General features: G+C 35.2%; 58 protein-coding genes, 1 tRNA gene and 1 pseudogene (1 of these 60 cut by a window edge). 21 read left to right on the forward strand and 39 right to left on the reverse strand.

All coding sequences use genetic code 11. From position 1 onward, the window contains the following. Positions 1–2,369: the 5' portion of a UvrD-helicase domain-containing protein gene (locus tag ABWU58_RS04060; protein WP_353282632.1), read on the reverse strand. It extends 1,165 nt beyond the left edge of the window; 2,369 of the gene's 3,534 nt are visible here — the first part of the coding sequence; the start codon lies at positions 2,367–2,369; the stop codon falls past the left edge of the window. A gap of 82 nt (positions 2,370–2,451) precedes the next feature. On the opposite strand from ABWU58_RS04060, the gene ABWU58_RS04065 reads away from it, so the two are divergent. The 6 genes from ABWU58_RS04065 to ABWU58_RS04090 all read left to right on the forward strand — a co-directional run bounded on the left by ABWU58_RS04065 (position 2,452) and on the right by ABWU58_RS04090 (position 7,034). Then, the gene (locus tag ABWU58_RS04065; RefSeq protein ID WP_353282633.1) at positions 2,452–3,318 is read left to right on the forward strand and encodes a 4-(cytidine 5'-diphospho)-2-C-methyl-D-erythritol kinase; all 867 of its coding nucleotides are present in this window, start codon (positions 2,452–2,454) and stop codon (positions 3,316–3,318) included. Positions 3,319–3,322: 4 nt separating this feature from the next. Beyond that, positions 3,323–3,688 (forward strand): Mth938-like domain-containing protein, encoded by a 366-nt coding sequence (locus tag ABWU58_RS04070; protein ID WP_353282634.1) that lies wholly within the window; start codon positions 3,323–3,325, stop codon positions 3,686–3,688. Between the two features lies 1 nt (position 3,689). After that, the gene (locus ABWU58_RS04075; RefSeq protein WP_353282635.1) at positions 3,690–4,499 is read left to right on the forward strand and encodes a metal ABC transporter permease; all 810 of its coding nucleotides are present in this window, start codon (positions 3,690–3,692) and stop codon (positions 4,497–4,499) included. 124 nt (positions 4,500–4,623) lie between these two features. Further along, the gene (locus tag ABWU58_RS04080) at positions 4,624–4,812 is read left to right on the forward strand and encodes a hypothetical protein (RefSeq protein WP_353282636.1); all 189 of its coding nucleotides are present in this window, start codon (positions 4,624–4,626) and stop codon (positions 4,810–4,812) included. A 5-nt stretch (positions 4,813–4,817) separates the two neighbouring features. Continuing rightward, complete coding sequence (gene holA / locus ABWU58_RS04085) at positions 4,818–5,810, forward strand: DNA polymerase III subunit delta (protein ID WP_353282637.1); 993 nt, start codon at positions 4,818–4,820, stop codon at positions 5,808–5,810. A 177-nt stretch (positions 5,811–5,987) separates the two neighbouring features. After that, positions 5,988–7,034 (forward strand): Fic family protein, encoded by a 1,047-nt coding sequence (locus ABWU58_RS04090; protein ID WP_353282638.1) that lies wholly within the window; start codon positions 5,988–5,990, stop codon positions 7,032–7,034. A gap of 242 nt (positions 7,035–7,276) precedes the next feature. Here the strand turns inward: ABWU58_RS04090 and ABWU58_RS04095 are convergent, their stop codons facing one another. Further along, entirely contained in the window at positions 7,277–7,750 is a 474-nt protein-coding gene (locus tag ABWU58_RS04095) for a transposase (RefSeq protein ID WP_250296353.1), read from the reverse strand. Positions 7,751–7,799: 49 nt separating this feature from the next. Beyond that, positions 7,800–8,210 carry a transposase gene (locus ABWU58_RS04100; protein WP_213863164.1) on the reverse strand — a complete coding sequence of 137 codons (411 nt, stop codon included), beginning with the start codon at positions 8,208–8,210 and terminating at the stop codon, positions 7,800–7,802. Between the two features lie 74 nt (positions 8,211–8,284). Here ABWU58_RS04100 and ABWU58_RS04105 point away from each other — a divergent pair, with 74 nt between their 5' ends. Further along, positions 8,285–8,416, forward strand: coding sequence for a hypothetical protein (locus ABWU58_RS04105; RefSeq protein WP_353282639.1), 132 nt, complete (start codon positions 8,285–8,287; stop codon positions 8,414–8,416). Between the two features lie 185 nt (positions 8,417–8,601). On the opposite strand, the gene ABWU58_RS08105 is transcribed toward ABWU58_RS04105, so the two are convergent. Then, the gene (locus ABWU58_RS08105; RefSeq protein ID WP_410542033.1) at positions 8,602–8,754 is read right to left on the reverse strand and encodes a hypothetical protein; all 153 of its coding nucleotides are present in this window, start codon (positions 8,752–8,754) and stop codon (positions 8,602–8,604) included. A gap of 137 nt (positions 8,755–8,891) precedes the next feature. On the opposite strand from ABWU58_RS08105, the gene dapB reads away from it, so the two are divergent. Both dapB and pstB read left to right on the forward strand, forming a co-directional pair. Then, the gene (gene dapB, locus ABWU58_RS04115; protein ID WP_353282640.1) at positions 8,892–9,677 is read left to right on the forward strand and encodes a 4-hydroxy-tetrahydrodipicolinate reductase; all 786 of its coding nucleotides are present in this window, start codon (positions 8,892–8,894) and stop codon (positions 9,675–9,677) included. Beyond that, positions 9,674–10,432 carry a phosphate ABC transporter ATP-binding protein PstB gene (gene pstB, locus ABWU58_RS04120; protein ID WP_353282641.1) on the forward strand — a complete coding sequence of 253 codons (759 nt, stop codon included), beginning with the start codon at positions 9,674–9,676 and terminating at the stop codon, positions 10,430–10,432. The genes dapB and pstB overlap by 4 nt, the downstream gene beginning before the upstream one ends. Before the next feature lie 24 nt (positions 10,433–10,456). On the opposite strand, the gene ABWU58_RS04125 is transcribed toward pstB, so the two are convergent. The 4 genes from ABWU58_RS04125 to ABWU58_RS04140 form a co-directional block, all read right to left on the reverse strand. Beyond that, positions 10,457–10,603, reverse strand: a complete 147-nt coding sequence (locus ABWU58_RS04125) for a hypothetical protein (RefSeq protein ID WP_353282642.1) — start codon at positions 10,601–10,603, stop codon at positions 10,457–10,459. A 58-nt stretch (positions 10,604–10,661) separates the two neighbouring features. After that, positions 10,662–11,612, reverse strand: coding sequence for a hypothetical protein (locus ABWU58_RS04130; RefSeq protein ID WP_353282643.1), 951 nt, complete (start codon positions 11,610–11,612; stop codon positions 10,662–10,664). 521 nt (positions 11,613–12,133) lie between these two features. Then, entirely contained in the window at positions 12,134–13,579 is a 1,446-nt protein-coding gene (locus ABWU58_RS04135) for a hypothetical protein (RefSeq protein ID WP_353282644.1), read from the reverse strand. 68 nt (positions 13,580–13,647) lie between these two features. Next, the gene (locus ABWU58_RS04140; RefSeq protein ID WP_353282645.1) at positions 13,648–16,305 is read right to left on the reverse strand and encodes a valine--tRNA ligase; all 2,658 of its coding nucleotides are present in this window, start codon (positions 16,303–16,305) and stop codon (positions 13,648–13,650) included. A gap of 257 nt (positions 16,306–16,562) precedes the next feature. Between ABWU58_RS04140 and ABWU58_RS04145 the strand changes: the two genes are divergently transcribed. Further along, positions 16,563–17,837 (forward strand): hypothetical protein, encoded by a 1,275-nt coding sequence (locus ABWU58_RS04145; RefSeq protein ID WP_353282646.1) that lies wholly within the window; start codon positions 16,563–16,565, stop codon positions 17,835–17,837. Positions 17,838–18,143: 306 nt separating this feature from the next. On the opposite strand, the pseudogene tnpC reads toward ABWU58_RS04145, so the two are convergent. From tnpC to ABWU58_RS04175, 6 genes and pseudogenes are all read right to left on the reverse strand, one after another. Further along, positions 18,144–19,470, reverse strand: a pseudogene (gene tnpC, locus ABWU58_RS04150) (IS66 family transposase). 55 nt (positions 19,471–19,525) lie between these two features. Then, on the reverse strand, positions 19,526–21,961 hold the full coding sequence (locus ABWU58_RS04155; RefSeq protein ID WP_353282647.1) for an ankyrin repeat domain-containing protein: 2,436 nt from the start codon (positions 21,959–21,961) through the stop codon (positions 19,526–19,528). Beyond that, positions 21,958–22,905: a hypothetical protein gene (locus ABWU58_RS04160; protein ID WP_353282648.1), complete on the reverse strand. Its 948-nt coding sequence runs from the start codon at positions 22,903–22,905 to the stop codon at positions 21,958–21,960. Before ABWU58_RS04160 ends, ABWU58_RS04155 begins: the two co-directional genes overlap by 4 nt. Positions 22,906–23,037: 132 nt before the next feature. Next, positions 23,038–24,462 carry an Asp-tRNA(Asn)/Glu-tRNA(Gln) amidotransferase subunit GatB gene (gatB, locus tag ABWU58_RS04165; RefSeq protein ID WP_353282649.1) on the reverse strand — a complete coding sequence of 475 codons (1,425 nt, stop codon included), beginning with the start codon at positions 24,460–24,462 and terminating at the stop codon, positions 23,038–23,040. Positions 24,463–25,266: 804 nt separating this feature from the next. Further along, positions 25,267–25,389 carry a hypothetical protein gene (locus ABWU58_RS04170; protein WP_353282650.1) on the reverse strand — a complete coding sequence of 41 codons (123 nt, stop codon included), beginning with the start codon at positions 25,387–25,389 and terminating at the stop codon, positions 25,267–25,269. 7 nt (positions 25,390–25,396) lie between these two features. Further along, the gene (locus tag ABWU58_RS04175; protein WP_353282651.1) at positions 25,397–25,552 is read right to left on the reverse strand and encodes a hypothetical protein; all 156 of its coding nucleotides are present in this window, start codon (positions 25,550–25,552) and stop codon (positions 25,397–25,399) included. Positions 25,553–25,646: 94 nt separating this feature from the next. Between ABWU58_RS04175 and ABWU58_RS04180 the strand changes: the two genes are divergently transcribed. Together ABWU58_RS04180 and ruvX are read left to right on the forward strand one after the other, a co-directional pair. Further along, entirely contained in the window at positions 25,647–25,781 is a 135-nt protein-coding gene (locus ABWU58_RS04180) for a hypothetical protein (protein ID WP_353282652.1), read from the forward strand. 84 nt (positions 25,782–25,865) lie between these two features. Further along, entirely contained in the window at positions 25,866–26,333 is a 468-nt protein-coding gene (gene ruvX, locus ABWU58_RS04185) for a Holliday junction resolvase RuvX (protein ID WP_353282653.1), read from the forward strand. A gap of 307 nt (positions 26,334–26,640) precedes the next feature. On the opposite strand, the gene ruvC is transcribed toward ruvX, so the two are convergent. From ruvC to pheS, 11 genes are all read right to left on the reverse strand, one after another. Next, positions 26,641–27,129, reverse strand: a complete 489-nt coding sequence (ruvC, locus tag ABWU58_RS04190) for a crossover junction endodeoxyribonuclease RuvC (protein ID WP_253309367.1) — start codon at positions 27,127–27,129, stop codon at positions 26,641–26,643. Next, the gene (locus ABWU58_RS04195; protein WP_353282654.1) at positions 27,130–27,957 is read right to left on the reverse strand and encodes a cytochrome c oxidase subunit 3; all 828 of its coding nucleotides are present in this window, start codon (positions 27,955–27,957) and stop codon (positions 27,130–27,132) included. A 47-nt stretch (positions 27,958–28,004) separates the two neighbouring features. Next, on the reverse strand, positions 28,005–28,664 hold the full coding sequence (locus tag ABWU58_RS04200) for a TenA family protein (RefSeq protein WP_353282655.1): 660 nt from the start codon (positions 28,662–28,664) through the stop codon (positions 28,005–28,007). A gap of 44 nt (positions 28,665–28,708) precedes the next feature. After that, positions 28,709–29,392, reverse strand: coding sequence for a TenA family protein (locus tag ABWU58_RS04205; RefSeq protein WP_353282656.1), 684 nt, complete (start codon positions 29,390–29,392; stop codon positions 28,709–28,711). 125 nt (positions 29,393–29,517) lie between these two features. Continuing rightward, entirely contained in the window at positions 29,518–30,690 is a 1,173-nt protein-coding gene (gene metK / locus ABWU58_RS04210; RefSeq protein ID WP_353282657.1) for a methionine adenosyltransferase, read from the reverse strand. A 64-nt stretch (positions 30,691–30,754) separates the two neighbouring features. Beyond that, a tRNA-Ile gene (locus tag ABWU58_RS04215) sits at positions 30,755–30,831 on the reverse strand. A gap of 9 nt (positions 30,832–30,840) precedes the next feature. Next, positions 30,841–31,110 (reverse strand): 50S ribosomal protein L27, encoded by a 270-nt coding sequence (gene rpmA / locus ABWU58_RS04220; RefSeq protein WP_096617064.1) that lies wholly within the window; start codon positions 31,108–31,110, stop codon positions 30,841–30,843. A gap of 10 nt (positions 31,111–31,120) precedes the next feature. Beyond that, positions 31,121–31,423: a 50S ribosomal protein L21 gene (gene rplU / locus ABWU58_RS04225; RefSeq protein ID WP_265043843.1), complete on the reverse strand. Its 303-nt coding sequence runs from the start codon at positions 31,421–31,423 to the stop codon at positions 31,121–31,123. Between the two features lie 336 nt (positions 31,424–31,759). Next, entirely contained in the window at positions 31,760–32,224 is a 465-nt protein-coding gene (locus tag ABWU58_RS04230; protein ID WP_353282658.1) for a P44/Msp2 family outer membrane protein, read from the reverse strand. Positions 32,225–32,293: 69 nt separating this feature from the next. After that, on the reverse strand, positions 32,294–33,586 hold the full coding sequence (gene glmU, locus ABWU58_RS04235; RefSeq protein ID WP_353282659.1) for a bifunctional UDP-N-acetylglucosamine diphosphorylase/glucosamine-1-phosphate N-acetyltransferase GlmU: 1,293 nt from the start codon (positions 33,584–33,586) through the stop codon (positions 32,294–32,296). Beyond that, positions 33,587–34,630 (reverse strand): phenylalanine--tRNA ligase subunit alpha, encoded by a 1,044-nt coding sequence (gene pheS, locus ABWU58_RS04240; protein ID WP_353282660.1) that lies wholly within the window; start codon positions 34,628–34,630, stop codon positions 33,587–33,589. Between the two features lie 145 nt (positions 34,631–34,775). Between pheS and ABWU58_RS04245 the strand changes: the two genes are divergently transcribed. The 3 genes from ABWU58_RS04245 (at position 34,776) to ABWU58_RS04255 (ending at position 38,080) form a co-directional block, all read left to right on the forward strand. After that, the gene (locus ABWU58_RS04245) at positions 34,776–36,536 is read left to right on the forward strand and encodes a hypothetical protein (protein ID WP_353282661.1); all 1,761 of its coding nucleotides are present in this window, start codon (positions 34,776–34,778) and stop codon (positions 36,534–36,536) included. Between the two features lie 284 nt (positions 36,537–36,820). After that, positions 36,821–37,417, forward strand: coding sequence for a riboflavin synthase (locus ABWU58_RS04250; protein WP_353282662.1), 597 nt, complete (start codon positions 36,821–36,823; stop codon positions 37,415–37,417). A gap of 57 nt (positions 37,418–37,474) precedes the next feature. Next, positions 37,475–38,080, forward strand: coding sequence for a CvpA family protein (locus ABWU58_RS04255; RefSeq protein ID WP_353282663.1), 606 nt, complete (start codon positions 37,475–37,477; stop codon positions 38,078–38,080). A gap of 50 nt (positions 38,081–38,130) precedes the next feature. Here the strand turns inward: ABWU58_RS04255 and uvrC are convergent, their stop codons facing one another. The 9 genes from uvrC to ABWU58_RS04300 form a co-directional block, all read right to left on the reverse strand. Continuing rightward, the gene (gene uvrC / locus ABWU58_RS04260; protein ID WP_353282664.1) at positions 38,131–39,951 is read right to left on the reverse strand and encodes an excinuclease ABC subunit UvrC; all 1,821 of its coding nucleotides are present in this window, start codon (positions 39,949–39,951) and stop codon (positions 38,131–38,133) included. 7 nt (positions 39,952–39,958) lie between these two features. Further along, positions 39,959–42,058, reverse strand: coding sequence for a glycine--tRNA ligase subunit beta (gene glyS / locus ABWU58_RS04265; RefSeq protein WP_353282665.1), 2,100 nt, complete (start codon positions 42,056–42,058; stop codon positions 39,959–39,961). A gap of 3 nt (positions 42,059–42,061) precedes the next feature. Then, positions 42,062–42,901, reverse strand: a complete 840-nt coding sequence (locus ABWU58_RS04270; protein ID WP_264329343.1) for a glycine--tRNA ligase subunit alpha — start codon at positions 42,899–42,901, stop codon at positions 42,062–42,064. A gap of 44 nt (positions 42,902–42,945) precedes the next feature. After that, positions 42,946–43,704, reverse strand: coding sequence for a phosphatidylglycerophosphatase (locus ABWU58_RS04275; protein WP_353282666.1), 759 nt, complete (start codon positions 43,702–43,704; stop codon positions 42,946–42,948). Positions 43,705–43,841: 137 nt separating this feature from the next. Continuing rightward, entirely contained in the window at positions 43,842–44,843 is a 1,002-nt protein-coding gene (gene hemB / locus ABWU58_RS04280) for a porphobilinogen synthase (RefSeq protein ID WP_353282667.1), read from the reverse strand. A 12-nt stretch (positions 44,844–44,855) separates the two neighbouring features. Then, a complete protein-coding gene (locus tag ABWU58_RS04285) occupies positions 44,856–45,287 on the reverse strand; it encodes an IS1096 element passenger TnpR family protein (protein WP_353282668.1) in 432 nt (143 codons plus the stop codon). A 49-nt stretch (positions 45,288–45,336) separates the two neighbouring features. Next, entirely contained in the window at positions 45,337–46,356 is a 1,020-nt protein-coding gene (gene nuoH, locus ABWU58_RS04290; RefSeq protein WP_353282669.1) for an NADH-quinone oxidoreductase subunit NuoH, read from the reverse strand. Then, a complete protein-coding gene (gene nuoG / locus ABWU58_RS04295) occupies positions 46,340–48,388 on the reverse strand; it encodes an NADH-quinone oxidoreductase subunit NuoG (protein ID WP_353282670.1) in 2,049 nt (682 codons plus the stop codon). The genes nuoH and nuoG overlap by 17 nt, the downstream gene beginning before the upstream one ends. A 2-nt stretch (positions 48,389–48,390) precedes the next feature. Continuing rightward, positions 48,391–48,606, reverse strand: coding sequence for a hypothetical protein (locus ABWU58_RS04300; RefSeq protein WP_265025693.1), 216 nt, complete (start codon positions 48,604–48,606; stop codon positions 48,391–48,393). 179 nt (positions 48,607–48,785) lie between these two features. Here ABWU58_RS04300 and ABWU58_RS04305 point away from each other — a divergent pair, with 179 nt between their 5' ends. The 5 genes from ABWU58_RS04305 to ltrA all read left to right on the forward strand — a co-directional run bounded on the left by ABWU58_RS04305 (position 48,786) and on the right by ltrA (position 52,621). Next, positions 48,786–49,013, forward strand: coding sequence for a hypothetical protein (locus ABWU58_RS04305; RefSeq protein WP_353282610.1), 228 nt, complete (start codon positions 48,786–48,788; stop codon positions 49,011–49,013). 217 nt (positions 49,014–49,230) lie between these two features. Beyond that, the gene (locus ABWU58_RS04310) at positions 49,231–49,929 is read left to right on the forward strand and encodes an IS4 family transposase (RefSeq protein WP_353282609.1); all 699 of its coding nucleotides are present in this window, start codon (positions 49,231–49,233) and stop codon (positions 49,927–49,929) included. Positions 49,930–50,671: 742 nt separating this feature from the next. After that, positions 50,672–50,797 carry a hypothetical protein gene (locus ABWU58_RS04315; RefSeq protein WP_353282671.1) on the forward strand — a complete coding sequence of 42 codons (126 nt, stop codon included), beginning with the start codon at positions 50,672–50,674 and terminating at the stop codon, positions 50,795–50,797. 386 nt (positions 50,798–51,183) lie between these two features. Then, positions 51,184–51,324: a hypothetical protein gene (locus ABWU58_RS04320; protein WP_019078704.1), complete on the forward strand. Its 141-nt coding sequence runs from the start codon at positions 51,184–51,186 to the stop codon at positions 51,322–51,324. A gap of 52 nt (positions 51,325–51,376) precedes the next feature. Further along, a complete protein-coding gene (ltrA, locus tag ABWU58_RS04325; RefSeq protein ID WP_353276809.1) occupies positions 51,377–52,621 on the forward strand; it encodes a group II intron reverse transcriptase/maturase in 1,245 nt (414 codons plus the stop codon). Between the two features lie 133 nt (positions 52,622–52,754). Here ltrA and ABWU58_RS04330 read toward each other — a convergent pair whose 3' ends face one another. Genes ABWU58_RS04330 through ABWU58_RS04350 form a run of 5 tightly spaced genes read right to left on the reverse strand, consistent with a single transcriptional unit; the run spans position 52,755 to position 56,177 of the window. Beyond that, positions 52,755–53,861 carry an FtsW/RodA/SpoVE family cell cycle protein gene (locus ABWU58_RS04330; protein WP_353282672.1) on the reverse strand — a complete coding sequence of 369 codons (1,107 nt, stop codon included), beginning with the start codon at positions 53,859–53,861 and terminating at the stop codon, positions 52,755–52,757. Beyond that, positions 53,858–54,574 (reverse strand): bifunctional demethylmenaquinone methyltransferase/2-methoxy-6-polyprenyl-1,4-benzoquinol methylase UbiE, encoded by a 717-nt coding sequence (ubiE, locus tag ABWU58_RS04335; RefSeq protein WP_353282673.1) that lies wholly within the window; start codon positions 54,572–54,574, stop codon positions 53,858–53,860. Before ubiE ends, ABWU58_RS04330 begins: the two co-directional genes overlap by 4 nt. A gap of 38 nt (positions 54,575–54,612) precedes the next feature. Further along, positions 54,613–55,491: a lipoyl synthase gene (gene lipA, locus ABWU58_RS04340; protein ID WP_341812602.1), complete on the reverse strand. Its 879-nt coding sequence runs from the start codon at positions 55,489–55,491 to the stop codon at positions 54,613–54,615. Beyond that, the gene (gene rpmB / locus ABWU58_RS04345; protein WP_265025513.1) at positions 55,484–55,798 is read right to left on the reverse strand and encodes a 50S ribosomal protein L28; all 315 of its coding nucleotides are present in this window, start codon (positions 55,796–55,798) and stop codon (positions 55,484–55,486) included. The genes lipA and rpmB overlap by 8 nt, the downstream gene beginning before the upstream one ends. Before the next feature lie 37 nt (positions 55,799–55,835). Then, positions 55,836–56,177, reverse strand: coding sequence for a DUF721 domain-containing protein (locus ABWU58_RS04350; RefSeq protein ID WP_010082513.1), 342 nt, complete (start codon positions 56,175–56,177; stop codon positions 55,836–55,838). A gap of 496 nt (positions 56,178–56,673) precedes the next feature. Between ABWU58_RS04350 and ABWU58_RS04355 the strand changes: the two genes are divergently transcribed. Beyond that, positions 56,674–57,630 carry an IS5 family transposase gene (locus ABWU58_RS04355; RefSeq protein WP_353282674.1) on the forward strand — a complete coding sequence of 319 codons (957 nt, stop codon included), beginning with the start codon at positions 56,674–56,676 and terminating at the stop codon, positions 57,628–57,630. Positions 57,631–57,671 lie beyond the last annotated feature (41 nt).

The raw sequence follows: 57,671 nt of genomic DNA on the forward strand, positions 1-57,671 counted from the left end.
TCACTGTTTCTTGGCACTGTGTTTGTATCAACCAAAAATACTATGGGAGCTTGCAGACCTTTTGATTTGTGAATTGTCATTATTCGCACAGCATTGCGTTCTGATTGCATATCATTCCTAATCTCCGGATTATTCTCCTTGATCCATTGAACAAATGCTTGAAGAGATGGGTTTTCAAATTGCAACACAAGGTTCATAAATTCGTCTAGAACCTCGAAGCACTCAAGACCTAGCCTTGCAGCAAATTTCTTCTTACCTGTACGTAATATATGCGTAAATAGTGCAAGAGGAGACTCTATGCGAGATAAGTTAATGAGATAGTTTAATTCACTATAGATAACCACAGAATAATCCTGAATTCTTTCCCATAGTGAATGCTCTTTACGGTCATATGCAATGTTAAATAAATCATCCTCGGTAAAATTGAATAACGGTGATTTTAAAGCATTTGCAAGAGCTAGATCATTTGCCTGGAGGAGTAAAAATTCGGCCAAAGCTATTAAGTCCTGCACGGCTATATAGTCCATAATTCTAAAATAATCTCGGCCTACAACTGGCACGTTTGCTTTTTTAAGTTCGCTTATTATGTAATCAACTAACACGTTTCGTTGTCGTACTAGAACCATAATGTCTCTTGGTTCTATATGGCGATCTTTAGCGACTAAAATCCGCCCTTCATTTAACCAGTTGTGAATTTTGTGGGCTATTGCCTGAGCAAGTAATCGATCTGCTATTGTATAACCTTCCTTGCATGTCAGAGGAATTTGTAAAGCTTGCTGTTCTTTCTCTTTGCGCCTTGGTAACGCTGGCCAAATTTCAATATATCCTTGATCATTTTCTCTATGTGGAACATGTTTTATTTCATTATCAACAAAAGATATTTCTGCGCGGAAGTTGTTAAATATTCTATCTACAAGCATCAAAACTTCTGGAGTTGAACGAAATGACTTTTCAAGTTGGCATGATATCCAATCTCTGCCACCAGTTTTCGTATGAAAGTATTGTTGCATGTAGTTGAATAAATGGGGATTTGCTCCTTGAAATCTGTATATGGATTGTTTTACGTCACCAACTACAAATAAGGTTCGCTTTTCATCATTACCGGCAAAAAATTCATCGCAGAGATTTGTTATAATTTTCCACTGGCTGATGCTATTGTCTTGTGCCTCGTCAACAAGGATGTGATCTATTTTTTGATCCAAGTTAAACAATATCCAATCTTTATAGTTTGGATTGCTGAGAAGATTTGTTGCTAAGCCAATTATATCATTGTAGTCAAGCAGTGCGTTTTTTGATTTTTCGCTACTATATAGATCAATATATACTTTAAATATACCAAGTAAGCTGCTGGTTCTCTTGAATATTTGATAAGAGTTCATGTCTCTTATATGGGTAAATACTACATTCTGAATATTTTCTATTATTTGCTCTGCATCTCTGAATTTCTCCAAAATACTTTTTGTTGCAATGGATGATATGCTCTTTTTTTCGTGCGATTCTGATTTGAGAAATACCTTGGCTAGGTTTTCTATATCCTCCTTATTGGTGCTATTACACCAATCAGAGAGCATTGCACTATAACTCTGATCTCTTTTACTGCCTTCACTTAATATCTCGGCTAATCTTTTTATGTGCTCAGTCGTTTCACTCTGTACGTCATGAATTCCATCTGGAGCATTGAGTTTTTCTTTGATATATTTCGAATCATTTGCTGACATCGATCTTTTTATACATAAAGTATAAAGCAAATCGCGTAATTTATTTTCATCAATTTCAGTTGCAATGAAGTTTATACTATCTTGCACGGTTTCGTTATGAAGCACTTTATTGAATATGATGGAATGTAATTCTTTACATTCACTCAGTGTACAATTTGGGGCGATGCCAGCTTCTATGGGAAATCTGGAAATTAATTTGTAACAGAAAGCGTGTATGGTTTGTATGGTTAGACCAAGATTTTCCAGTTCAGAGAAAAGCCTTCTCGCTCTTGTTAAATAACGATCAAGTGCTTCATTTTTTCTGGATCCCAGTGTCACGCACTGGGATGACAAGTAGGGGTGCTGGGATCCCAGTGTTGTGCTACTTGGATGACAAAAAAGGGAACTCTGGGATGGCATCGGAAAGAAATCTAATTGTTCTAAATCTGCTATCAACACACTCTCTGAGCATATTGCCCACTTACTGAGTATGCTGTGAATGCGATTCTCCATCTCGTTTGCTGCAGCATTGGTGAACGTTAAGCAAAGAATATTCCTTTTGTTTTCTAATAAAAGTCTCAATACTCTGTCTATTAAGATTTTTGTTTTGCCTGTACCAGCGGACGCATTTACCCATACAGAGAAATTGGGATTTATGGCATTTGATCTCATCAGAAGTGCGAAAACCTTATATAAAGTTGACTAAAATAGCATTATACATATAATGTAAAAATAATCTTAGTGAAGACATATAATGAAAAGTTTTTGTGTAAAGGCGCCTGCAAAAATCAATCTTTTTTTGCATGTTATAAATAAGAAGGAAACAGGATATCACTTGATTGAAGGTTTATTTGTCTTTGCTAATCTTTCTAATTTTGTGGAAATAAAAGTAGGTGAGAAGTATTCTAGATACGATAACTCTACAGTTGAATTTATAAACTCCGAGTCTAGAATAAATAACCAGTATAACACTATAACGAAGGCGGTTAATCTGCTGCTTAGACATGCTCCTGTACGCACTAAAGTCACTGTAAGGGTTGTAAAAAACATACCAATTGCTGCAGGACTCGGTAGCGGATCCTCAGATGCTGGAGCTGTGGTACGTACGCTAGGGAAGTTGTGGGAGATTGATAGGACGATTTTAAATGAAATAGCCTTAAACGTTGGTGCTGATGTTCCCGCAAGCGTAGATAGCAAGCCTGTTTTTGTTAGAGGTATTGGCGAAGAATTATGCCACATTAAAAAATTCTCTTTACCCACGAATGTGGTGCTTGTGAAACCGAAAAAAAGGTTTTTGAGTACACCAGAGGTATTTTCCAAACATGAAGGAGAGTTTTCTGAGCCAATTAAATGGAGCGATGACGCTGAAAAGGATTTGTTGAAGTTTCTTAAAGAGACGAGAAACGATCTTCAAGAAATAGCAATAAGCCTTGTACCTGAAATTAAGGATGTGATATCAACACTTAAGTCACAAGAAGGCTCTATACTTTCTCGCATGTCAGGCAGTGGTGTATCATGCTTTGGAATATTCGATAGTGAGGAAAATGCAAAAGCTGCTGCAGTTAATATCAGAAAAAAGCAACCAGAATGGTGGGTATGCAACACTCAATTAATAGTTTGACTTTATGGATATAACTCCTTTAATTCTCAAGGATAAAAATCTTATAAATGGTTACAGGGAAGGAAAATTTTTAGTGAATAATAGAGAATATTGCGGCTCAATTATAGTTTTTCCTGAAAAGGTGATAAAATTGAAAGAAAGTGATATAAATAGCAAGGAGCATTTTGAATCTTTTTTAACGGAGGAAATAGAAATTTTGATAATAGGTACTGGTAAAACACGCAATATATCAAGTTCTTCAGTGAAGTCCTATCTTATGGAACAAAAAGGTTTAAATTTTGAATTTATGACAACCGGTGCAGCATGCAGAACCCATAACGTTTTAATATCCGAAGATAGATTTGTTGTCAGTTATCTAATAGCCATATAGCATGCTTGAAATGTTTGCCCAGGACTTTTTCATCAATAGTCTAGTTGCAGTAGTCGTAATTAGCCTAGTAACAGGCGCTTTAGGATCATTTATGATATGGCAAAGGTTATCTTATCTTGGTGATAGTTTGTCCCATTCTTCATTGCTTGGTGTTGCACTTGCTTTAATCTTTAAGATTAGCCCATCGCTTAGCATAATGCTTATTGCAATTACATTTGCTATACTACTTTCTCTTAATTTTAACAGATTATATTCTGCTGATACGATATTGAACATTGTTACCAATGTAGTTTTATCATCGAGTTTAATACTTATGTCTTTTCTTCCATCTGGCAATAATAGTATTATTAGCTCACTGTTTGGTGATATATTAACGCTCGATCAAAGTGATATAGTATTGATTTTTTTAACCTCTGTAATAGTTACTTTGATATTAATATTTAGATGGCGTTATTGGTTAATGATTTCAATTAATCAAGATTTAGCAGTAGTTGAGAAGATTAATGTTAATTTTGTTAGACTAGAATTTTTAATCACTCTTGCTATATTTATAGCAATTGCTGCCCAATTAATAGGAATATTACTCATTGCTGCATTTTTGCTAATACCAGCAGCATCTGCAAGGCTCATTTCGAAAACTCCAATGCAGATGATTATTGTTGCAACAGTTTTTTCTGTGATTTCTGGGATATCAGGTCTGATGTTATCTGCAAGTTTTGATTTGTTAACTGGACCTGCAATTATACTTGTTGCAGCCGTGTATTTAATTGTCGCTTATTTTATAAGGCTAGTATTAAGTAGGTTGGCTTAATTTTAGTCTCGAATGTTAATAATTTTGTAATATACTTATTATAAAACATCACTATCTTAGCACAATTTGCTATATTATTGTTTATGTGCTAATGATAAGATGTTAGTTTTATGGAGTAAACAATATGAGCGAAGAAGGATTTTTTTCTAAATATATATCTAAGCCTGTGAAAAAGTTTTATAATTATATTACAGGAAAAACAGAAGAGTTGGATAATGTGCAGAGTACGGCAGATGATGCGCATAATATTGCACAAGAAAGCTCCGAGTCTTTGGATACTCATGTCCAGTCAAATGAGAATGATATCATATAGATGGCATGAGGGTCACACCATCCAAAGTTAAAAAATTCCTAGAGAAACCTGATGCTTTAAGTGGTGTGTTAATTCATGGAAGTGATAACAGTAGGGTTGGTTTTTATGTACAAGAAATAATTGCCAGTTTGGATGAGTATTCAGTTCAGGTGATGGATTTTGCAATAGTAAATAAGTCACCAGGTTTACTGTTTTCTGAATTGGCAAACATTTCGATATTTACCAGCAAAAAATTAATTAAGCTGATAAATGTGAGTGGAGGTATATCCAAAGAGTTAAAAAACGTATTGGATTATAACGCAAGTGGTCACTATGTAATGATGGTAGCAAGTGATCTTCCATATAATTCTGCGACTAAAAGTTATATGGAGAGTTCAAAAATTTTTGGTGTAATTGCTTGCTATAAGGACAGCAACAGCAATCTTTATGACATTATATCAAGTTACTTAAAACAAAATGATATAAAATGCACAAATGAGATAATCTACCATTTGCAATCTTACTTTAATCATAGCAAGCTGCCTATATGTTCAGAACTTGAGAAGTTAGTTTTGTACTTAGGGGAGAGAAAAGACCTAAAACTTACTGATATAGAATTATGCTTTTCAACTTCCGGCAACGACTATGCTACACTTGATGATCTATGCTCTGCCATAGCAAGTAAAGATATGTCGCGCTTCATTAGAATTTCTGATGCATTGATATCGCAAGAAAATTTTTCACCGATAGCGCTAATTCGCATTATATCAAATTATTTCCTACGCCTTGAAAACGTTTTGCTGTCAGTGCAAGGTGGAATGAATGAACAGGCTGCGATTGATCAGCTAAGCCCTCCATTGTTTTTTAAACAATTGCAGAGCTTTAAATCTCATTTGAAAAGTTTGCAACTTTCAGAACTTAAGAAGATCTTGGAAAAATTGATAAGCTTAGAAATTACCTGTAAAAAAACTGATTTAGATCATAAAATGATTTTTCAACATGCACTGACGAGTAGCTGACTACTCGGATCCAGCCTTTCTTATAATTTCATCAAAATGTTGTATTTTAACATAAAATAGCTGCTTTTATGCCTACCCAAATTCATTCTTTAGTATGCTTCTTTGCATCTCACAAGTATTCTTTACTAATAGGATATTTTCGGATATAATTGAATATAGCTAGATAAAAATACAGATATGTTTGACATTTCAAAAATTGTAATAACACCTGAAATGTTAAAATTAGTTGCTGAAATTGATGAATTTAAAGGAGCATGGCAATTGTTTGGTAATTTAGCTCCAGAACGTTTACAAATGCTCAAGAAAATTGCAACAATTGAAAGTATTGGTTCTTCTACTCGTATTGAAGGGGCAAAACTATCAGACCGTGAAGTTGAACAATTACTATCCAAACTTGATACACGCTCATTTCGTTCTCTAGATGAACGAGAAATAGCCGGATATGCGTATGTGTGTGAAGAAGTATTTCAAAATTTTAAAAAGATGCCATTTACAGAAAACACTATAAAACAGTTTCATATCCGGCTTTTACAATTTTCATATAAAGATCAAAGGCACATGGGAGAATATAAAAAATCTCCCAATCATGTTGAGGTGTTTGATGAATCTGGAAAAAGCTTGGGCATAATTTTTGAAACAGCCTCTCCATTTGAGACAGCGACACAAATGCCAGAACTTATTTATTGGACTAGCCAACAATTAGAAATAAAATCATTACATCCTCTATTAATTATTGGCATTTTTATAGTTACTTTTTTAGCTATTCATCCCTTTCAGGATGGAAATGGCAGATTATCACGCATTCTCACAACTTTCTTGTTACTAAAGTTAGGGTATATCTATGTACCTTACAGTTCCCTTGAAAGTATAATTGAAAGTAATAAGGAGAGTTACTACTTGGCTTTGCGTCGTACTCAACAATCCTTGAAGACGAGCAGCAATGATTTTAATCCATGGCTTATGTTCTTTTTAAGGTCACTACAAAAGCAAAAATTTCATCTTGAACAAAAGGTGTCACATGAAAAAGTGTTAAATCTCTATTTACCACCACTTTCTGCTAAAGTATTAGCACTACTCAGCAAACATGGACGTCTTACAATTAAGGATTTAGAAAATATTACTAAAGCAAACCGTAGTACCTTAAAAAAGCACGTATCTAATCTCGTAAAGAGTAATCACATTACTCAGCATGGAAAAGGCAGAGCAACTTGGTATGTAATATAGAGCTCAATAGGATATGTATTCATTTTGAATTGTTAAATTATTCAGCTATAGAATATAGATCACAGCTGTACAAACATTGTAGTTTGAGCCCACTAGATCCCAGTGCCCTCTTCTTGTCATCCCAGTGCCCAGACACTGGGATCTCATTTTACTTTATAATGATGTCATGAAAGTAGCTGACGCTGGGATGGCTTTGTTGCATCACACTTTATGAGATGGTGATTTATGGTAAATTCATGTAACTATCTCAAATTTAGCCATACCAATATCAGTGAATTTATTAAGCAAATAGCATTTAGTTCTTTTTCTCGATTTATCTCAGATTTATTCCTAAAACTAAATCCGAATATTTGCTTTAATCTTGAGAAAAACCCTTCAATATAAGATCTTTTCCCATAATTTACTTCTTTTTTCCATTCTTTCATGCCATCTTCACCGTATAATTTTATTAACCTAATAGCAGCATTCCTGTCAGACATATAATCTATTTCTGGATGTTCTGCCGCATTGTTTATTGGTGGAATTTTTGTCTTTATATCATATTCGTTACACAACTTATAAAACTTGTGCCTATCACATGCTCTATCTGCATATAGTGCTTTTATGGCATGCTGAAAATCAACTTCTTTTAGCAAATCACAAGCTCCATAGTGATCAGAGTAGACACCGTTACTGTATTTTACAGCTATGGCTTTTTTGTTGTTTATATTCAACATTACGTGCAATTTTCTCGTTTGCTCATAGCCACGATATTTTCTGTCAGTGCTATTTTCCTTCAGGAGTGTTGTTGTATATACTAATTCCTGTACTGTCTATAGCAATTTCGATATCTTCCATATTATTTTTATCAATTCTGCAATCATTTATCTTAATATTAAGTTTCTTAAACCTTCTTGATGCTTGTGAATAGCTGATAACTGCCAAATCTCTTCCTATTTGTTGCAAATACCCTTTTATAAACCCGACTGTTTGTCTTAAACCAATTCTAAAGAAACTGACGATTATATGCACCAAAATCACAACTTTATCACTATAAATATAGTTGCCGCCCTGCATTTTTGGACAATTCTCGTACCAATTTTCTATGGCGTCATTGATATAACAAAAAATGCTTCCTCTTTCTTGGAGAAATTTGTTATATTCATGGCAGTTACTGACTCTCATTTTTTGTGGCATATTTTTTCTTCAACAGTTAAATGGCTATTTATAATGAATTTTGTCAGTAACTGCCAGTTCTTTTCACTTGAGCGATGCAACAAAGCCCGCTGGGATCCAGAAGACTTAATTTCAACCAAATAATAAAGGCTAGATCCCAGTGCCCTCTTCTTGTCATCCCAGTGCGTGACACTGGGATCTCATTTTACTTTATAATGATGTCATGAAAGTAGCTGACACTGGGATCCAGAAGACTTAATTTCAACCAAATAATAAAGGCTAGATCCCAGTGTCAGCTACTTGGATGACAAAAAAAGGAGCACTGGAATGACAGCAGTCCTACGTCATACCGCGATTCATTCGCGGTATTTCTTAGCATAGATCCCGCTAACAAGTAGCGGGATGACGGTTGTCAGGGTGTCATCCCAGTACCTTCTCCTGTCATCCCAGTGCCCAGACACTGGGATCCAGAAAAATTGATTGTAAACAAGCATACTAGCATAGAAAAACGTTTTCGATGAGATTGCAGAAAGGCTAGATTCCAGACTGGAATGACATCGTTCACTATGTACCATATTGCAATAGTTGTGGTCAAGGCACTGGGATCTGAAATTGCAGTGTTCGTACAGCTATAGAATATAGATCAGAAGTGACAGAGCTTAAAAAAAGGCCTAATATTCTTAATAAACGCTAGAAAGCTTTATGAAAATCAGAGTTGGAGTAATAGGCTGCTTAGGCAAAATGGGCAAGAAAATACTCAATGAATTAATTACAAATACCAAAGTGGAAATAGCAGGTGCTGTTGCCCGTTCAGGCAGTAAGTACATAGATTCAGATATTGGACCAATTATAGCCAATCTAGGAATCAAGGTTACAAGTTCTATTAGTGGCATATTTGAGTTATCCGACGTTGTAATAGATTTTACAACTAAAGAATGTATGTTAGACTGCCTTAAAGCAGCTGTAAAATTTAAAACACCGCTGGTTAGTGGCACAACTGGAATAGAAGGTGTCGATTTGAAAGAATATGCTGCTGAAGTTCCAATATTATGGTCAGCAAATATGAGTGTTGGGGTTAATGTGTTGCTGAAATTGGTAAAAAAAGCTGCTGAGCTTTTAGGTAATGAATATGACGTTGAGATTTGGGAAATGCATCATAACTTAAAAAAGGATTCACCATCTGGAACAGCTATAGAACTTGGCAAAACAATTGCTAACGCTTCAAAAGTGGATTTTCAGTCCAATCAATATTTACATAGTGGTTCAAACATAAGAAAAAAGGGGGGAATAGGTTTTGCAGTATCTCGTGGAGGTGGAGTAATAGGAGATCACAGCGTGATGTTTATTAATTCTGATGAACGGATAGAACTAAACCACAAAGCAATTGATCGCACAACATTTGCTAGAGGAGCTGTTCAAGCAGCAGTATGGCTATATGAAAATAAAAGAGAAATTCCGGGGCTCTATTCAATGCAGGATGTGATATGAGCAATACACGTGCCTCTGTTAAAGATTTAAATCTCTGGTATGGCTCTAAGCAAGTTTTATTCGATATAAATTTGAATATTTATAAAAGAAAAGTTACTACTTTTATCGGACCATCCGGGTGCGGTAAATCGACATTTTTGCGTTGTTTTAATCGTATGAATGACTATGTACCTGGATGCAAAACTGTTGGTGAATTAGATATCGATGGGCTGGGTGATATATATTCACGTGATATGGATGTTGTGCTACTTAGAGCAAAAGTTGGCATGGTATTTCAAAAGCCAAATCCTTTTCCAAAATCAATATATGACAATGTTGCTTATGGGCCAAAGTTGCATGGTATGGTGAAGGATAAGCAAAAATTGAATGAGATGGTGGAAAATAGTTTAACCAAAGTTGGCTTATGGGAAGAATTAAAAGACAGATTGCAAGATAGCGCACTCAATTTATCCGGTGGCCAACAACAGAGGCTATGCATCGCTCGCGCAATTGCAGTGAAGCCAACTATTTTATTAATGGATGAACCGTGCTCCGCTCTTGATCCAATGGCAACCAATGCAATCGAAAATCTTATACAAGAGCTGAAATTAAGGTTTACTATAATTATGGTAACTCATTCAATGAAGCAAGCTAAAAAGTTATCTGATAGTGTAATCTTCTTTCATAATGGCAGAATTGTTGAGTCTGGAAGCACTCAAGAAATATTCGAAAATGCTCAATCTCCCTTAACAAAGGAGTATATCCTGGATCATTAGGTTTCTGTCATCAAAGTAGCTTGGCTACTTTAAAAAATGTATCCGTATGCCGTATTTGTCATTCAGCATGGTAGCAGTTGGATCATTCAAAAAATACCACTTCATTCTTTTTGCTTCTAACTTTTCTATTTTTTGCTGTAAATTTTTGCAAAGTTCTAAAAGGTTTACCATATTATCTCACTTTTGCTCTATGATTATCTTTTTAGATCACCTTGTCTACCTTATTCTACTACTCCGCTGAACGGATACCACCGGGCTGCTCTATAGATAATATGCCACTATCACCAGATAGCAAAGTTCGCGCTGATTCACTTTGTCTAAGATGTTCAATTGCCTGCCATTTGTCATCTCCTGTGCGCATACTGCAGCCAAGTTGGAAATCTACACCATTTTCAACAATTTGACACGACAGCTTCATAGCAGTAGCGAAACCTTCTTGTTTATTAGTAGCATTTCCGGTAACAATACTACAAGCAGTGAAGTTACGATCATTTCCAACTGTTCGCATCATCATTTCACCATCTCGTATACCATCATTATTTATATCCTTTGCTATAACAGTCTCATCTACACCTTCTACTACTCGAGATATTACCTCTATATTTGGTTGATTATGTAGCTGACCACTTCTCATTAGTGGTTGGCATAAATCAGTGTCTGATTGATCTTGCTCCACATCATTTTGTTGCCCTAACTTATTAACTTCTTCTTCAACACGCTCATTGTATTCTTCATCATTACTTATTTCAACTTTATTTACTGGTTGACCTTGATTGTTTTCTACATTTATATTTTTTTGACCAAACATGTCTTTATTAATGTAATACCAAATAAGACCAGGTATCAGTGAAATTACTAGATTTAATATAATGCACGGAATTAAAATCACAGCAGCAGCTATATAGATTAGAGATCTAACTATAAACTTTATTACTTTAGATAATTTAGAATCATCTTTTTGAGCACTTACAGCATTTAAAAATAGCATAGTAAAACCAAAAGATAACGCTGTTATAGCAGTAGGCACGATGATTGGAACAAGTAAAAAAGCATTGATTAACTTTTTTCCAGAGCTAGTTATATTATTCAGTGATGCAAGATAGTTTTGACCAACATTAGCAATCCACTTTGTACCAGACAAGACTCTTTCACTATTCTCTTTCGACATTTCAAGTTTCATTAGCGCCACCAGTTTTTATAATAATGCTAAATATACTAAGAATTAATATACAATCAACTCAAATTTCTACTTCCGCACTTTTTCATTGCTGCTTACAATAATTATAGCTACACGATTTACTCGTGTGCTTTTCTTAATTAAAAACTTCAACTATTCATTGTAAGCTATTGAATTTCTTATCATAGTATCTGTCATCCCAGTGCCCAGACACTGGGATCCAGTTTTTCCATATCAAAAATGTTTTTTAGTATAAGATCAGCTACTTTCTATGCTAGTTTGCTTGTAAACAAGCAAACTTTCCTGGATCCCAGTGTCTGGGCACTGGGATGACACCCTTCCTGGAGGAGATTGTTCTCAAATCACAATGTTCGTACAGTTGTGGATTCATTCGCGGTATAGATTCCGCTAACAAGTAGCAGAATGACGGTTTTTCAAATTGTAGGTAAACCTAAGCCACTTTAGCTATAGCTAAAAAATGACTTAGGCCTCGTGTATTGAGTGTACAACTGCACTTATAATGTCTAGTAGCTATTGGGCGGGGTAGAACATCTACTGAAATATCCGGAATCACATGAAGCATCATTCAGCTTTTTATATGGCGGTCTTATTGGAGTGGATATATAAGGTGGTTTTGGTTTCGGGAACTGTTTATTAACAGACTCATTTTCACCTATTCCTTCAAGTTCTGATAAATGTTCACTGCTTATATCTGAAGAAATGGAATGACTTTGCTTGTCTTCCTGCCCAATTACTGCTTGCAGACGTTTAACTTTTCTTTCCAAATTAGAATTACGTCTTCTTAATTTACTGCATTCGTCATCCAAATCTTTTTCGCTACTTTTCAACTTACTGTTATTATCGCGCAATTTTTCATTTTCTTTTCTTTCTTGATCCAAAAGTTTATTTAATTCTCCGATCTTATCAAGATCTTTAGTTTTTTCCTCTTCTAATTCCTTGCATAGTTTTTCTTTTTGTTCTAAATCTGCAGCTAGTTGGTGCATTTTTTTTGTTAGTTCACTTAACTTTTTTGTCGATAGTATTTCTTCTTCCTTTTCCTTTGCACTCTTTAATTCAGTTTGTAGAGAAGAAGTTTCGCCTTTTTCTTTTCTTAACTGCACTACTAATTCTCCTACTTTTTTCCTTCTCTTTTTTAAACATGTTTCCAATTCTGTTATTCTTTCTTCTAATAAAAGAGCTAAAGTTCCTTCATATTTTAATTCATGTAACTGCCTTTCTAAGGAATCTACTTCTCTTTGAGGTTGAGATAATTCCTCCATTAAAGAACCTACTCTTTCATTCAATCTTGCATTTTCATCACGTAACTCTTCAGTATAATGAAGAGAATTTTTCTTTTCACATTCTAACTGACTTACTTTCTTATTTAATTCTTTTACTCTCTCGTCTAAATCCTTCTTTTCTTGAGTGAATTCATTTAGTTGATTATTCAATTCCTCCACTTGTTTATTTGCAGCTTTCAATTCTTGACCTTTCCGATTTGATTCTTGTCGTGCATCAGTTAGCTGTTTCTTTAACTGCTCTATTTTCTTATTTAACCCTTCAATCACTCTGTCTGCATCTTGCTTTTCTCGAGTTAATCTATTTAGTTGATTATTCAATTCCTCCACTTCTTTGCTTGCAGCTTCTTTTCCTAAAGCTATTTTATTTTCTAACTCTTGTACCTTACTCTCAAATTGTTGTTTTACGCTTTCTAACTCTTGCTCTTTTTCAGCAAATTTATTTTTCTCAACCTCTATTTTCTTATTATTACTAATCATCTTGCATGAAAGTGCGAGTATCAAAGTAGATAGTATAGATAAACTCAAGGCAACAGGAAGAGCTACATTAAAGACTGCAATTGGAGATAAGAATGCAACATAAGGAGCAACAGCAAGTGTCCCAGATGCAAGCAATACCAAAGTAGCAAAAGCACCAGCTATAAGATATGGTGCATTGGTTTTACTATACAAATCCCTCATCCTCACAACTAATAATGATTATAATAGCATGGATATCAAAGGAAGTAAAGCTATAAAAATCAGTATAAGTCTATATTCACTATGTATTTCCCGTCTTCAGTTTCAAGCTCAGACTGCATCCACTCTATCATTTCCGCATTGCAAACTGCTTGTAGGTCATTCTGCGCGGATTGATTCAATTTGTCCTCTCGTAGATCTGCTTTTATCACTAATTTCTTTATCAAATGCTTAACTGATACATTATTATCTGCTTTTATCTTTCTGATAATGTTTAATATCTGCACGCAATTGTCTCCCATTTCCTCTGAATATTTATCATAGATAAGCTCTTCTTTGCTCGGCCAATTACTTTGATTGTGTACAGAATTATAACTATACAACTGGTGGTATATCTCTTCTGTAATGTAAGGCAAAAAAGGTGCAAATAACCGCAAAATAACATTTAACACATACGCCAAGCTTTGTTTTGCACTTAAGGTTGCTTCACTGCTTCCGTACGCGCGTTTTTTTACTAATTCCAAGTAGTTATCACAAAAATCCTTCCAAAAAAATTCCTCTATTACGCCCAAAGCTTCGCAGTATTCAAACTGTAATAGGTTATTCGTTGCTCTTTCTATAACTTTGTATAACTTAGACAATATCCACTTATCTATTGTCTCGTGAGCAGAATTTATGCTCATCACTTGATGCTTTTCCATGAACATGGAAACAAACTTGCTAGCGTTCCAAAGTTTTGTAACTAGGCGCTTGCCAATTTTAAATATATTTTCAGAGTAGACTGTATCAACTCCAAGCCTTGAGTTCGCTGCCCAATAGCGCACTACATCAGCTCCATAAGTTTCAAGTATTACATGAGGAGTGATGATGTTACCTTTTGATTTACTCATCTTTTTCTTATCATCGGCTAAACACCAACCGCTGATCATAATGTTTTTCCAAGGTAAAGAATTTGCATGATAATGTGCCTTTAAAATAGTATAAAAAGCCCAAGTTCTTATTATCTCATGGCTTTGGCTGCGCAAATCTGCAGGAAATATCTTGTCATAGCGATGATTTGGCAAGCTAAACTCACTATTTACTGCCAGTGCACTTAGTTGAGGAGTAATTGAACTTGTGGCCCAAGTATCCATTACATCTTGATCTGGGATAATCTCTTCTTTGCTATACCCTTTTGGCAAATCTTTGAGTGGATCAATAGGTAGGGCCTTTATTTCAGCTAGAATAATTTTACCTTCTTCTCCCTTACGTTTGGAATACCACGCTGGAAATGGCACACCAAAATAGCGCTGTCTTGAGATGCACCAGTCCCAATTTAGCCCTTCTATCCACACTTCCATGCGTTTACGCATATTGCTTGGATGCCAATTGCATTCTCTTACTTTATCTAATACTTGAGCTTTTTGCTCTAAGGTCTTGATAAACCATTGATAAGTAGGCAATATCTCAAGTGATGCACCAGACCTTTCTGCGCATTTGACAGAATGAGAAATGCTAGTGCTTTCTATCAAAAGTCCTTTTCCACTCAAGATTTCAATCATCCTCTTTCTTGCCGCTGTAACTTTCAATCCATTGATTTCATTGTAGATTCCAGCGTTACGCGCTGGAATGACGCCGGGGTGTGGTGGAATGACGTCTTCTTTTGTCATCTGAGTAGCCCTTTCTCCTGTCATCCGAGTAGCCCCTATGGTGTCATCCCAGTGCCCAGACACTGGGATCCATTCTTCTTTTTTCTGACCATACGCTGACATGATATCTTCCTCTGTCATCGCTGGCATTGGCTCTTTTTCCTGGATTCCAGTGTCAAGCACTGGAATGACATCATAAAGGCTTATTCTCCCATCCTGATCGATGATAATTTTCATCGGCAGATTATGCTTTTGCTGCCAATATATGTCGAGTTCATCACCGAATGTACAACACATAACAAGCCCAGTGCCTTTATCTATTTTGACCTTATCGTCAGCTATTATTGGAACTTTTTCCTTTGTTATTGGCGCTACGGCTGTTTTTCCGATCAGATGAGTGTAGCGCGTATCCTCTGGATGACAAAAAACTGCAACACATGCTGGAAGTAATTCAGGTCGCGTAGTTGCAATATTGATCTGCTCATTTTCTTGAGTAGAGAAAACTATCGTGTTTAAGGATGACTCAAAAACTTTATCTTCTATTTCTGCTTGTGCAATTGCGGTTTTATCAACTGGGTCCCAAAGAATAGGTTGCATTTTTCTATATGCATACCCTTTATTATATAGATCGATAAACGACATTTGAGAAAGCGTCACAGTTTCCTTGCTGATTGTGTGGTATTTCAAATCCCAGTCATAACTAATGCCGACTGATTTAAACAATTCCTTGAATTCCTGCTTTGATTTTTCAATCACTTCATGACACATCTCTATAAATTTCTCTCTGCCAACTTCTTTTGCACGTGTTTTATAGGTTTGTTCAACCAATCTTTCAGTGGGAAGCCCGTTATCATCAAACCCAATTGGATAAAACACATCTTTGCCCAGCATGCGTTGAAACCTTGCAATAAAGTCCGTGTGGCAATAGCTGAATATATGGCCAATATGGAGTTTTCCAGATATTGTTGGCGGAGGTGTGTCTATAGTGAAAGTGTTATCCTTTTCACCATTCCATTTATAAACTTTACTGCCTTCCCATAATATGTTGCATTTGTCTTCAATTTCTTTAAAGCCGTATTTTTCTTCTAACATAAATATTTCTCAATTTTAAACTTCAAGCTAGCAACGTCACACCGCCGCGGTATCTCTTAGCCGCTAACAAGCAGCGGGATGACGATTGTCGGTAAACCTAAATTACTTTAGCTATAGCACAATTAAGTAAATACGGCAATTTTACGCCAAAATTTTTTGTTTACGAACATAAATTTTCTATGCTATGATAAAAATATTACTTGACCTTAGGTTCTAAAGGTATTATGTAATGTTAATTATATATATTGAGGTTTAATATGTTTATGGAGATTAATGGTACAATAAAGGTTATCAATAATGAAATAATGCTTATTATAGCGCAAGATGATTTTGAAAAATTTCAAGAGTATGAAAACATTTCAAGTTCTAAAAAGTTTTATGCGGGTTTTTCACTAGGTAATAAGCAATTATATATTACCGGTTTGTTTGAAAAAGAAAAAAAAAATCAAGAAGATAATACTGTAATCATACCTATATCTTCAGCTAAACAAGGTAACGGAAAAGATTTTACTACTGCAACAGAAATAAAAACCCTGTTGGGCCTTGATAATACAAAAAAAGAAGTTGAGGTACAGATGCTTCAACATCCCAAAAAACAATTAGAAGAATTGAAACCTAAAATACAAGAATTAGAAGCTGCAAAGAAGAAAGCTGAGGAGGAATTGAGAACTAAAACACAAGAATTACAAGATCAATTGGACGCAGCTAACAAGGGCAAAGAAGAATTACAAGAACAGCTAAACAACCGACCAAGTGCTGCTCAGTTACAAGAGAAAGAGGATAAGATAAAAGAATTAGAAGCTAAAGATCAAGAAATAACACAATTAAAAACTCAAAAGGGTGCAGTTGAGAAGGAAAAACAAGCATTAGAAGATGCAAATAAGAAAGCTAAAGACGAAAAAACAACATTAGAAGAGCAGTTAAAGAAGAAAGGCGAAGAATTAGAAACTGCAAATAAAACAATTGAGGAGAAAGTTGAAGAATTAGAAACTGCAAAGAAAGAAGCTGAGGAGAAAATAACAGAATTAGAAACACAGCTAAAAACCCAACCAGATGCTGCTCAGTTACAAGATAAAGACGAGAAAATAAAAGATTTAGAAGCACAGTTAAGCAACCGACCAGATGCTGCTCAGTTACAAGATAAAGAGGATAAGATAAAAGAACTAGAAGCTAAAATAAACCAACCAAATGCTGAAGTTGAAAAACTAAAGAACGACTTAAAAACTAAAACTTCTCAAGTTCAGCAGTTAACGCAGAAAAATAAAGAATTAGAAGCTAAAAACAAAACAACTGAGCAACCAAAACAAGGCAATGGAGCACGGTACACTGCTACTGTTGGTATGGGTCTTGCTGCTGGACTGATAGCATTTACTGCACTTGAACGTACAGTTAGGTTAGAGATGTTAGTAATGATTGGTATAGCAGTAGCATCTGCACTTGTAGCCGGTGGTATTACATATGCAGCATTACCTAGTACTCAAGTAGATGGAGCGAAAGCACAAGGAGTAAATGAGAATAGGAAAAAGAAGTAACAAAGGCACTGGGCTGACACCATCATAAAGGAACCAGTGTCAGTTACTCGGATGACAAGAAGAGGGCACTTGGATTACATCATAGGGGTGCTGGGATGACACCATTATAGAGTGAACCAGTGTCACACTACTAGAATGACACCCTGACAATCGTCATCCCGCTACTTGTTAGCGCCGCGGCGGTTGTAAGTTAAAAATATGTTATAAAAGAAACAAGAGGGAAGATAACTCTACTCACTATAGGAATAGAGCTATCACGGGCGTGTGCGACCGACGCGGCGTTGGGTATCCGTTCAGCAGAGTGGTTTAAGAAACGATAGATAGGAGATTGTGAAAAGGGTTTAACCCCCTTTGTTTCCATGTTAAGTATAACGAAATTATCCGCTCAAGTTCCTCGCTCCGATTGTGTAAAATATGAGTTTTTACGGTAAACGACATAATGCCGTATTTGCCGTTCAACATGGTTATTTGTCAGCGGAATATTTTCTGGGTCATCTAAAAATTTCCACATCATTCTTTCAGATTTCAAAATATTTTTGGCAACTCGAGAAGCTCCAATTGCTTCAGGTAGGTGGAATATCTCCTTCAAGTAATACCTTGTACGTTTTCGCAACTTTCTGGCACGTCTGACAAACCTCAAAACATCTATCTCACTTTTTAGTAAAGCTTTTTTTAGTGCAAATAATTCAGTGGCTACGTTTCTTAACCAGAACTTTAACTTCAAATTTCCAACTATGTTTCAAAATCTCTTGATCCAGCAGATTTGCCTCTTTTCATCAGAAAAATAATTGTATGCTGCATATCTGTCAGTTACTACCAAGCTATTACGATTGCAGCATACACTATTTTTTAAAACTTTCATTCCCCTTGACTCTGTCAACTTCACAAAACTTGCCGTATTGCTTGCAAACCCAGCCAAGTTTTCCTTTGTTGTAATGGCTAGTTTCATCTATATGCAAAACATCACTACTCCTTACTTCTTGTGCTACTTGTTCGTATATTTTTTTACATTTCGATGCAACTCTGTGTTCACTATTTGATATGCTACCAACACTTATGTTCAGATTAAAAATATCATTTATGATGCTAGCTACTTCGCGCTTTGAATTTTTATAAAACCCACTGAGTGCTGCAACTACTGACTTAACCCTTGGGCCAAATGTATCTGGCGTAACACCCTCTGGTAACTTGCTACTTCTTCTTTTTCCGCATCTCTGACAACGGCTATGTTCCAACTCATTACATAAGCCTTGATCTCCGGAAGATCTACTTTCTGATGAATATAAGGTTTTTCGCATATTGCAATCTTCCCTCCGCATTCGCAAGTAGATGACAACTCTATCTTTATCACCTCATCTGCTTCCATTTTAGCACGATAATTACCCTTATGCCCAACTTGACCACCAATCTTTCTTTCGCTTTTGGCTTTTCCTTTTTCATTTTGTATAATTCTTTTGAACTGGGAATTGATGAGTTTTTTGAATTTACTTTCCTTTAATTCAGCATTCTCTATCTTTAAAGCTTTATTTTCTGCTCTTAAGTTTTCTATCTCTGCTTCCAGTTTTTCTATCTTTGCTTCTAACTTTTCTATTTTTTGCTGTAAATTTTTGCAAAGTTCTAAAAGGTTTACCATATTATCTCACTTTTGCTCTATGATTATCTTTTTAGATCACCTTGTCTACCTTATTCTACCACTCCGCTGAACGGATACATTCCACAAGCTCCTGGTAATTATTATTAGCTGCATAATGCAATGCTGTTCTTCCTTCATTATTTTTAGTGTTAACGTCTGCGTTGTACTCTAATAGTATCTTAACTACATCAATCTTTCCCTTCATAGCAGCGAAGTGGAGTGGAGTGTTGTTATTTCTGTCCCTGGCATTAATATCAGCACCTTTTTCAACTATAAATTCTACTATTGCTAAGTTTTCACATATAATAGCATAATGCAATGCTGTCATTCTCCAATTACTTCTAGCATTAACATCTGCGTTGTGTTTTAGTAATACTTTCGCTATATCAGCCCTTCCCCCCTCCTTAGCAACTAAGTGCAGTGGAGTGTAGCCATCTTCATTCTTAGCATTGACATCAGTACCATTTTTAATAAGACATTTCACTATGTCCAATTCTCCACTCCCAACAGCATAATGTAATGCTGTCATTCTCCAATTGCTTCTAGCATTAACATCTGCGTTGTGTTTTAGTAATATTTTTGCTATATCAGCCTTTCCCTTCTCAGCAGCTAAGTGTAGTGGCGTGTTGCCATCCTTATTCTTAGCATCAACATTAGCACCTTCTCGAATAAGGTATTCTGCAATATCGTCACTTCCAAAAAAAACAGCAGAGTGGTGGAGTGGAATGTTGCCATCTTCATTCTTAGCATTAACATCAGTACCATTTTTAATAAGACATTTCACTATGTCCAATTCTCCACTCCCAGCAGCATAATGTAATGGAGTCCAGCCATATTTGTTTTTAGCATTAACATTAGCACCTTTACTGATCAGGTATTTCACTATATCCCACTTTTCACTTTCAGCAGCACAATGTAATGGAATCCAGCCATATCCGTCTTTAGCATTAATATCAGCACCTTTATCGATTAGGCATTTTACTTTATCCAATTCTCCACTTTCAGCAGCATAGTGCAATGGAGTCGAGCAGTACTTACTTTGGGCATTAACATCAGCACCCCTGTTTACGAGATATTTCACTATGTCTAATTTTCCAGCCTCAGCAGCAGCTGAATGTAATGGAGTACTATTAAGTTTGTCTTTAGCACTAAAGTCAGCACCTTTACTGATAAGGTACTCTACTACATCCAATTTTCCATTATAAGCAGCAATGTGCAGCAAAGTTTGACCGTGATTGTCCTCAACATTAACAGTTTTTACCAATTCACCTGGGTAATGTCTTTCTATATGTGTTATTATTGCACTAATTGCTTCACAATCACCACTTTCAGCAAGCGAATGCAACGGCGTATATTTCCATCTACCATAAATAGAATTAAAGTAAAATTCATCAATCAACCTATTGTGCTTACTTGCATGTCCCCAAATAAATGCAACATGAATAAAATTATCTATTGCTGAATCACCACTGTTTATCAACTCTAGAGCTTTTCTGAGAACTTCTTCTTCTCGGCCTTCCTTTTGTAAATTCAATTCAGTTACTTTCTGCACTAGTCTGTGAATGTTTGCCACTCCCTCTTTTAAGTCAATCATTGAATATCTATCGAGTAACTTAACAGCATTCCACAGCTTTTCTTCATCATCTGCTATTAATTTTGAAAAGATTTCTTCTATACGAATCTTGTCAGGAGCAAGGTAGGCCATTATTTCCAGAACACTCAAAGCTTCAAAACCACATTCTTTTTGTGCTATAGCGTCAATTGTAATTTTCCAAGTTATGAATGTTGTTTTAGTATAACGGTCACTTTTATTTTTGAGTTCAAAATCAAGCAGCTTTTTTGCCTCTTCTTCATATCTTTTCAGATAGTCACTAACACCAATTTTTTCTTTACCCCTATAACTTAGTACAACATTTTTTTCATTAATATATGCAACTGCTTGTTTTAAAGCTAACGGGAAATATTGTAATTCCTCTGTTAGATTTTTTATTTCTTCATCTTGTAAATTATTTCTTATATTTAAAGCCCTCTTAACAAACTTCAAAGCCTCTGTTTCTTTGAATACACCTAACTGTATTGTTTTTATCTCTCCTTCATCTTCTGATATTCCCCAATCCTTATTACGAGAGGTAATCAAAATATGAGGCTTGTTAAGATCAGGAGATAAAGAAAATGGCAAAAATTTACTTATCTTTTTGTACTCTTGAACGTTATCGAAAATGAACAGGCTCCTCCTTCTTGCGAAGAAAGCATATACTTCTCTAACAATAGTTTCTATCGTTTTGTCGTTTCCATACTTATCTTTAGGAAAAATACCTAATCTATTTCTAGCTAACCTCAAGAAAGAATTTTTCATATCTTCAAAGTTTTCAGCGTTTATCCATATAACATTGCCACCATAATACTTTCCATACTTGTAAGCATATTTCCTAGCTAACTCACTTTTTCCCACTCCTCCAAGACCACTAATAGTAGCAACCTGCGATATCACCGCTTGCCTCCCGTGCTCCTTTGTAGTGCGTCATGTAAGGCTTTTAATTCACTACTTCTACCAGTAAAAGATGCCACTGGCTCTATTATGCCAAACCAAACCGCTCCTAAAATTTCCTCTCTTATTTTTTCAATTAGGGCTTTCGCCTGTTCGTATGATAGAAACTCCTCCCCCTCTTTTTCCAACAAAATCAGTACCTCTTGCTGGTAACGACTGCAGAAGTGACTTGCATCAGTATTGCTGAATTCCTTGCCCAACTCACTCTTAATAATTTCACTAAGTTCAGTTCCGCTTGGCAAATTGACTGCAAATACTAATTTATTTAAAAAGTCTTCTATTTCTTTATCGCTGACTTCTCTACCTACCTCACGCTTTACAAAATCCTTATTCTCCTGCAAGTATGAGATAATGCTACTATCAAATTTATATCTTGCACCATTGCCTATATCCAGAAACTCATCTTGTGTATCTACCCTTATAACTGAAATTTCCTTTTCTTTATTCTTTCCACGCGACATCATTCTCAGCTTTCTTAATGGATGCAATGTCGAACCCTCGGAATCAAAATCAGCATTTGTGACAATGACAAAATCCTCTATTTCACCCTCAAACTCTCCATTATCTTTGATCTTTAAATAAGCAATGAGATATTTTATTAAGCCAAACGCACCATCCTTTCTCCGCGTTAATAATTTACCTATGCTGATTTTTTTGTGCCTACCTTTCTTATGCTTGATTTGTATGAATCTATGTACTATCTTTCCGTCTTGTTCATAACAAAGAACGATATCATCAAAATCTTTAGCTGACCCCTTCTCTATAAATAGGTGAAAAGAATATTTCCTATCTACTGCACGTTTAGGAAACAGCATTAGCCATCCCACTTGGTACATAATACCAGGAAAGGTGCATTTAAACACTGAGCAGGACGATCTTTCAAGCATCCTCAACCTCACATAATTTTAAAAATAGTACCAACAAATGGTAAAAAAGTTATATGTCATGATATACAGATATCGTAACAAAGACCTTGGAATATCTACGAGATGTGCTGTTATGTAAATAAAAAAATGTGACTAATTACTTAATTTTTCACTCAAAATTGAATTCACGACATCGGGGCTGGCTTTTCCCTTAGTGGATTTCATAACTTCGCCAACAAAGAATCCGTATAATCTTGTTTTACCACTTTTGTATTCTTGAACCCTATCTTGGTTGTTATTGACGATTGTGTCGATAACTTCTGCTATTTGACCTCTATCGGTTATTTGCTTTAGGTCCTGCTCTTCTATGATGAGAGATGCAGGTTTGCCAGTTTCAAACATACTATCGAACACTTGTTTGCCAAGTTTAGCAGAGATTGTTCCATCAACGATAAAATCTAAGAGCTCCGACAAGGCATTTGCTTTGATTGGGGAGCTCACAATATCAATACCTGCTTTATTTAAACGACCAAAAAGCTCTACGGTTAACCAAGTAACCGCGAGCTTTGAATCATGTTTTTTTATTAATTCCTCAAAGTAATCAGCAATTGCCTTATCGGAAGTAATGACGTTTGCATCGTATTCATTGATACCTAATTCCTCAATGTATCGCAGCTTTTTTTGATCTGGTAACTCAGGTAAAGATGATTGAATTAAATCAATTTTCTCCTGGCTTACCTCAACAGGTAATAAATCAGGCTCAGGGAAGTATCTATAGTCGCTTGCATCCTCTTTGCTTCTCATCACTTTTGTTTTTCCCAAAGCGACATCAAACAATAAGGTATCTTGACTTATTTCTTCTCCACTTTCTAAAATTTCAATTTGTCTTTGTATTTCATAGTCTATAGCTTGCACAATATAACGTATCGAGTTCAGATTTTTTATTTCACAACGAGTGCCAAATGTATTACTGCCTTTTAGGCGGACAGAAACATTTGCATCACAACGAAGTGATCCCTTTTCCATATCACCATCACACGAACCAGTGTAACGCAAAATCTGCCTCAATTTTTTCATGCATTCTGCAGCTTCTGCAGATGAACGGAGATCTGGCTCTGAAACAATTTCCATTAAAGCAACCCCTGCACGATTTAAATCCACATAAGTTCTGCTTTCCTCATGAACGCTCTTTCCTGCATCTTGCTCTAAATGAATTCTCGCAATTCTTATTTCCTTTTCATTGTCGTTGATAAATACTCTACCATTTTTAACTATTGGCTCAAAAAACTGGGTTATCTGGTAACCTTGCGGTAAATCAGGATAAAAATAATTTTTCCGATCAAAATAAGAACACTTATTAATTTCTGCAGAAAGTGCAAGACCGGTGCGTATTGCTTGCTCTATGCAGTAATAATTTAGTATTGGCAGCGTACCTGGCATTGCCGCATCAACTAGAGAAACTTGAGTGTTATGCTCAGCACCAAACTCCGTTGATGAGCTAGAAAATAGCTTCGTATTAGAAGAAACTTGAGCGTGCACCTCAAGCCCAATTACCGCTTCCCAATCCTCTTTCGTCATGTATTTTATTCAAATGATAATCTTAATATTCTGCAAAATTAACACAAAAAGTCAAAACAAAACTCATGTTAGCTAAGTGGTATGCAGATTGTTCTACCCATAGAAACGGATTAAATGCAAAACTTGCTTGACACCCTTCGCCGGCCCCCTTATCATGAAACTGAAGCTATTTATTTATCTTCGCAATCTGTGCAGGTTAATGACAAAAAACTTAGGGTATTTGGCGTCTCATGTTTAATTTTTCGCACTACGTGCATCGCATGTCTTTAAAAATTTTTAGGTTTTTACCTATATAAGCCGAAACGCGCTTACAAAGCGTTTAAGACAGCAAAAAACGTCAAATTGACAAGGGAGAATTTGAATGCTAGCTACTACGGGGTTTCTTTGCCTTTTTTCCTGCTTAGTAAATTTCTTAAACACTTGCGGTGTAGGTTAGTTGCAAGTTAAAAGCAGCTAAATCGCTCTTAATCAAGCGTTTTAGAATAAAAAAAACGCCGATATTTTAGTACATAGTAAATAGCCAACCACCACGGAGCTTCTTTTGCCTTTTTTTTCATTTGGTAAATTTCTTAATGTTTATAGCTAAAGATTGCACGAATATTGCAATTACAAAAGCGATCTCTACTAGGTAGGCCAGTGCTCCTTTTTTTGTCATCCGAGTAGCCCTCTTCTTGTCATCCCAGTGCGTGACACTGGGATCTAGCCTTTATTATGCAGTCACTTAGTTGAAATTAAGTCTTCTGGATTCCAGTGTCAGCTACTTTCATGACATCATCATAAAGTAAAATGAGATCCCAGTGTCAGCTACTCGGATGACAGGAGAAGGAGGCTACTTTCATGACACCATTCTTTTTTCTGGATCCAAGTAGTTAAGGCACTAGGATGACACCATTCTTTTTCCTGGATCCCAGTGTCAGCTACTTTCATAACATCATCATAAAGTAAAATGAGATCCCAGTGTCACGCACTGGGATGACATTATAGGGGCACTGCTATTATAGAGTGAACCAGTGTCAGCTACTTTCATGACACCATTCTTTTTCCTGGATCCAAGTAGTCTGGGCACTGGGATGACAAAAAAAGGAGGCACTGGGATCTAGAAAACTTAACTTTAAATAAGTGGCTGCATAATAAAGACTAGATTCCAGTGTCAAGCACTGGAATGACATCATAGGGGCACTGGGATGACAGGAGAAGGTACTGCCGTCATAAAGGAACCAGTGTCAGCTACTCGGATGATACCTTTTTTCTACTTAGTTTGGGTTATGCAAGAAGTTTATTGCATTCCTGAGCAATTTGATTCATTATTCTTTTTGTAAAAAATTTTCTTAACTTTCTCTCTACTTTTTCTGGGTAATGTCACAATTTACTTGCTTATTCTTGCTTTAAAGGAAGTCTAATAGATGCTACATAGAAATCCAGATGAGTTTCTAAAGTCTATTCCAAAAGATAAGCGCATAATGTGCCTTGACATGGGAGAAAAGCAACTAGGCATAGCATTTAGCGATAAAACACAGCTTATAGCCACAGCTCATAGTGTATATTATAGGAAAAATATGAACAAAGATTTAGGTTATCTGCATAGAATATTCAAAGAAAATGAAGCTGGATCAATGGTAATAGGACTACCATTCAAAATGGACGAGCAAGAAACTAAATGGTGTAAAACCATAATCCAATTCGCAAATAAAATAATAAAAAAATATAAAGTAAATATATACTTACAAGACGAAAGCTTCTCAACATCTATCGCAACTCATGCACTAAAAATTACTGGAATATCAATCACAAAATCGAAAAAAATAGATGATAAAATCTCCGCATGTATTATTTTGCAACGAACGTTAGACAAGATAAATACAATCAAATAGTTTTTCCAGATCTGGAAATCTTCAAACTGAATCTCATATAAAAGTTACGTATCTGTTCAGCAGAGTGGCAAAATAAGGTAGACGAGAAAAAACAACTATAGGAACAAATGGGTGTCATGCCAGTGCGTGACACTGGCATCCAGTCCTTTCGCACAGTTCCATCAAAAACGTTGTAAAGGCTTTCGTGTTTACCAACTTAGTGCCCTATCTGGATCCCAGTGTCAAGCACTGGGATGACAAGAAAGGAAGCACTGGAATTTTTGTTTCAGTATTTGTACATTAGCCATGCATCTGAACAGATACAAAGTTACTCAACAAAACAAGAACCTTTCGTATAAGCATGACAAATTGCTACAGCAAGAGCGTCAGCAGCATGGTGGCATTTTATACTCAAATTTTTAACTATTTGCTTCACCATAAATATAATCTGATCCTTATCAGCATGGCCATTTCCGGTAATGCTTTTTTTTACATAGTTTGCATCATATTCATTCATAGTTAGCTTTGTTATTTTTAACGCTAAAATTACAACCCCTCTTGCATATCCTAAAGTTAGTGAAGATTTAGGATTTTTATTAACAAAAATTTTTTCTACTGCAGCTTCATTCGGAGAATATTGAAATATTACTTTCTTTAATTGTTCAAAAATTATATGTAAGCGTTCACCTGTACCCAATTTACCATCAGTTGATATGGTACCGCCGCCCAAAAATTCAATATTATTTTTCTCGTTCAGGCTGATAATGGCCCAACCAGTCTTGCTTATCCCTGGATCTAGACCTATTATTTTAACCACTTAATAAACGCTTAACCAATAAATAAATAAAAATAAAAATATCCAGACTACATCTACAAAGTGCCAATACCAGGAGGCAAACTCAAAGCACAAATGGTCCTGAAGTGTAAATTGGCCTTTCCGCGCTCTAAATAAACACACTGATAAAAATATTATTCCTATTATAACGTGTGCGCAGTGAAAACCGGTAATCATATAAAAATTGGATGTATAAATAAGCTTTTCTCCTGTTTCTTGTAGAGAAAAACTTGCTTCATGATACTCTATTGCTTGCACTATTATAAAAAAAACCCCAAGCAATATAGTTATGGACAGCATTTTAATCATGCTCTTTTTATCATTTTCAAGTAAAGAGTGATTTGCCCAAGTAATTGTTGTACCAGAAAGCAATAATATTAATGTATTCATGAATGGTAGTGACCACGGATCAGGTGGCAAAATTCCCTCAGGGGGCCATTCAACTTTTTTTGCAGGAGAAAACGCCTCAAATAAAAAAACTGGATCAAGCCAGGCTTTAAAGAATGAACAAAAGAACACTATAAAAAATACGACCTCCGAGAGAATAAATAAGTACATTGCAAATTTGAGTCCATGTTTTACAATGGTAGTATGACATTTATCATAAATGGCCTCCCTTATTACATCTCTCCACCAGTAGAACAGCACCCCTGATACCGCGAAGATGCCTAAAACTAAACCAAACATTCCGAAAATTTGTTTATGAAGCGCGCCAACTAATCCAAGTGCAAGAATAAGAATTGCTGCTGATATAGCAATTGGCCAAGGGCTTGGATCCACTAAATGAAAATCATGTTCTTTACTTTTCATAGCATTTTAAAAAATACTTATTAAGGATACAAATTAGCTTAAAATTGTCAATATTTCTTAAAATCTTGATTGAATCTTGAAAAATTATATGCACCGTTCAAAAAATCTAACACAAATTGTGCAGTTATTCTAAACAACTCAAGCATTCTGCTCTTTTCATTTTCTCTTGCTCTGCTGCAATATTCATCAACAATATTTTCCAAAACAATGCATCCAGACTTTACTGAATCACTGTAACAAAAATCAAACCAATCCCTATATCTATTATTTTTCTTGAATCTATTTTTTATGCTATCAACGACAGTCTTGTGTATAAACATGCAAGAATACAAAACCGTCATAGCCTCATAGGTATTACTATACGAGATGGATAAAAGAAAATTAGCGAAATTAAAACACTCAAGAGATTTCTTTCCACGACTTATACCGTACATAGTAAAGTAGTAGTCATATAGCACTCTATTAACAGTCACTACTTTTTGGGCTACTTCAGCAAGCGAGATAATACTACTATAATCTTCCATTCTGGATGCAGTAATTAAGGTGATACGAATATAATCACCTAAGAGCAACGCATCTTGTTGAGCATAGAATTTGAAGTTCTCTATATTTAGAGTGTTATTCGCTAACTCAACATTAAAAGGATGCTCAATTATATCCTTTAAAAGATTTGACCCGTAACAGCTCCTAATTATGCCACTGAACACTGTAGTTACCGATAAAAGATCAAGTTAACGTAAATAATCCGCTGCTAATATTCTTTGCTAGATATATTAGAGTAATATGCCTCATCCCAAAACATTATTTCTAATTCCAGCCCTTTCTTAAAAAACTCATACATCCTCTTTTTTTCACAGTCACTAGCTTTTTTATATAGCTTATTTGTAATATCAGTAACCTCATCAATTACAGCATTTACTGTTTCGCTACTATAAATGTTGATCCACTCTTTGTATTTGTTATTTTTAACCCCTTTAGTTGTTATCTCATTTACCATATAGCGTACAACGATTTGGTATATGTTAAAGCAAGAATAAGATGCTACTAAAGCTTCATTAACAGAATTGTGATATGCGACACTTATGAAAAAGTCAGTAAAGGTAGAACAAGCTCTTGACTTTTTGTGATCATCAGATAGATCACAATCTTCAAAATATTTTTTATACTGTTCTCGAACATAAAATGCTCCTTGTGCCAAATTGATTAAACTACTCATCATTTCAATATCATCAACTCTAGCTGCAATAATTAAAAAAGCACGAGCGCAATCTATACAACATAGAAAATCCTGCTTAAGGTAAAATTTAAATCTTTTATAATCTAACGTACCATTTACTAATGCAACATAAAAAGGATGTTCTTTCGTCTTATCAATAAGATCGGAAAACTCTTTTACAATTACATTGTCAAGTTTTTCTTCTATTCCGTTATACATTTTATGAGCCTCACAATAAAAACTGAATATAATAATTATCACTAATATAGTATAATTATTATGAAAAAGCAATTATACTTCAACAATAAGCTAGTATATAAATATGAGGCTGTAAATCAAAAATTTTAGCAATCTAAAGAAATTTTACTATTACCTTCTATATTGAATTCTCTACAAAGATCAGCAGACAAGTTCATGCTTTCCCAAGAAAATCCACCGTCATTTTCTGACTCTTTACCAAAATGTCCATAACAGGCTGTACGTTTATATATAGGACGATCAAGCGATAAATGCTTAATTATGCCTTTTGTTGATAAATCTATATTATTCTCGATAAACTTTTTAATTACCCTTTCCTCTACCGTATTTGTACCGAATGTATCAATATAGAATGAAGTAGGTTTTGATATACCAATTGCATAAGAAAGCTGCACAAGACAACGTTTAGCCAAACCTGCAAAGACAATATTTTTAGCAAGGTATCTTGCCATATAAGCTGCAGATCTATCAACTTTGGTTGCATCTTTTCCGGAAAATGCCCCTCCACCGTGTGGAATATAACCTCCATAAGTATCAACCATAATTTTTCGTCCGGTTAATCCACAATCACTAACCGGTCCACCAATAACAAATCTACCAGTTGGATTGACTAAGAGATTTTCCTCAGGACATATCCACCCTTTAGGTAAAGATGAAACTATGTAAGGATAAATTATTTCTTTTACTTTTGATTGATCCAAATCCTCAGGGTGCTGTATTGAGACAATAATACTTTCAGCACGTACCGGGAGGTTATTCTCATATGCCAAAGTAATTTGCGATTTTGCATCTGGACCAAGCTTTGCTTCTCTCACCACACTCATGATATTTTTCAGAATCGAGTGTGCATAAAAAATGGGTGCCGGCATAAGGTTTTCTGTCTCTGTTGTTGCATAGCCATACATTATGCCCTGATCTCCAGCACCTTGATCCACCCCTATTGCAATGTCATTTGATTGCTCATGCAGCAATATATTTACCTTCACCTTTCTCCAGTGGAAACCATCATGCTCGTAACCAATATCTTTTATTGTATTCCGTACAATACTTTCAATCCTGCTATTTTTGATGTTAGGTCCGAATACTTCCCCAGCTATAATAACGTTATCTTTGGTGACTAAAGTCTCTATTGCAGCTCGCGCAAAAGGATCAGTAAAAAGGTATTCATCAAGTATTGCATCTGAAATTTGATCTGCTACTTTATCTGGATGACCAGCCGCAACTGATTCACTGGTTATTAAATTTTTATATAAACTCATGCTTTAGGTTTCTGCTGATACAATACCAAAACCGCTATAAAAAACACAGTTAGCAATTACTAAATGGTGGGTCTGGGAAGAGTTGAACCTCCGACCTCACGCTTATCAGGCGTGCGCTCTAACCACCTGAGCTACAGACCCCTGATTTATTCAAGCTGAAGCTTTCATATTATCTGTAGGCAAGATATCAATAAAAGTCTTTTTATTTGCTGACCTTCTAAAGCTGACCCAGCCTTCTACTTTGGCAAAAATCGTATGATCTTTACCTATACCAACATTCTTCCCAGGATGGAATTTTGTGCCTCTTTGGCGCACAATTATGTTACCAGGAATAACCTTCCCATTCTTCTTTATTCCTAACCTACGACCTGCTGAATCTCTACCATTACAGGAACTACCACCTGATTTTTTAGTTGCCATATCTTACCTCTTACTTTTGAAGACTAATTTCATTTATACGAAGAACAGTTATATACTGCCTATGACCAGTTTTCCTACGGTAATTTTTTCTTCTTTTCTTCTTAAAGATTATAATTTTTTTCCCCCTGCACTGCTCCAATACTTCAGCTTTAACAGTAGCATTAGATGAATAAGATAAGCCATTATTTGAAATACAAATCACCTTATTGATTTCCACCTCTTTTTTTTCTTCAGCTTCTAACTTCTCTACCTTTATTATACTACCTTCTTTTACTAAATATTGCTTTCCACCAGTCTCAATTACTGCAAACATGATAAATATAAATTATTGTTATTAACTTTAATCGTAAACGATGTCATATATGCTGTCAATATAAATAAAAAACACGACTTAATGTTCTTTTAAGCTACTTAAATACTTCTATCTTTTTTCACCCTTTATCTACTTTTTCTCAGACAATAATTAATTCTCAAAAAATCTTATTTTGAACAGAAGCAAAACTTGATCATTTTTAATCTCTAAAAACCCTTCACTTTTCTTTTGCAGCAGGTCTCTAATTAAAACTCCATAATATGGCTTATTAATTATCTAGCAAAAATTCAGCTTCAATTTGAAAAAAGTACAACCTGTTGCTATTCAGTTGGGGTTTTATAAGTTAGAATTTATTCCAAGCTCAAATCCATGATTATAATCTTCAAATGCTTTCAATAGACGGTAACCAGCAAAAACACTTGTCCTTGAAGAAAGCGGAAAATCAAGACCAGAGCTTATTTTATATGAGAAACCAAACTTTGACTGTCCAACAAAATCGATAGCAGCACCTATACCAACATTAACATATGGAGTGATATCTGTGTTTGTAAACTCGTAGTGATAACGTAAATTTGCCAAAATTCCTCCTTGCAGTTTTCCTTCAAAAATACTTGCAACTGAAATAATAGGCTCAACTGAAATTTTTACGCTGTTTGTGTAGTGATAACCGATACTATAACTAAAATCGCCAGAACTGTATGACGAAGAAGTATAGATTCTATCTCTAATAAAATCAACTCCAAAACATGGTTTTGCCAAAAAAACGGTAGATAATATAGCTAAAGTAAGTAATTTTTTCATTTTACCCCATTAATACTGGTATGCACATATATAATATTAAAAATGATACAACAACATAATTAAATTAGACTACTTTATTCTCTTAATCACTTGTTTTTCTCTTGCTATTGCAAGGCTTTTTTCTGGTACATCCTCAACTATAACACTACCTGCTGCAATTACAGATTCATCATGAATATTAAGCGGCGCAATTAGTGAGCTATTGGCGCCAACAAAGCAATTGCTCCCTATATTTGTTTCATATTTATTTTTCCCATCATAATTACAAACAATAGTGCCTGCTCCTATATTACTCCCCTGCCCTACTTTAGCATTTCCTATATAACTTAAGTGTTTTATTCTAGTGTTTTGACCAATTTCACTTGTTTTCACTTCCACAAAATTTCCTATTTTTGCCTTATTACCAATTGTTGTGTTTCCACGTATTCTGATAAATGGGCCGACCTCAGCATTACTTTTAATTAAGCAGTTTTTTAAATGCGAAAATGGTAGTATTTTCGCACCAGACTCTATTTTCACTCCAGTACCGAAAAAAACATATGGGTAAATAACTGAATCTCTGGCAATTTGCGTATCAAGAGAAAAGAAAACAGTCTCTGGAGCAACAAGCGTTACTCCGGAGTTGGTAAAGAATTTTCTTTTGTTTTCTTGAAAGTAAAATTCAGCTTTTATAAGGTCATTTCTGTTATTTATTCCCGTTGCCTCTTCTCCACCGGTAATCACGTAATCGACATTTAAATTACTCTTCACTGCAATAGAAACTATATCGGTCAAATAATATTCATGAGTTGAGCTATTGCACTCTATTTTCTCCACCAATTCACGTAAATTCTTTGCATATGCAACCATTATTCCAGCATTGGCAAGAAACTCTTCATGATTATTTTTATTACTCTTTGCTTCTACGATTTCTCTTAAGGAACCATTCTCAATGATTAACCTACCATATTCTTTATTGCTTGCCCTAAAACCTAGGCAAACTAGAGCCTTGCCTTCTAAGCAACTAACCATTTTAGTTATTGTGCTGCTTTTTATGAGCGGAGTATCTCCATACTGCACAATAATTATGCTCGAATCTGGCAATTCTTTCAGGTTTCTCATCGCAGTTTTGACCGCATCTCCCGTACCGAGCGTTGATTCTTGTGTAATTAACTGTATATCCTCAAAGCACTTTAGTCTTTCAATTAAAGGCTGATCAACTACAACAGCAATATTTTTAGGATTTAGCTGTTTTGCACTGTAAATTACATGCTGGAGCATGGAAAAACCGCCTATTTTGTGTAGGACCTTAGGCAAATCTGAATTCATCCGCCTGCCATGCCCTGCAGCAAGTATAATGAACGTATGAGTTTTACTTATCACTTATCTTAAAGATGAAAAATGAAAACCGTAATGATCAAGCCAGCTGATTTTGTTGTCATAGAAGCTCCTTAAGTCGCCAATTTGATATTTTAGCATTGCAAGCCTTTCTATACCAATACCAAACGCAAAACCGTTGTATTTAGTATGGTCTATTCCAACATTTTGAAAGACATTTGGATGCACCATTCCACATCCGAGCACTTCTATCCATTTACTACCTTTATAACTTATATCCACCTCTGCAGAAGGTTCGGTAAAAGGGAAAAAACTATTACGAAAACGTATCTTCAGCCCTTTATCTCCAAAAAACTTATTAAGGAAGTGATGAATAGTAAATTTTAACTGGCCCATATTGACACTTTCATCGACATATAACCCTTCTATCTGATGAAACATAGGAGTGTGAGTTGCATCAAAGTCATTTCTGTATACTCTACCTGCAGCTACTATTTTAATTGGGAACTTTTTTGTTTTTTCCATGGTTCTAATCTGCACAGATGAGGTGTGAGTGCGCAGTACCATTCTTTTATCATCTATTTTATTCTTTAAGTAGAAGGTATCTTGCTCCTCTCGTGCAGGGTGGTGACTTGGAGTATTCAGTGCATCAAATACATGAAATTCATCTTCAATGTCAGGGCCATCAACTGCTTTAAAACCCATATGTGCAAAAATAAGCTTTACTTCATTTATAACCTTACTGAGTGGATGGACCTTGCCCATTTTTTCTGGTCTAACGGGCAACGTGATATCAACCGCCTCGTTCTGCAATTTAAAGTTAACTTCTTTGGCTTTTAGTATATTTTCCTTATTCATTATAAGCTGATCTAGCTTATTACGTAAAACATTGATAACTTCGCCTAAATTGCGCTTTTTTCCTGCGTCTTCTATCTCTTTTAAGTTGTCAAAATAAGCTTTAATTACACCCTTTTTTCCCAAATATGATAGCCTAACTTTTTCTAAATCTTGCAAAGAAGAAGCATTCTCAATTTCGAAAACTGCTTTATCTTCAAGTGAAGGTATGTCATCTAATAACTCTTTATTCATCTTAAAAATGCTGGCTTAAACTTTAATTATAGTAAAATCTTGAATAGCATCAACAATCTAAAAACTGTCCCATTTTAATTATTAATTTATTGACTAATTAATTTTTTTTATTTACCTTTGCGTTGATGAATTTGCTGTATCAACTATGCACAACAGTGACACTGAAACTGATAATAAGTACAAAATAGAGGATTTACCTAAGTTCTTTAAGGAAAGATCCAAAAACATAAGTAAAGCATTTTCTAGCGAAACAATTAAGATCAGTACTATTCGCTCGAGAAGTATTGAAAGTAATATACAAGAATTTTCATTTGAGCTAACAGCAACAGATAAAGACACCTTTAATACAAGACCATTTCAAATAAAATCTTTAATTGATTTTTTTAAAATCTGCCTTTCTCGGGAAAAAAATTTTACAGTCAACATAAAAGTACCAAAAGAAAGCAGTGAATTATATAATAACTACTGTAAAACTAATAGTGATAAAACTGTAGAAGAATTCGTAAATAATGCTCCGCCTCAAATCCTTCTGCAAGGAATAACAATCATACTACAAACAAATATTAAAGACATTAACTTAGATAATTTGCACCAAATAGGGTCATTTTTAAATGAAAAGCTAAAACATGCAGAAAAAACTGAAAATGAGGAACAGAGTCAAGTTACACTACAAGTAAAAGAAGCAGAAAATAAAGACAGACAAGAACAGAGTGAAACTAAGCAAAAAAACGCACAAAATAGACAAATTGTACCATTTACAGGCTCGTTTGGCTTTAACGTAGCAAGCAAAGTAAATTGTAAAGCTCCAGTGGTTACTGCTGCAATAAAAGCTAATATACCAAAATATAGAATCTTCCTTCCCTTATCTAATTTTTTTAATGATGTAATAAGGTTATCCCTTTTAAGAACACCAAAACCTTCTATACAGAGCAACAATATACCATTTGGTGTCATTCCAGCGCTTGACCAGGAAAAAAGAAACATGGACCAAAGTAGTCAAGCTACTTGGATGACAAGTAGTATAGGAAATCCAATACCTCAAGAAGCAGAACAGAATGTAGGTCAAACTACTTCGCACACAGAGTATTTTAAGGCTAACAGAAAAAAGAAGTCAAAAAAGCAGACCAAAGAACTATCAGAGAAAGAAAAACAATTAGCCATAAAACAAGCACAAAATGATGCTAGAGTAGCTATGGTAGATAACCAGATTGAGCGCAGGGGAAAAAAACTCGATGAAATATTTATTGAAGTGATGAATGGATACAAAAATCAAGATCCAGAAACATTTCGCAATGTTTTTAACTCAATATTCAATATTGTTTATTTTCAAGATAAACAATTACATGAAATATTAGAGTCAGGTGAGATATCAGAAGTATTAGAAATACTAGAAATACCGCAACCTCTTAGTAACTCACTTTTAGGTAAAGAATATTTACAAAAACAAGTATATAGAAAAAAAGAGCAATTAGTTTCAGGTGTTTATACACAACAACCTACTACACAATATGAGAACACTCCTCATAAATCTACAAACCCTTTACCAATTAAAGATCTTTCACCAGCAACAAATGAAGCTAAAACTCTACCTCCTACTAACATTACACTCAAATCACCGTTAAAAACTGTATTTTCCTCAAAAAAGGCTTATTTTTGTCTATTTATAATAGTAGCATCTGCATCAACACTTTGCTTATGGCATTTTCCATTAGGAAAAGTGTCAATGTTAAAAGGATTAGTGCCACCAGAAAAAAGAGAAAGTATTGGGTTAGCATTGAACATAGGGTTACCAACATTGATTACATTATGTGTTTTGAGTTTAGCTTACTTTATGTATTCTGAATATTCTATAGAATCTGTTAAGCAAGTAAGTGAAAACGATCCTCTTTCTCGCGCCTATAGCTAGTGCAGGCTCAGTTTTCCTACGTCATACCGTCACGAACCGTCATACCGCGATTCATTCGCGGTATCTTTAGATCCCGCTAACACGTAGCGGGATGACGAGCTTATCTTCATGCTGCCGCGAACCGTCATACCGCCGCGGTATCTCTAGATCCCGCTAACAAGCAGCGGGATGACGAATTTGTCGTTTTTTAAATTGTCGGTAAACCAGAATTACTTTAGCTATAACAAAATAGAAGTAAGTTGTTGTAAAAAATTTTTCATGGTAAAATTATTTATTTTCACCATATGTTTAAAGGAATTATCACGGATATCGGGACTATAACTGATACTACCACTCACTCCAACTCTGATCAAATTTTCCATATCAAAACACAAAATTTACCCTCTATAAACAAAGGAGATTCAATAGCTTGCTCTGGTGTGTGTTTAACTGTTGTTGATATAATGAGCGACATATTTACAGTCCAAACGTCTCAAGAAACTATGAAGGTTTCTAACTTAAATACGTGGAAGATAGGCAAAAAAATAAATCTCGAACAAGCAATGAGATTAAGTGATAAGATCGATGGCCACCTAGTTCAGGGTCATGTTGATGGGATAGTAAAAATTTTAACAATCGAACGAAATTTAGATTCTCATGAAATCAAACTATCGTGCCCACAAGAATTAATTAAATTTGTTGCAAAAAAAGGCTCCGTTACACTAAATGGGGTTTCCCTCACAGTGAATTCAGTTATTAATCAGGAATTTATAGTAAATATAATTCCCTATACATGGGAAAATACAACTTTTCAGTACAACAAAATAAATGATTATCTGAATTTAGAAATTGACATGATCGCTAAGTATTTAGATCAATTGATGCAGCATAAATACAATTAATTTTACAACCTTGTTATTTACAACTATTATATCTTGAAAACCATATAGATATAAAATATGCTTTTCGATAGCCTAATTATCTTCATTGTTGTTCTATGCGTAATAATCTCGGTAACTAGAGGTTTTATAAAAGAGCTATGCGCACTAATGTTTCTATTTTTATCAATTTTTCTGACAGCTAATCACTATGATTTTTTCACTCCAAATTATAGTAAATATTTTGATTCTAAAGTTATACTAAACATACTTTCTACAATCTCTGTATTTATTATACTTAATCTTATATTCATGATAATAAATAACTGGCTAATGTACATATTATCACCCATAAGGTTGGGGTTTATCGATAGAGTTACTGGAATCTTTCTCGGAGTGCTTAAAGGAATATTGCTCTCTTATGTATTATTTTTTGCTGTGCACTTATATTGCTACACAGTATATGACAAAAAAGAATATGGCAAAAAAGAGGAACATTCTGAAATAAAAGCAGAAAACATATTGCCTAATTGGATAATAAATTCACACTCTTATCAGGCTTTATTTGTGACAGCAGAAGAAGTAATTGACATGTATGTACCAGAGTCGTTGATACTAAAAATAAAAGAGATTGGTGGAGAAATAGTTGATCAAGAAAAACCCAAAAACAATAAAAAAGAAGAGTAAATATTTATTTATAAATATGTTCATTGGGAGTATTCAAAAAGCCATATGTGTCAGGTTAAGAGCACTCCTCTCTTATAATTCACGTATTTAAGAATGACTTCTGCTAAACCTTTACTAATTCCAGGTACGTTTTGAATTTCAGCCAGAGAAGCTTTGCTTATATTTTTCACTGAACCAAAATAAGACATCAACGCTTTTTTTCTTTTGTTGCCAATGCCAGGTATTTTGCTTAATTGTGAAACTATAAACTGTTTATCGCGTTTTTTTCTATGTGAAGTTATCGCAAAACGGTGGGCTTCATTACGCAGCGATTGTAAGTAAAGCATGACTTTGCTGTCATTTGCCAGACTGAATTCTTCCCTGCTCAGCATATAAAATCTTTCATTTCCTGCGTTACGATCAGGACCTTTTGCCATACAAGCAAAAGGAACGTTTATATTCAATACTTCCAGTACATTCTGTACTATAGAAACATGTCCTGGTCCACCATCAATCAGTAAAAAATCAGGTATTATGCCTTTTATATTGCCGGAGAAACGTCTGGTTAGCACTTCCCTCATCATTTTATAGTCATCGCCTGAAAATTTTTCCTTTATAGTAAATTTTCTGTACTCACTTTTTAAAAAACCCTCCTGCCCTGCAACAACCATTACACCAATTTGTTGATTTCCAAATATATGGCTATTGTCATAAACCTCAATACGCTTTGGAATGTTTGGTAACAAGAAGATTTTGCTAAGCTCCTCAAGCTTTTCTAGGTTATTTCTATAATCGATAAGCTTCTGCTCTAAGCTATGCTGAGAGTTATCATAAACAAATTTCAATAAATCACGCTCTTTTTTATTCTTTGCATGCAGAACTTTTACTGGCTTTTGAGCAACCTTATATAGTGCTTGTTCTATAATTTCCTTATCCACAATAGAATCTGGAACGTAAATTTGTATTGGAGGTATGTTAGCTGAATTATAAAAATTGACCAAAAAGGTGGATAAAATTTCATCATTTGAGTGATCACCACAGTTCTCGGCAAAGTAAGGAGTGCTGCCGTAGTTGTCTTTATTTCTGAACGATAACACACTAATACATGCTAGATCCTCCTCACGTACAATACTGAAGAAATCTGCATCTTTTTCAAAAGAAAAATCCGTGTGCTGTATTTGAATTTGCTCAAGAAACTTTACCCGATCTCTATATATAGCAGCAAGCTCATAGTTTTCTTCACTGCTGCACTTTCTCATTGTGAAAAGTAACTGTTCTTTCACTTCCTTATTTCTTCCAAGCAATGTATTTCGTGCCTGTTTTACTGATTGGCAGTAGTCGTCTTTTGTGATTTTGTTTATGCATGGTGCTGAGCAGCGCTTAATTTGATATTCAATACATGGTCTTTTTGTTGAGGAAAAGTATTGATCTGAACATACTCTTAGGAGAAAAGCTTTTTGCAATGACAATATAGTTTGCTTAACAGCAGCGGCAGATGTAAAGGGACCATAATAATGAAACTCATTCTTCTTAAATTTGCCTCTATATTTTGCTATTCTTGGATAATCGTGCTTGGAAATTGTTATATAAGGATAAAATTTTCCATCCTTGAGCACAATATTATAAAGTGGTTTCAATGATTTTATTAACTGTGCTTCAAGAAGCAGTGCTTCGATTTCATTCTCAGTGATGAATATTTCAACCTTAACAACCTGTGAGAGCATAACTCTAATTCGTTCAGAAAGGTTTTCGAATTGAAGATAGTCAGATAATCTCGATTTCAAGTTTTTTGCTTTACCAATGTATAAAACTTTATCCTTATCTCCAATCATCTTATACACACCACAAGACTGCGGAGATAATTTTATCTGTTCTTTATATTGCTTGAACATTTATCCATTACTTGACTTGTATGAGGTTAAAATCTGCTACTAAATGAAAGATGAAAACTACATTTTTAAGCAAAGATAATCTATTTCTCCTTAGCTTATCAGAATCGCAATTGATCTTTACACTGTCCATAAATTGGTTGATAAATGGAGCAAAACCAGTAAGTTCATCAAGTGCTGTATTGAAGTAACCATTTTTCATTGCTCGTTTAATGCTTTTACAAACAGCTATAGCACAATTTGATAGTACTATTTCTTCACTATCAATCAAAAACTTCTTATTATAAGATATACTGTAAGTGATATTGTCATTTTTTTCTGCTTTGTTAACTATGTTACTTACCCTCTTATAAGTGCTCAGAACCTGTTCGCCTTCAGGCGTACTAAGATAATGGTCTAATACAACAGTTTGCTTTTCTGCTGTTAGCAGATCATTAATATCGGTCCTATATAATATTGAATCTACAATATTTTGCTTTATACCTCTATTTTTTAGAATAACCTTAAATCTTTCCAAGAAAAATTTAAGGACTACTTCTAAAATTTTTTCTTTTAGCTTACTAAATTGACCAACCGGCGCCACATCCCCAGCCAATGCAGATTCTAAATGTAAAGATACTGACTTACCTATCAATAGCCTAATTGAAACATGCAAATTATTTTCAAGTATTGTTCTAATTATACCAATTGCCATTCTCCGCAAACCAAACTGATCATATGAACCAGAGATCTTTTCACGTGCTGCAATCAAACCAACCAAACTATCCACCTTATCAGCAATGGATACAGCAATTGCAGTAGGAGATTTAGAACACTCTTGCTCTGGCCCGATTGGCTTATAGTGTTCAGTTATAGCTTCCACTATTTCTCTATCTTCTTGAAAATAAGAAGCATAATATCCACCCATTACTCCTTGTAATTCTGGAAACTCTCTTACTATCGATGTTGCCAAATCAGCTTTTGCCAAATATGCAGCACGTTCAACTTTTATCAGCGAAGCATGTGGAATAAATATAGCTATATACTTTGACAAAGCCGTAATACGCTTCACCTTTTCTCCAACGCTGCCCAGATAAGCATGGAATAATATCGAGTCTAATTTTTTGACATAATGATCTAGATTTTCCTTTTTATCTTGAGATATTAAAAATTGGGCATCAGCAAGACGTGCTTCTAATATTCTTTCGTGCCCTTTAACAACTTTATCATTGTTGACATTAACAACAGTGACAAAGTGTGAAATTCTCTTTCCATTACTTAAAGCAAGATATTTTTGCTGCGTATTAATTATACTAAGAATTACTTCCTTCGGTAATCCAAATGACTTTTCTTGATTCACTTCACCAAACAGTACGATTGGCCACTCTATAAGCCCTGTCAATTCATTTAGTAAATAATCATTTTTCTCAAGTTGTAAATTCTGCTCTTTTGTGAATTTATTAATCTGATCTAGTATAAATTGCTTTCTTTTGTCCAGCTGGAGAATTACGCTGTTTTTTTCTAGCAATTCAAAATAGTCTTTAGGTGCTTTAATAGTTAACGTCGCATCACTTGAGAGAAATCGATGGCCATATGTTGTGTTAGATGCTGTGATCCCTGCAAAAGACACAGGTATTATTTCGTCATTTAAAATGCATAAAATGTTTTTAATTGGCCTAACCCACCTTTCTTTTCCTTCGCCCCATCTCATGCTCTTCAACCAAGAAAAGTTTTTGAGCATTTCCTCCAGTTGATTTTTGAGGAATTCTCTGATGTTAAATGAGCAGCTTTCTCTTTTAATGAAGTAAAAATCCTCATTATTTACTTTTCGAACGAGCAAATCTTCTTCATTTTTCTGATATTTTCTTAAAAAACCTTCGATAGCACTTTTTGGTGCGTTAATGTTTGGTCCCTTAACTTCGTTATTGGAATCCTTTAGCTCCAAAGCATTTATGTTGTCAACAAATAGGGTAATGCGACGCGCCGTTACAAAAACCTCCATTGATGTAAATTTTACATTATTTTTGTTAAAAACATTGGCAATACAGCTCTTAACTTGAGTTGCAGCTACATTCTGCATTCTCGGTGGTATTTCTTCTGAAAGGCACTCAAATAACAACTGCAACGACATACGCTATTTACTCATGTACAATTCGCAACATTTTTTTGTCAGCTCTCTAACTCTACCAATATGCGCTGTACGTTCATTGACACCAAGCACACCTCTTGCATCAAGCAGATTAAGTAGGTGACTAGTTTTAATACATTGGTCATAAGCTGCCATTGGTAGCTCCTTTTCAATAAGGAACTTACATAATTTTTCCGTATCTTCAAATTGCTGCTGTACCACTTTAGTATCATAATAATCTAACGCTAGATAAGAAAATTCATATTCTCTTTGTTTAAAAATATCTCCGTAAGTTACACCGTTATCGTTCCAAGTTATATCGTAAACATTATCTACACCTTGTATGCACATTGCTAAACGTTCCAACCCATATGCCACCTCACCAGGAATCATCTTGCAGTCAATCCCTCCAACTTGCTGTATATAAGTAAGCTGTGTTACTTCCATTCCATTGCATGTAACTTCCCATCCAAGTCCTGATGCACCAACACTTGGGTTTTCCCAATCATCTTCAACAAACTTAATATCATATTTTTCTGTAGATATGCCAAGAGCTTTTAAGCTATCTAAATAGACGTTTTGTAAATTATTACCAGACGGTTTTATTATAACTTGGTATTGATGATGTTGATACAAGCGATTAGGATTATCACTATAGCGCCCATCTGCTGGCCTAATTACTGGTTGTAGATATGCAATTTTTGTCGGTTTTGTATCAATTGCAGACATAATTGTTGCAGGATGTAATGTACCAGCACCAACTTCAGATGTGTATGGGTGAAGTATAACGCACCCTTCACCAGCCCAAAAATCTTGCAACTCTTTTATTATACTTTGTAAATTCACACAAATTGCACACTTTTTATACTAAATATATAAATAAATAAGTACTATTCAATATTTATTTTTTTTGCAGCACTATGTAAATAATCACCTAAAACTGCTGAACTTTCCCTCACATACTGAATTATGCTTTTATTTAGAACAATTGCATCATGCATAGTTAAATCGCAGAATATAAATGCTGTTAAATACAGTAAAATCACCGCATAAAATGTGTGAAAAATTCCCTCAAATGTGATTGATATTGCATTATTATAGCTGAGCTGTATTGAACTTATTGGCCATGGTTTTATCACTTCTACGACATTAAAAAATACGTAAGGTATCATAAGAAAAAAGAAAAAGTGCATAAAATCATTAAACCAAAATGGGCATTGAAACATCTGCTTACATATACTCCCATAGAGTTTACTTACAGCATAATAAATTGACATTATTGCTGGCATTGAAAGTGCTACAGTCAATACTTGCCCTGACGCTATTTGTATTACTATGTCTTCACCACTGTTTGCTGAAGGGTCCTGAGCATGAAAAATAAATATTCCAACTAATTGCATTACTAACATAACTATTGCCAATTTTGTAAAAACAGCAGCTACAACTATTCCTGAATTTGGCATTTTATATAGTAAATATTCGCCTCCATATGTAAAAATCAATATAACATCGACAATAAATAATATTAAAAAAGAAGACCAATAGTTCTGCCAACCTGGTAAATATCCTATTCCCAAAAAAGAGCTTACTGTTTTGGCAGGAAAAACCTTACCTAGTATCTTTCCCAAAAATTCAAAAAAAATCCCCATGCTCTAAGTAACACTTGGTTTATATTATTTATAATACTGTATTGTAACGGACTTATCAATAACTTAAAACATGTATTGGAAAATTTTAGGTAATATGCAGCAACAGTAGAAGAACATGCGCCAAAAATTTAGTAATTTTATAGGGCTTGTGCACTTAAATTTTTTGCAATATCAAGTGCAGCGTAAGTGAATACTGCACTTGCACCCGCACGTTTGAAACCAATCAAAGATTCATAAATCACCTTGTCATAATCTAGCCAGCCATTATTTGCAGCAGCTTTTATCATTGCGTACTCACCGCTTACTTGGTAAGCAAAAATCGGAAAATTAAACTTATCACTTGCTGTTTTGATAATATCCAAATATGGCATGCCTGGTTTAATCATAATAAAATCTGCACCTTCATTTATATCCATTTCAATTTCGCACATTGCTTCACGCGCATTTTTATAATCCATTTGATAACCACTTTTGTCTATAGAATGTGATAGCCCACATGAACCAACAACTTGCCTGAATGGAGCATAGAAGCTAGAGCAGTATTTTACCGCATAAGATAATATTAATATGTCTTGAAAGTTGTTATCATCTAATGATTTTCTGATTCTTCCTATTCTACCATCCATCATATCAGAAGGAGCAACTATATCACATCCTGCCTTCGCTAAAGCAAGTGCTTGCTTACACAGTACTGATATAGTTTCATCGTTTTCTACATCCATCTGATTATCTTTTAAAATGCCGTCATGGCCGTGAATAGTGTATGGATCCAGTGCAACGTCTGCAATAATACCAATTTCAGGTACCTTTAATTTTACAGCACAAATTGCTTTGCAGATTAAGTTGTTAGAGTTATATGATTCCTCAGCATTTTTAGATTTTAATTTGTTATCAACTACAGGGAAAATCGTAACAGCATTAATTCCTAAATCCTTAGCTTCCTTAATTATGGAAACCAGCCCATCTATTGAATAACACTTTACGCCTGGTAAGCCAGAAATTGGTTCAGTTGTTTCTCCTCTGTCATGAACAAACAGAGGAAAAACTAGATCATTTACTGATAAACTATTTTCACTTGTTAAATTGCGAACCCATTTGCTCGAGCGCCTGCGTCTTAATCTTGTATTTGGAAAAAACATCAGCAAGTCCTGCTATTCATCATCATAATCAGGATATTGTTCAGGAGCCTTACCCTTTTTCTTAGTTATAATTGGATACTTTTTACCAGCCTCTGGATCAGCAACACCTAAACATTCCACCAAAAACATCCAATCATCGCCATAATCAAAGAGAAAAACCATTCTCTTGTTAGGTTTAAAAACCTTATAAATGTAAGATTTTTTCACACTTTTTTCATTTGGTCTAACCTGGTTACCAGAATCATAAAATAATGTATACTCTTCGCTGCTTTCATAAATATCATCGATATTATCATAAAAACCAAATGCATGGTCGAACTGAAAACCAAAAGCGCTTACAATCGCTTCTGCAAATTGGTAAAGGCTAGTTGCACCCTCCAATTCTATTGTGCGATAAATGTCTTCTTCTAAGTAAACTTTAAAGATATATATTTGCTCTTTCATATTTATTTACACCTTTATTTTATATTTTAATCAACTTATAGTTCTAAACTTACTCTCCTGGCAAATTTCCAGTAAAGAGCAACACTCCTGAAACGAGGATCACCCAAAGCACCGATATTGGTAGAAATACCTTCCAACCAAGACGCATTAGCTGATCATATCGATAACGAGGTATTGTTGCTCTAATCCAAATAAATACGAACAAAAGTATAACTATCTTCAAAACGAACCAAATTAAACCTGGAATTTTATAAAGCAAACCAAGCTCTAACGGAGGATACCATCCTCCTAGAAAGAATATCGTCATCATAGCACCTGCTAAAATCATATTTGCATATTCTCCAAGAAAAAAGAGGGCAAAAGGCATGGATGAATATTCAACGTTATACCCAGAGACAAGCTCTGCTTCAGCTTCTGGTAAATCAAATGGATGGCGGTTAGTTTCTGCAAGCAAAGAAATAAAAAATATTACTCCTATAGGCATTAGCAGTAAATCAACCCAAAATGGCATATTATGTTTTGCCACTACCATTTCTCCAAGATTTAATGTTCCAGTTGTAACAACAACTGTAGCAACTATTAAGCCTATTGAAACTTCATATGAAATCATCTGAGCAGCCGACCGTATAGCGCCAAGAAATGCATAATTAGAATTGCTTGACCAGCCTGCAATAATCACGCCGTATACTCCCAGCGACGATATAGCTAGCACATAAAGCACTCCAACATTAATATTTGCTATAACCTTAGGAATCACTACTTGCTGGCCATTTTCTACAATTACTTCAGCACCAAACGGTATAACTGCCCAGGCAATTAATGCCAAGATAAAGGTAAGCATTGGAGCCATAATGAACAGTATGGTGCTCGCTCTAAATGGTATTATCGGCTCTTTAATCAGTAGCTTAATAGCATCTGCAAATGGCTGCAATAGTCCAAAAGGTCCAACTACACTTGGGCCGTGCCTCAGTTGAATTGCACCAATAACTTTACGCTCAAAGTATACCAAGTACGCAACTGAAAGTAGTAGCGGTACTAAAATAAATAAAATATTAACTAGCGTGTTCATAAAAAGCTTTAGTACAATCTGCCATTATTTTTGAAGCACGACTTATTGAATCCGTCATATAAAAATTACACTCCTTTAAAGTAAAAGGTGTATTACTTAAGCTTATCTCACCATTGCTAATTGGCACCCATGTATTTTTTACCACTTGATCAGCATTTCTGAACTGTGGACCGATAGTATCTAATTTTTTTCTCACGTCAAATAAACTATCATATGGTAAAGAGAGATCCAAATATTGCGAGAGATTTTTAATAATTAACCAATCCTCCTTTGCTTCACCTGGAGGAAATACAGCTAAATTTGTTCTTTGCACTCGACCTTCAGCGTTTACATAAGTTGCATATTTTTCTGTATATGCAGCACCAGGCAAGATAACATCTGCCACATGTGCACCCTTATCACCGTGATGACCTTGATAAATTACAAATGTATTTTCTAATTTTGATGTATCAATTTCATCTGCACCAAGAAGATAAACAACTTCTATTTCACCACTTTCTGCATATTGCAATATTTGATTAATATCCCTTTCGCCTTTTTTAGGAACAAACCCAATATCTAGCCCACCAACTCTTGCTGCAGCTTTATGCAGCACATTAAAGCCATTCCAGTCATCTCTGACCATGTTAAATTTTTCTGCAATTTTGCCAGCTAGAACTAGAACTGATTCAGAATCATCTCTTACTAATGCATCTTGACCGATAATCAGCATAGGGTTTTGAGCAGCTACCAGCAGCTCACAGAACTTATGATTTCCATTTGCTATTTCACTCAAAATATCAGGATTATCGCCCAATTTCTCAACATGATATAAATATTCAATGTTAGGACCAACACTTGCAATAGGAAAGTTGCCCTGTAAATATCTCTTTCTCAATCTTGCGTTAATTATTGGCGCTTCTATTCTTGGATTTGTATTGATTAGCAAGCATAAATCTGCATTCTCTATACCCTCGATGGTGGTATTGAATACATATGATCCACGATTATTTGGTACGAGTTTTGCTCCATCCTGTCTGCAATCCATATTCTCTGAACCAAGCTTCTGCATCATTTCTTTTAATAGAAACATAGATTCACAATCCGCCAGGTCACCTGCAATTGCAGCTATTTTATTCGATTTTGTATTCTTCAATTTCTTTGCAGCAACAGTTAATGCTTCATTCCAATCAACTGGAGCTAATTTACCATCTTTTTTTACATAAGGTTGGTCAAGACGCTGAACTTTCAATCCATCATAAGCAAAACGAGTTTTGTCTGATATCCATTCTTCGTTCACTTCTTCATTGAGTCTTGGCAATATTCGCATAACTTCAGGACCCCGATAGTCGACTCTAATACTACTTCCCACAGCATCTAGCACATCTATAGTTTCACAATGTGATAGCTCCCATGGACGCGCTGTAAAGGAGTAAGGCTTTGAAGTTAAAGCCCCTACCGGGCAGAGATCTATGATATTTCCAGATAATTCAGAACTAATATGCCTTTTTATGTAAGTGCTAATCTCTACATTTTCTCCCCTTCCGATTCCTCCAAGTTCATTTGTACCTGCAACATCAGACAAAAATCTAACACACCGAGTGCAATGAATGCATCGATTCATCGCAGTCTCAATCAGTGGTCCGAAGTGTTTTTTTGGCACAGCCCTCTTATGCTCATCAAGTCTGCTGGTTCCTTTCCCATAAGCCATCGTGATATCTTGCAAATCGCATTCACCACCTTGATCGCAAATTGGGCAATCAAGCGGGTGGTTAATTAGCAAAAACTCAAGCACACCTTCACGTGCTTTTTTAACCTTAGGGGTATCAGTGTGAATAACCATCCCTTCTGCAACTGGCATTGCACAAGAGGCTACTGGTTTTGGAGGCCCACCTTCAACTTCAACCAAACACATTCTGCAGTTACCAGCAATTGCTAAGCGCTCATGATAACAAAAACGTGGAATTTCAACGCCCACAATTTCACAAGCTTGAATTATAGTGAGCCCATGCTCTACTTCACATTCCTTAGAATTAATAGTAACTTTAACCACAACTATTGTACAGCTTCCCACTTTATAGGATTGCCGCTTACCTCATCTTCAACCAGATTGCCGTTGTCATATTGAGCAGACATATAATTCATGCGCGAGTCACGATCTATATATCTAACAGGTTTCACCGGTTTATCTTTATACATTTTTTGCTCAGCTTTCTTACGCTGAGTAGGGTTATTTTTACTAGCTGTCTTTGCTTTCCCACCTACTGCCATATAAACTCCTAAAAACTTTTCATTCTATTTTAACACTTAAGTATATAGCGTCAATATTTAATAACTTTAAAGTGCGTCCAGAAAAGGCGTGTATGTTCAGTGGGAGCTAAACCCATAAGTGTTGAAAGTAATACAAAAAGGATATAAAGAGCTATTATTGCAGAAAAATGGAGGCAATAATGGATCAAATAGAAGGCATATTAAGCTTAATTAAAGACAAGGATTTGGAAAGGCTAGGAAAATTAAGTGAGATAGATAAATGCAATACTAAGTTAGTGGGCAAAATCATATTTAAAGGCTTAATGAAGTTAATATTAATGGGTCAGAAAACAAGCTTAAGAGCATTAGCAATGGTAATAAACAGGTGTGTGATAGATAAAAATGATGACAAAAGTACAGTCACATAAAGTGGCTTGTCGAAAAGGTTAAAAGTTCTGATTATTTTAAGGGAGTATATATTGATCTGATAAACAAAGTTGAAAAATTGTTGCCCAAAAAAACGTCACATGATTTACATAGATTTGATTCAACAATCATAAATTTATCAGGGTATCTTATAAAAGATGGACTAAAGTTAGGTAACCAAAGTAATAAGTCAAAGTAAGTCTGGGATTAAAAGGACAATTGCCAACAAGTATAAGGTTTTGTAAAGGGCAAGAAGAAGGTAGTGAAGACATAGCACTGGTAAGGGCAATCAACGAAGCAAAAGTTGAAAAAGAGGATATTTTGCTATTTGATAGGGGAATCAGAAAGGTTGGAACTTTTGCTGAGTTTGATGAGAAGGAATACAAATTTATAACAAGAGTTGAAACAAGCAGAAAGCATGATGTTGTAAGTAGGAGTAAAGTTATTCAAGGACAACAGCAAGATGGATCAGAAATTTTAGAAGATATAATAGTTAATCTTTATCGCGCACAGGGCAAAATTGCAGAAAAGCATAACTTACGTTTGATAAAAATCAAAAACAAGGCAGGAAATGAAATAAGGTTTTTAACTAACTTGTTTACAATGCCTGCTTATGATGTTGCACAGGCGTATAGGCGAAGGTGGGACATAGAAGTATTCTTCAAATTTATAAAGCAAAACCTTGGATATAAACACTTTTTGAGCCATAGCATGAACGGAATGAAAGTATATATTTATATGATTATTATTACAGCCCTGCTGTTTCTCGTTTATAAAATTAAAAACAATTTACATGGATTTAAAATGGCATTATTGCAATTTACACTAGATCTTAATGATTCTTTTATACGCTCAATTGTTTTACTATCAGGAGGTAATTTACATGTTGTCGATCATCTTATATCACGCCATTTTTGATACTTTCAACACTTATGAATGCGTACCACGGCGCACCCTCTCGATTTATACAGCTTCCATTACTCAGCCTTGATGATTCTATCAAAGTCTTTGTTTTAACCGATTGCTCCTCCCTTTCGGTTGACAAATAATTAAAACTAAATCCCTTCACTCCATTTCCATTACAGAAACTCCTTCGCTACTACGCGCCCCTGTTTTTCGCATCAGTACTCTCACCCTTGGAGTTTAGCTCCTTGGATTTCTCCCTTACCATCGAAACGACAGGTTCCCGCAGTTCCACACAATAGCCTAAAATAGATTCATGTCACCTATATGCCGGACGCTACCTACCCAGTAAGCAAGTTTCCGGTAGATTTATCCCAGAAGAGTAGTGGACTCCTGGTTTTAACGTCATCCAAAGCCTTTCGTACACCTCATCAGTGGTTCATTTTCATTCATCTCTCTATTTCATACATGACGTATAAATACGCCTTTTCCATAACGCTCACCACCTTACCAAAGCAGCTTATGGTTGTTTAAAGCCTGCTCTTGTAAACCGGCTTTGAGGGACCTACCCTCATCTATTGCATAGCTTTTGCACTTAAGTTTGCCCTATCCTGAGCATTCTTTGTGTCTCTACGGCACACCACCGCTGCAACTCGTACAAGCCTTAGGGTGCAACCGTATTATTAGGCATTGCAGCAGCAGTAGCACTTTTTGCAACCGGAACAGTTGCAATTGAGTTAATACCATAGTAATAGCAGTGGCTGCAATTGCAGCAGCAGCACTAGCGGTTAGTGGCGTTACATATATGATGTTAAAACCTAGTACTAAAATAGATGGAGTGGAAGAAGAACAAGGCATAACTGGAGATGAGCGGAAAGCTTGATCTGCTGGATTCCAGTGTCAGCTACTTTCATGACATCATAGAGGCACTGGGATGACAGTGCGCCGTAGAAACACGGAAAGTGTTGAAGCTGTGCAGTAGATGAGGGAGGGCCCCTCGGAGCCGGTTTGCAAGAGCAGGCTTCAAACAGCCATAAGCTGCTTTGGTAAAGAGCTAAGGTAGTGAGCGTTATGGAAAAGGCACAATTATGTGTCATGTATGAAATAGAGAGACGAACGCAAGTGAACCACTGATGAAGTGTCGAAAGCGTAGAGACGACGTCAAAACCAGGGGGTAGTCGTTAACCTGGGATGAATCTACAGGGAGCTTGTTTACTGGGTAGGTGGCGTCCGGCATAAAAGTGGCGTGAATCTATTTTAGGCTATTGCATGGAACTACGGGAACCTGTCGTTTCGATGAAAAGGGAGAAGTCCAAAGAGCTGATCTCTGAGGATGAGAGTACCGATGCGAAAAACAGGGGCGGATTAGCTCGTAGTAGCGAAGAAGTTTCTGTAATGGAAATGGAGTGAAGGGGCTAAGTTATTTAGTTTTAATTATTTATCAACCGAAAGGGAGGAGTTAATGAATGAAACAAAGTCTTTTGATATACCAAAGCAACTTATTTGGAGAGCTTATAAACAAGTATCGAAAAATAAAGGTGCAGCAGGTGTAGATGAGGTCTCGATAACAAAGTTTGAAGAAAATCTAAAGGATAATCTATACAAATTATGGAATCGGATGTCATCCGGAAGTTATTTTCCAGAGCCGGTAAAAGCTGTTGCGATACCAAAAGATACAGGAGGGCAAAGAATTTTATGTGTGCCTTCAGTATTCGACAGGATAGCGCAAACAGCAGCTACAATGTATCTTGAGCCGTTAGTAGAACCGAAATTTCACGAAGATTCATATGGTTATAGACCAAATAAGTCTGCGCTGGATGCGGTATACACAGCACGGAAGAGATGTTGGAAAAATGATTGGACGGTAGATCTTGATATATCTGGATTTTTCGACAATCTGGACCACGATTTAGCACTGCAGGCTATCAAGAAACACACAGACTGCAAATGGGTCATACTGTATGTTGAGAGGTGGATGAAAGCCCCCATTCAGCAAGCAGATGGCAGTAGGGTAACAAGGGATAAAGGAGTTCCGCAAGGAGGTTCAATAAGCCCAATCATTTCAAGCATATTTATGCACCATGCGTTTGATATGTGGATGAAACAAAATTATCCAACAGTACCATTTGAAAGATATGTAGATGATGCGATAGTGCACTGCAGAACTAAAAGACAGGCAGGATTTATGAAAGTAATGATTGAAGAAAGATTGGCTAAGTGTAAATTGAAGTTACATCCTGAAAAGACACAGATTGTGTACAGTAAGGATGATGATAGAAAAGAACAATTTCCTAAACAAAGCTTTGATTTTCTAGGTTATACTTTTAGACCTAGAGTAGCAAAGAATAAGATGAGGAATTATTTCATCTCATTTCTACCTGCAATTAGTAACAAAGCCAAGAAGAAGATCAAGAAAACCATAAAGTCATGGAGAATACATCGGATTACATGGACCACACTAGAGGAAATATCGAAGAAAATAGATCCAATAGTCAGAGGCTGGTTTCAGTACTATGGCAGGTTTTATAAATCAGAGATGTATCCATCTCTCAGAAATATAGAGAGATACCTCATAAGATGGGTCAGGACAAAATATAAGAAACTTCGTGATCACGGAAGACTAGCAAAGCAATTTCTAGGAAAAGTGAGAAAGAGGTCTCCAAGTATTTTCTATCATTGGACACTTGGGTTAGGATCAAAAGGCTAAATAATGGGAGCTGTATAAGCCGAGAGGTTTCCGTGCAGTTCTGCGAGAGACTGGTGGGGAAGTTCCGCCGGTCTACTCTCCTCATTCTTGACCCCTATATTGCAACGTTCGTACAGTTGTGAGCGGGTGACCACTAGTCCACAAGCATAACACGCTCACGAAACTTTAATGCGATAGCTTGATTTCTACTGAAAGACAGCATTATGCCAAGTGCGATGCTCGAAGATAAAAGAGAAGAACCACCATAGCTAAGTAGTGGTAGGGTTATGCCGGTGGTTGGAAAAACACTCAATGTTACCCCTATGTTTATTATGAATTGTGTGATGAATTGAATTGAGATACCGAGAATCACCAATAGATTGAATAATTCATTTTCTCTATATGCAACGTAAAGCAAGCGGGCGGAAATGATGCCAAATAACATCAATGTGGCTAAGCACGTAATCAAACCAAATTCTTCTGCTAAAACAGAAAACACAAAATCTGTATGACAATCAGGAAGAGAGGTTTTTACGCTACCTTCACCAGGTCCAACTCCAGTTAATTGACCTCTTTTGAATGCTTCTAATGATTTTGTGACTTGAAAGTTATCGCGTTGCGTAAAAAAGACAAAATTGTAAATCCTTTGCTTTATATGTGGGAGGCATAAGTAAGCTATTGTAGTTCCAGTTGTGGCCATTCCTATTATGCATAGAAAGTATAAAAGTGGTATACATGCAATAAACATTTGACCAATAAAAGAATATGTTAAAAGCATGGACATACTGAAATCAGGTTGCAAAAGTAACAACACAAAAACTAACAGAAATATTATGATTGATATGTGCATTTTAAACTTCATTCCGCTGGCTAAGATACTAGCTATAACAACAGAAAAAAATGGCCTTACGAACTCAGATGGTTGAACTGAAATTTTGACAATATGTAACCATCGTTTCGCACCTTTTACCTCTATACCAAGTATTATCGCAGCTGCCACTAAAATAGTAAATAAAATGAAACCTGCGAATGAGAGGTTAAGTATAGTTCTTGTGTTGAGAAAAGAAAATGTCACCAGGGTAATTAGTGACAGGACTATATAAATTGTATGGCGCCGTATAAAATAATCTTGTGGTAAAGAAAGACGCTGCGCAATTACAGGGCTTGCTGAATAAACAAGAATGAAGCTTATAGTGAGCAAAAAAAACACTGGAAGGATGAGATAATAATCCAGCGTTCTATACCAGAATTTAATATTCATTTTGTTCCAATGTGTAATGCCACTATTCCATAGCTCATATTATGAAACTCAACATTCTTAAAGCCTACCTCTTCAATTTCCATTTTAAAATCATTCTGAGTTGGAAACTCTCTAATGCTCTTCACTAAATATTCATAAGAACTCTTGTCTTTAGCAACTATGCTGCCAATTTTAGGAATTACTTTAAATGAATATAAGTCATAAAGTTTGGTAAATATCTCATTTTGATAGTGCATAGGGGCAAATTCTAAGCAGATAAATTTCCCATGTGGTTTTAATACCCTGTGCGCCTCATTTAAAGCCTTCTTGCGGTCAGAAACGTTTCGAATGCCAAAAGCTATTGTGCAATAATCAAATTCGGAGTCTTCAAATGGTAAACTTTCTGCATTCGCACATACCCAATCAAAATTAATTTGGTTTGAATTTATAGCTTTATCACGTCCTCTGCTTAGCATATTTTGATTTATGTCACATACTGTAACCTTAGCACTTGGCTCTTTTCTTACTATTCTTATTGCTATATCTCCAGTTCCTCCAGCAACATCTAAAACCTTAGAGTTTTTTGTAAAATGCACACTATTTACCATCTTATCTTTCCATAATCTGTGCATTCCGAGGCTCATTATATCATTCATGGTGTCGTAGCGACTTGCCACGGAATCGAATACCTCTTTAACTAATTGTGATTTCTTCTCGATTTTTATAGTAGACATTACGTAAAGTCGCTCAACTCCTTTATAATTAGTAAAAATTAATTTGAATTAACATAACGACAGGCCTTGAGCCTGTTAAAATCTTCTTCAGCGTGGTATGATGACCGAGTTAGTGGGCTTGATGCAACCACTAAGAAACCTTTGGAGTAAGCAACGTATTTATAATGCTCAAATTCCTCTGGGGTAACATACCTATCAAGTTTTGCATGTTTTGGAGTTGGTTGTAGATATTGACCAATTGTAATAAAATCAACCTCAGCACTGCGCAAATCGTCCATAACTTGAAGTATTTCCTCTTTTGTTTCTCCAAGACCAACCATAAGCCCTGACTTTGTGAAAACTTTAGGATTAATCTGCTTTACCATCTTCAACAAATATAGTGAATGAAAATAGCGAGCTCGTGGTCTTATTTTTGCATACAATCTCGGCACTGTTTCAATATTGTGGTTATAGACATCAGGTGATGCAACAGCAATTGCTTCAAATGCTCCTTTCTTATTTAAAAAATCAGGAGTTAAAATCTCTATTGTTGTTTCTGAAGTTATCTTTCTAATTTCTTCTATGCACTGTATAAACTGATTTGCGCCACCATCTGGTAAATCATCACGATCAACAGAAGTAATGACAACATGTTTTAAGTTTAACTTTTTTATCGCTTTTGCTAAATTTTCTGGTTCATGAGGGTCTAGTTTATCAGGAATGCCAGTTGCAACGTTGCAAAATGCACAAGCACGAGTGCAAACAGAACCAAGAATCATCACAGTAGCATGACGTTTATTCCAACATTCACCAATATTTGGACATGCAGCTTCTTCACATACCGTATGTAAGTTATGCAGTTTAACGATGTTTAAAGTTTCATTGAATACTTCACCGGTCGGAGCTTTTGCTCTGAGCCATTGAGGTTTGCTATGCATCTGAAACGGCTAACTCTACCTCTTGCTTTACTAAAACTTTTTTCAACCTTCTTTTTATCTTCTGCGCTTTCTCACTTAGTTTAATCGTTCTTGTGTTGAGCAAAAAAGCATCTAAATCACCTTTGTAATCTATAGTTCTCAAAGTTCTTGTTGCCACACGAAATCTAAACTTTTTATTCAATAGATCACTTGTTAACGTAACCTTATGTAAATTTAAAAGAAAGGTACGCTTTGTTTTACGATTCGAATGTGATACCTTATTACCAAAAGATTTTTTTCTATTTGTTAATTCACAAACTCTACTCACTTCAATATACCAAATTATTCTATGTACTTAGATTACCTTATATAGTCAAATAGTCAATACTCTCTTGCTTAATTTTTATACCATATACTGCTTTATAGCCAAAAAATATCGTAATTTTTTCTATTATAAGAGAAATCATATGCTGAATTTCTAATGCTTTACTGCCATTTGTTACTACCAGATGCAATACACCCGAATTTATATTCTGTGCATATGAGATCTTTTTCGGTTTTGTACACTCTGCTATTTCTTTCCCTACTATATTTCGCCAGTTTAAAATCAGACGTATTTCATTTTTGCTAATCTTATTTTTCATGCATTTTAATGCGTAATTTTCAATTATAGACTTTAATTTTTTTGGACCGCTACGTTTGAGCATTTTTCTGTTTTGTTTCTAGTATAACTAAATAAGTAAGGTTTACTACTACATTGGATTTCCTCAGTGCCAAATCCAAGTAGCTAACACTGGGATGACAACCTTCTAACTACTTTACAAACCTCTAGCCTCACACCATAAAAGCAGTATTTTTATGTAACAATCTACCTTAATGTAGCACTTGTTAAGTAAGTCGTTCCATTCAAAAATTTTTGTTTTGCCTCATAATTAACCTTCTAGCTGTTTTAATTGTAATTAGTTAAATTATTATTAACCTGAGTGAATTTTAAATTAGATTTAAAAAGTACAGTATTGTCTAAAATGAATGATATACGGTGTCCGAATTTTAGACTCCTTCTTTTTTGTTGTCATCCCAGCTGGGATCCATTTTTCTTTTTTTTCTGGATTCCAGCGGGCTTTGTTGCATAGCAACCGAAAAAATCTGGTGGCTACTGACAAAATTCATTATAAATAACCATTTAACTGTTGAAGAAAAAATATGCCACAGAAAATGAAAGTCAGTAACCAAAACGAATATAACAAATTCCTTGAAAAAAGGGGAAATATTTTTCGTTACATCGATGAAGCTATCGAAAATTGGTATGAAAATAGTCCAAAAATGCAGGGCGGCAACTATATTTACAGTGATAAAGTCGTAATTTTGGTGCATATAATTGTCAATCTTTTTAGAATTGGTTTAAGACAAACGGTGGGGTTTATAAAAGGATATCTGCAACAAATAGGAAAAAATTTGGCAGTTATCAGCTATTCACAAGCATCAAGAAGGTTTAAAAAACTTAATATTAAGATAAATGATTGCAGGGTTGATAAAAGCAACATGGAAAATATTAAAATTATCATAGATAGCACAAGTATCAGCATTTACAGTAACACTCCTGGCCACAGTAAGGAAAACAGTGCAGATAGAAAGTACCGAAGCTACGAGCAAGTAAGAAAGTTACATGTTATGTTAAGTGTGAATAGTAAAAAAGCTATAGCTGCAAGATACAGTAATGGCGTCTACTCTGACCACTATGGAGCTTGCGATTTGCTTGAAGAAGTTAATTTTCAGCACAAAATAAAAGCATTATATGCAGATAGGGCATACGATAGGCACAAACTTTATAAATTGTGTAAGAAATACGATATAAAGACAAAAGTTCTACCAAAAAAGGATGCAGCAGAACATTCAAAAATAGATTATATGTCTGACAGAAATGCTGCTATTAGGTTAATAAAATTATATGGACAAGATGGTGTAAAAGAGTGGAAAAAGGAAGCAATTTATGGAAAGAGATCTTACATAGAAGGATTTTTCTCAAGGTTGAAGCAAGTATTTGGATTTAGCTTTAGGAATAAATCTGAAGTAAATCGTGAAAAAGAATTACTAATTAAGTGCTATTTGCTCAACAAATTCACTGATATTGGTATGGCTAAATTTGAAATCATTACATAAATTTGTCGTAAACCATCACTGCTTAAGGTGCTATGCAACAA

Origin of the sequence: Wolbachia endosymbiont (group A) of Pogonocherus hispidulus (assembly GCF_964028195.1) — a bacterium.
Classification (GTDB): Bacteria; Pseudomonadota; Alphaproteobacteria; order Rickettsiales; family Anaplasmataceae; genus Wolbachia.

Bases quoted from the DNA above. Each gene is read 5' to 3' on its own strand.
- ABWU58_RS04065 (WP_353282633.1), top strand. From the start codon at position 2,452: ATGAAAAGTTTTTGTGTAAAGGCGCCTGCAAAAATCAATCTTTTTTTG.
- ABWU58_RS04070 (WP_353282634.1), top strand. From the start codon at position 3,323: ATGGATATAACTCCTTTAATTCTCAAGGATAAAAATCTTATAAATGGT.
- ABWU58_RS04075 (WP_353282635.1), top strand. From the start codon at position 3,690: ATGCTTGAAATGTTTGCCCAGGACTTTTTCATCAATAGTCTAGTTGCA.
- ABWU58_RS04080 (WP_353282636.1), top strand. From the start codon at position 4,624: ATGAGCGAAGAAGGATTTTTTTCTAAATATATATCTAAGCCTGTGAAA.
- holA (WP_353282637.1), top strand. From the start codon at position 4,818: ATGAGGGTCACACCATCCAAAGTTAAAAAATTCCTAGAGAAACCTGAT.
- ABWU58_RS04090 (WP_353282638.1), top strand. From the start codon at position 5,988: ATGTTTGACATTTCAAAAATTGTAATAACACCTGAAATGTTAAAATTA.
- ABWU58_RS04095 (WP_250296353.1), bottom strand. From the start codon at position 7,750: ATGTTGAATATAAACAACAAAAAAGCCATAGCTGTAAAATACAGTAAC.
- ABWU58_RS04100 (WP_213863164.1), bottom strand. From the start codon at position 8,210: ATGCCACAAAAAATGAGAGTCAGTAACTGCCATGAATATAACAAATTT.
- ABWU58_RS04105 (WP_353282639.1), top strand. From the start codon at position 8,285: ATGCAACAAAGCCCGCTGGGATCCAGAAGACTTAATTTCAACCAAATA.
- dapB (WP_353282640.1), top strand. From the start codon at position 8,892: ATGAAAATCAGAGTTGGAGTAATAGGCTGCTTAGGCAAAATGGGCAAG.
- pstB (WP_353282641.1), top strand. From the start codon at position 9,674: ATGAGCAATACACGTGCCTCTGTTAAAGATTTAAATCTCTGGTATGGC.
- ABWU58_RS04125 (WP_353282642.1), bottom strand. From the start codon at position 10,603: ATGGTAAACCTTTTAGAACTTTGCAAAAATTTACAGCAAAAAATAGAA.
- ABWU58_RS04130 (WP_353282643.1), bottom strand. From the start codon at position 11,612: ATGAAACTTGAAATGTCGAAAGAGAATAGTGAAAGAGTCTTGTCTGGT.
- ABWU58_RS04140 (WP_353282645.1), bottom strand. From the start codon at position 16,305: ATGTTAGAAGAAAAATACGGCTTTAAAGAAATTGAAGACAAATGCAAC.
- ABWU58_RS04145 (WP_353282646.1), top strand. From the start codon at position 16,563: ATGTTTATGGAGATTAATGGTACAATAAAGGTTATCAATAATGAAATA.
- ABWU58_RS04160 (WP_353282648.1), bottom strand. From the start codon at position 22,905: ATGCTTGAAAGATCGTCCTGCTCAGTGTTTAAATGCACCTTTCCTGGT.
- gatB (WP_353282649.1), bottom strand. From the start codon at position 24,462: ATGACGAAAGAGGATTGGGAAGCGGTAATTGGGCTTGAGGTGCACGCT.
- ABWU58_RS04170 (WP_353282650.1), bottom strand. From the start codon at position 25,389: ATGAAAGTAGCTGACACTGGGATCCAGGAAAAAGAATGGTGTCATCCT.
- ABWU58_RS04180 (WP_353282652.1), top strand. From the start codon at position 25,647: ATGACAGGAGAAGGTACTGCCGTCATAAAGGAACCAGTGTCAGCTACT.
- ruvX (WP_353282653.1), top strand. From the start codon at position 25,866: ATGCTACATAGAAATCCAGATGAGTTTCTAAAGTCTATTCCAAAAGAT.
- ABWU58_RS04195 (WP_353282654.1), bottom strand. From the start codon at position 27,957: ATGAAAAGTAAAGAACATGATTTTCATTTAGTGGATCCAAGCCCTTGG.
- ABWU58_RS04205 (WP_353282656.1), bottom strand. From the start codon at position 29,392: ATGTATAACGGAATAGAAGAAAAACTTGACAATGTAATTGTAAAAGAG.
- metK (WP_353282657.1), bottom strand. From the start codon at position 30,690: ATGAGTTTATATAAAAATTTAATAACCAGTGAATCAGTTGCGGCTGGT.
- rpmA (WP_096617064.1), bottom strand. From the start codon at position 31,110: ATGGCAACTAAAAAATCAGGTGGTAGTTCCTGTAATGGTAGAGATTCA.
- rplU (WP_265043843.1), bottom strand. From the start codon at position 31,423: ATGTTTGCAGTAATTGAGACTGGTGGAAAGCAATATTTAGTAAAAGAA.
- ABWU58_RS04230 (WP_353282658.1), bottom strand. From the start codon at position 32,224: ATGAAAAAATTACTTACTTTAGCTATATTATCTACCGTTTTTTTGGCA.
- pheS (WP_353282660.1), bottom strand. From the start codon at position 34,630: ATGAATAAAGAGTTATTAGATGACATACCTTCACTTGAAGATAAAGCA.
- ABWU58_RS04245 (WP_353282661.1), top strand. From the start codon at position 34,776: ATGCACAACAGTGACACTGAAACTGATAATAAGTACAAAATAGAGGAT.
- ABWU58_RS04250 (WP_353282662.1), top strand. From the start codon at position 36,821: ATGTTTAAAGGAATTATCACGGATATCGGGACTATAACTGATACTACC.
- ABWU58_RS04255 (WP_353282663.1), top strand. From the start codon at position 37,475: ATGCTTTTCGATAGCCTAATTATCTTCATTGTTGTTCTATGCGTAATA.
- uvrC (WP_353282664.1), bottom strand. From the start codon at position 39,951: ATGTTCAAGCAATATAAAGAACAGATAAAATTATCTCCGCAGTCTTGT.
- glyS (WP_353282665.1), bottom strand. From the start codon at position 42,058: ATGTCGTTGCAGTTGTTATTTGAGTGCCTTTCAGAAGAAATACCACCG.
- ABWU58_RS04275 (WP_353282666.1), bottom strand. From the start codon at position 43,704: ATGGGGATTTTTTTTGAATTTTTGGGAAAGATACTAGGTAAGGTTTTT.
- hemB (WP_353282667.1), bottom strand. From the start codon at position 44,843: ATGTTTTTTCCAAATACAAGATTAAGACGCAGGCGCTCGAGCAAATGG.
- ABWU58_RS04285 (WP_353282668.1), bottom strand. From the start codon at position 45,287: ATGAAAGAGCAAATATATATCTTTAAAGTTTACTTAGAAGAAGACATT.
- nuoH (WP_353282669.1), bottom strand. From the start codon at position 46,356: ATGAACACGCTAGTTAATATTTTATTTATTTTAGTACCGCTACTACTT.
- ABWU58_RS04300 (WP_265025693.1), bottom strand. From the start codon at position 48,606: ATGGCAGTAGGTGGGAAAGCAAAGACAGCTAGTAAAAATAACCCTACT.
- ABWU58_RS04305 (WP_353282610.1), top strand. From the start codon at position 48,786: ATGGATCAAATAGAAGGCATATTAAGCTTAATTAAAGACAAGGATTTG.
- ABWU58_RS04320 (WP_019078704.1), top strand. From the start codon at position 51,184: ATGGAACTACGGGAACCTGTCGTTTCGATGAAAAGGGAGAAGTCCAAA.
- ltrA (WP_353276809.1), top strand. From the start codon at position 51,377: ATGAATGAAACAAAGTCTTTTGATATACCAAAGCAACTTATTTGGAGA.
- ABWU58_RS04330 (WP_353282672.1), bottom strand. From the start codon at position 53,861: ATGAATATTAAATTCTGGTATAGAACGCTGGATTATTATCTCATCCTT.
- ubiE (WP_353282673.1), bottom strand. From the start codon at position 54,574: ATGTCTACTATAAAAATCGAGAAGAAATCACAATTAGTTAAAGAGGTA.
- lipA (WP_341812602.1), bottom strand. From the start codon at position 55,491: ATGCATAGCAAACCTCAATGGCTCAGAGCAAAAGCTCCGACCGGTGAA.
- ABWU58_RS04350 (WP_010082513.1), bottom strand. From the start codon at position 56,177: ATGCTCAAACGTAGCGGTCCAAAAAAATTAAAGTCTATAATTGAAAAT.
- ABWU58_RS04355 (WP_353282674.1), top strand. From the start codon at position 56,674: ATGCCACAGAAAATGAAAGTCAGTAACCAAAACGAATATAACAAATTC.